This is a genomic window from Microvirga sp. 2TAF3 (assembly GCF_052114965.1).
Lineage (GTDB): Bacteria > Pseudomonadota > Alphaproteobacteria > Rhizobiales > Beijerinckiaceae > Microvirga.
Map to the genome: position 1 here is coordinate 57033 of NZ_JBFRFT010000018.1, position 57204 is coordinate 114236.

Sequence of the window (57204 nt, forward strand, 5' to 3'; positions counted from 1 at the left end):
ATGCTTGGCGGGACATCGCAAAGTCTATCGGTCTTCCCTTGTGAGGCATTATGGTTAAAGGAGGCGAAACGGAGGCGTGCTCGATTGACGTCCACAAGTACATATGTCAGCCTTGCTGACATAATTTACAGAAGAGCAAGACCGGAAAAGCGGCAGCGGGGCGAGGGCTCCAGGGAGGAAACGGGGAATGGCCGAAGGTCCTGTGGCGCTCCGTAACGTATCGCTCGACGACAAATATGACCTGACGAAAGACCGCCTCTTCATCACCGGCACGCAAGCGGTCATCCGCATGCTGATGATGCAGCGCGAGCGGGACAGGCTCGCCGGGCTGAACACCGCGGGCTTCGTTTCCGGCTATCGCGGCTCGCCTCTCGGCGGTCTGGACCAGAACCTTCTGCGCGCAAGGTCCTGGCTCGAGAAATCGGATATCCTCTTCCAGCCCGGTCTCAACGAGGAACTCGCCGCGACGGCGGTCTGGGGCTCGCAGCAGGCCGAGATCCGCGGCGACGGCAAATACGATGGCGTCTTCGGCATGTGGTATGGCAAGGGCCCGGGCGTCGACCGCTCGGGCGATGTCTTCCGCCACGCCAACATGGCCGGTTCCTCCCGATATGGCGGCGTGCTCGCGCTCATGGGCGATGATCACACGGCGGAATCCTCCACCGTCGCGCATCAATCCGAATTCCATTTCGTCGACGTGATGATGCCGATTCTCAACCCGGCCGGTGTTCAGGAAATTCTCGATTACGGCCTCTACGGCTATGCCATGAGCCGCTTCTGCGGCACTTGGGTCGCCTTCAAATGCGTGAAGGAGAACATCGAGTCGACGGCCTCCGTCGACGGTTCGCTCGACCGGGTGAAGATCATCATGCCCGATGATTTCACGATGCCGCCCGGTGGGCTCAATATCCGTCCGCGCGATGGCGTGCTCGATCAGGAGGCCCGGCTTCAGGACTACAAGCGCGACGCCATGATAGCGTTTGTCCGCGCCAACAACCTCAATCGCATCATCCTGTCGGGCGGTCGCCAGCCGAAGATCGGCGTGATTACCGTCGGCAAGTCCTATCTCGACGTGCGCCAGGCGATGGACGAGCTCGGCCTCGACGAGGTCAAGGCGAACGACATGGGGCTTCGCCTCTACAAGGTCGCCTGCCCCTGGCCGCTGTCTCAGCGCGAGCTTCTCGATTTCGCGAATGGCCTCGACATGATCATCGTGGTCGAGGAAAAGCGTTCGCTCATCGAAGTGCAGCTGCGCGAGGAATTATACGGCACCGCGAACCAGCCGCTCTGCATCGGTAAGAAGGACGAGAGCGGCAACTGGCTCTTCCCGGTGAAGGGCGCGCTCGATCCCAACGACATCGCAATCGTCCTCGGCGAGCGTCTGCTCAAATATCACAACAACGACGATCTGCGCGGTCGCGTCGCGCGCCTGCGCCATGCACAGGAAGTGCTGTCCGTCACCACGGACGTGGCGACCCGCGTGCCGCATTTCTGCTCCGGCTGTCCACACAACACATCGACGAAAGTGCCCGATGGCATGCGTGCCTATGCGGGCATCGGCTGTCACTACATGGTCCAGTGGATGGACCGCGAGACCGATGGTTTCACGCAGATGGGCGGCGAGGGCGCGAACTGGATCGGCGAGGCGCCGTTCTCGACTCGCGGCCACGTGTTCCAGAATCTCGGCGACGGCACCTACAACCATTCCGGCGTGCTGGCGCTACGCTGGGCCGTGGATACCAAGACCAACGTCACCTACAAGATCCTGTTCAATGACGCCGTCGCCATGACCGGCGGGCAGAGGCATGAGGGTGGGCTGACCGTCGACATGATCGCTCGGCAGGTGCGCGAGGAAGGCGTGGAACGCATCGCGCTCGTTACCGACGAGCCGCACAAATATCCCCGCTCCATCCGCTGGCCCGAGCGGATGACGATCCATCATCGCGATGAACTCGACGCCGTGCAGCGGGAGCTGGCCGCGATCCCCGGCGTGACGGTGATGATCTACGATCAGACCTGCGCCTCCGAGAAGCGCCGCCGCCGCAAGCGCGGCGAGTTTCCCGATCCCGACAAGCGCGTCATCATCAACGATCTGGTCTGTGAAGGCTGCGGCGATTGCTCGGTGCAATCGAACTGCGTCGCCGTGCAGCCGGTCGAGACCGAATTCGGCCGCAAGCGGCAGATCGACCAGTCGAATTGCAACAAGGATTTTTCCTGCGTAAAGGGCTTCTGCCCATCCTTCGTTACGGTGCACGGCGCGAAGATCAAGAAGGCGGTGCCGGACACAGTCTCAACGGGCGGCATGACCCTCAAGCCGCTGCCGGATCCGGTCATTCCTTCCATCGACCGCACTTTCAACATCATCGTAACCGGCGTCGGTGGTACGGGCGTCGTCACCATCGGTGCAATCCTCGGCATGGCGGCCCATCTCGAAGGCAAGGGCCTCGGCATGATCGACATGGCGGGCCTCGCGCAGAAGGGCGGCGCAGTCTACAGCCACGTGCGCCTCGCCAATTCGCAGGACGATATTTATGCCATCCGCGTCACGGCTGCGGCTGCGGATCTCGTTCTCGGTTGCGACCTTGTGGTGACGGGCACCAAGAAGGTACTTGCCTCCGTGAAGGAAGGACGGACGGCTCTGGTGGTGAATACGGCCGAGGTGATGCCCGGCGAGTTCACTCGCAACGCCGATTTCTCGCTGCCGATTGAGCGGCTGAAACGCGCCGTCATGACGGCGGCGGGCCGCGAGGGTGTCGATTTCGTCGATGCGACGGCGATTGCCACGGCGCTTCTCGGCAATGCCATTGCCGCCAACATGTTCATGCTCGGCTATGCCTGCCAGAAAGGTCAAGTGCCGCTCTCGGCCGATGCCATCGAGAAGGCGATCGCGCTCAATGGCGAAGCGGTGAAGATGAATCTCGCCGCCTTCGCCTGGGGCCGTCGCGCGGCGGCGGAGCCCGAGCTTGTGGCGAAAATGATGAGCGATCTCAAGGCGCCGACGGAATCGCGCAAGCTATCGGAAAATCTCGACGATATCGTCGAGCGCCGCGCCCGCTTCCTGGCCGAGTATCAGAGCGAGGCCTATGGCAGGCATTATCGTGACCTCGTCGAGCGCGTGCGCGTGGCAGAGAATAAGGTCGTCGTCGGATCGGACACGCTGGCCGGGAGTGTGGCGCGGAACCTGTTCAAGCTCATGGCCTACAAGGACGAGTATGAGGTGGCGCGCCTCTACACCGACGGCCATTTCGCGCGGCAGGTCGCTTCCGCCTTCGAGGGAGAAAACCTCCGTTACGAGTTCCATCTCGCGCCGCCGCTGCTCGCACGCAAGGATCCGGCAACCGGCCTGCCGCGCAAGATGAGCTTCGGGCCGTGGATAATGAAAGCCTTCGGCGTGCTGGCGCGCATGAAGGGCCTGCGCGGCACGCCGTTCGATATCTTCGGTTACACCCATGAGCGTCGGACGGAGCGCCAGCTCATTCGCGATTACGAGGTGCTGATCCAGGAGATCGTGACGAAGCTCGATCCGGCCAACCATGCGGCGGCTGTCGGCCTCGCCAACATCCCACAGAAGATCCGGGGCTTCGGCCATATCAAGGAACGGAACCTGAAGAACGCGAAGGTGGAGGAGGCTGAGCTGCTCGCCCGCTTCCGCGCGCCGGAACAATCGCTGCCGGTTGCGGCGGAGTAACCGCGAACGCCAGAATTATCGGGCACGCATCACAGGTCGAGAATCCAGTTTTCTCCGACCAGATCGTGCCCGAAACTATGATGCGGTTCAGACGTCACGAGCCTGAATCCAGCCCGGGTATAGATGCCGCGTGCGGCGTGCAGCACATCGTTGGTCCAGAGCGTCACCTGCCGATAACCCTGCTCGCGCGAGAAGCGAATGGCCTCATCCACCAAGCGCTTGCCGACGCCGAGGCCGCGCGCATGGAGCTCGACATAAAGCAGCCGCAGCTTCGCGATCTCGTCCGACTGCTTCACGATGAAGATCGAGCCGAGAATGTCGCCATTCCGTTCCGCGATCCAGCAGCGTTCCTTTTGCGGATTGAAATTCTTGATGAAGCCCGCGACGATCTCGGCGACGAGCGCCTCGAAGGTCTCGTCCCAGCCATATTCCTGCGCATAAAGCGCGCCGTGCCTGTGAACGATCCAGCCCATGTCGCCGGGCCTGTGCGCGCGCAATGTGAAGGAACCTTTGGCCATGGCACCGTCTCCGAGCCGCGTCTCGATCGTGCTCATCGCAGCGACGAGGCGGCGCTGATCGGCATCGGACAGATGTTCGAGAAGTGCTGCGATCTGCTCGCGCGACTGGCGATCGAGAGGGCTGAAGGCCTCACGCCCTTTTCCGGTCAGGGCCAAGTGGCTCTGGCGGGCGTCCTGGGAGGAGCGTGTCCGCTGCACCAGACCCTGCTCTTCGAACCGCTTCAGGATGCGGCTGAGATAACCAGGGTCGAGATCGAGCGCCTCGCACAACTCACCGGCCGTCGGATCAGGCCTGTGCGCCAGTTCATAGAGCACCCGGGCTTCCGTGAGAGAAAAGGGGCTGTCCAGCAACCCCTCCCGCAAAACGCCCAGACGCCGCGTATAGAAGCGGGTGAACCGCCGCATGGCCTCGATGCGGTCGTCGACAGGGAGTGAGTGCAACATCGCCGGATGCTCCTGATGCCAGGATCATGAGGCAGATGCTTGACTGAGTCAAATATATCTCAGGTTAAGAGGGCCTCAGTCGAGCCGCCAGTCAATAGGGGCCAATCCCTTGTCGGCGAGCCAGGCATTGGCACGGCTGAAGGGCCGCGTTCCCCTGAAGTCCCGCAGGCGGTTGAGGGGGGATGGGTGTCCGGCTTCGATCACGAGATGCTTGTTCCGATCGATGAGAGCGGCCCGCTTGCGGGCGGGCCCACCCCAGAGAAGGAATACGACCGTGGGCTGGCGTTCCGAGACGGCGGAAACCGCCTGGTCCACAAGCGCCGACCAGCCGAGTTTCAAATGCGCCCCGGCCTTGGCCGCCTCGACCGTCAAGGCGGTGTTGAGGAGTAGCACGCCCTGTTTCGCCCACTTCGTCAGGTCACCGCTGCGCGGCATCGGCACGCCGATGTCATCCGCCATTTCGGCCAGGATGGTGCGCAGGGAAGCCGGCAGGCGGCGCGAGCCGCGATAGGAGAAAGCGAGGCCATGGGCATCACCCGGCGTCGGATAGGGATCCTGCCCGAGGATGACGACCTTGACCGTATCGAGCGGCGTCAGGACGAGGCTGTTGAAAACAAGCTCAGGCGGCGGCAGCACATGGGCTCCCGCCGCTATCCTGTCGTCGATTTGCGCGGCGACCGCGTCGGCGCTGCCTCCCGTGAAGAAGGGCAGCGCCGTCCACTTCTGCCGTCCCTTCGCGCTCGCACGAAGGGTTGTCAGGGCCTGCGTAACGGGGCCGCTCATTTGATGGTGATGCGGCCTTCGACTTTCGCGTCAACCGTTCCAAGCTTGCGCACGTAGGACATGACCTCGTTCGCCATCAGCTTGCCGTCCGTGAGGCCGATCAACACCTTGCCTTTGGTGAAGGCGGTATAACCGTCGCCGCCCGTGAGCATGAAGTTGTTGGTGGCGACCTTATAGCGCTTCGCCGGGTCAAGCGGCTGCCCATTCGCCTGGATATTGCTGATGCGCGATCCGACGGGGGCCTTCGAGTCGACCTCGAATTTCAGGCCGGAAACCTGTGGGAAGCGGCCGCCGCGGATATCGAGCTGCGATACGCCGTTCTCCAGCGCGGCCTTTATGTCCGCACCCGTTACCTCGACGAGGGACGTGGAGTTGCCGAACGGCATTTCGGAGAGGATGTCGCGGCGGGTCAGCTTCACGCCGGCCGGATATTCCTTGTTGGCACGGATGCCGCCGCCATTGACGATGGCGACATCGCCCGCCGTCGAATCCTTGATCGCATCCGCAACCAGATTGCCGAAGGCCGTTTCCTGCGAGCGCACAATGCTGGAACGGGTATCGAGAGCGTTCGTCGACGTACCGATCTCGACATCCAGCTCCTTGGAGAGGGCGGCCTCGTAGCGTGCAACGACCGCGGCCACTTCCGGATCTGGATCGAAGGTCGCCGTATCGTGCACGCGGAAATTCGGGGTCCATGCGACCTTGCGGTTGCTGCCTTCGCCCGAAACCGTCGCGGTGAAATCGACAGCGGTGACGTATTCCGCGTCCTCGCCGGACTCCACCATCACCGTCTTGCCGTCATAAGTGATGGCGAGGTCGTGGTCATGGCCGGTCAGCAGGACATCCACGAGGCGGGAGCGCACGATGGCGTTGTCGATGTCGCGGTCGGTATGGGCGACCGCCACGATCATGTCCGCTCCCTGCTTGCGCAGATCGGCGGCTTGGCTCTTCAGCACCTCGAGTTCGGGCAGGAACTTGAGGTCGCCGGGCGAGGAGATGCGTGCCGTTTCCGCCAGCGCCAGGCCGACGACGCCGACCTTCACCGGACCAAGTTCGAAGATCGCCGAATCCTTCATCTTCGGAACGGTCGATCCATCCGCCTGACGGATATTGGCGCCGAAGAACGGGAAGTTCGCTTCGCCCATGCGCTTCAGGTAGATATCCTTGCCGAAATCGAACTCGTGATTACCGGGAACGAAGACGTCCGGCTTAACCATGTTGGTGAGCTCGATGATATGTGCGCCCTGGTCGAAGCCCGACATCAGCGACGGAGAGAAGGTGTCGCCCGCGTGGCAGAACAGCATCGGCACGCCACGTGCGCGCTCGGATTTCACGATCGCGGCCAGCTTGGCAAAGCCACCGCGCCCCTTGTTGTCGGACATCTTGTAGATGTCGTTCACGAGCAAAAGGCTGAAGGTGATCTTCGGCGGAGCTGCCTGCGCCTTGTTGCTGCTGCCCAGCATGGTGACCGAGAGACCGGCGCCGAGGCCGAGGCCCAGGGTTTGACGACGTGAGAATGTGGCCATCTTCATTCCGCTCTTTGGAAGGTTTTCCATTCGGAAGGTTCTTGTGCGCCGATAGGATGATCATTTCCGCTCTTTTCGGCAAGCTTAACTTTGCAGATCTGAGACGAAGCCCGCCGTCGCGCTGCCCTTGCGTCATGAGAGGTAGCGTTCCTCTTGTCCGTACTTGAGTGCCTCTGCAGGGCAACGGAACCTGTCCTGCGGAGTTCTGCATGGAGGCTGGCTTTATTGGGACGTGGTTATGACAGAAGGGCGAGGCGACTGCGGCGAGGGTCTTTCTTTACCTTGGGGCATCTCCCCATATAAAACTTCTTCCTGAGATGCTGGCAGTGCCATCATGGTCCTGACTTCTGAGTTGTTGTCTCTCATCGATTGAAGTGAATTTGCCGTCATCCATACCCATCGGCTCACGAGGGCCGGCCTCGAAAAGATATCAGGACAGGAGGCGCCGGTCTCTCGTGCGCGGGCGGGTCGCCCTGATCATGGGGCTGCTCGGAATTGTCTTCATTTGCCTCACCTTCGGCTTCATTGCCTGGGAGCAGCGCAGCCGCCTGATCCAGCGCAATGAGAGCGATCTCAAGAACAATGCCTTCTTCCTGGCGGATCACGCCGCACGCCTTCTGGAGGTCACGGATTTGACCCTGAGGCAGACGGCGGCCCTGATCGAGGACGAGAGCTGGTACACCATTGAACCGTCACGGCAGTTGTGGGACCAGCTTCGTGCCATCAAGCAGGCTCTGCCCTATGTCGAAGATATCTGGCTGAACGACGCAAGCGGAAAGCTGCGCCTGACCTCGTTTCGCTTTCCGACGCCGGAAGGCAATGTCAACGGCCGGGATGCCTTCGATGCTCAGGTCAAATCGGATCAAGGGCTTTTCGTCGGCACGCCGATCGTCGGACGTATCACCAATGCGCCGACTTTCCTCGTCAGCCGGCGTCTGCAATACCCGACTGGAGCCTTCCGCGGCATCGTTTCCGTCACCGTCTCCCCATCTTATTTCAACGATTACTGGGAAAGACTTCAGCTGCCCAAGCGAAGCCGCGTGAGTCTGTTGCGTGCCGCAGATGCGAAAGTCATCGTGCAGCAACCGGTGCCGCAGGACAGTATATCGTTTATTCCCGCAGACAAGAACGCCTTGGATCGGGCTCTGGCTTCAAACCGGGAATCTGGCCTCTACACAGATGTCCGTCAGGGCGAGCGGAGGATCGGCGCCTATCATCAGGTCGGTGATTTTCCGCTCTATATCCGCGTCAGCATGCCCGAAGATGCCTATTGGGATCCCTGGATCGCCCAGACCAAGATTTACGGCTCCTTTGCGCTGATCGCGCTGATCGCGCTTCTCGCACTCATGATGCTGGCGGCATATCAATTCCAGGAGCATGCCGCCAATGCGGCTCTGCTCGAGAAAAAGGTGGTCCTGCGCACAGGCGAGCTACGGAAGGAAACGGCCGCGCTCGAAGTGCTGAACCGGACAGGGAGCGCCCTTGCCGCCGAATTCGACATCAACCGGATTGTTCAGAGCGTGATCGATGCCGGCGTCGAACTGGCAGGCGCACAGGTCGGTGCGTTCCTCTACAAAGCTGCGCTCGGTACGGACGGGAGCGAGGAGGGCAAGAAGCAGTACTCGATGGTCTATGCTCTTTCCGGGGCATCCCGCGAGGCATTCGGCGATTTGACGGCCCTGCGGCATACGCCGCTCTTCTCTCCAACCTTCGTCTCAGGCCAGGCCGTCCGGTCGGACGACATCACGACCGATCCGCGATGCGGCCAGAACTCCCCCTTCAACGGCGCGCCCAAGGGACATCTGCCGGTGCGGAGTTATCTTGCGGTCCCGGTGGTGTCGAGAACGGGCAATATCCAGGGGGCGCTTCTGTTCGGCCATGAGCGGCCCGGCATCTTCACTGCCCGCACGGAGCGGCTCATGTCGGGTCTTGCGGGGCAGGCCGCCATCGCCCTCGAGAACGGCAATCTCTATCAGGCGGCTCAGTATGAGATCGAGGAGCGCAAGCAGGCTCAGGCGCAGCAATCCCTGCTGATCCGAGAGCTGCATCACCGGGTGAAGAACACGCTTGCCACCGTTCAGGCCGTGGTCGGCGCGACCGCCCGCTCCACCTCGAACATCGACGATTTCTACGGAGCCTTTGTCGGCCGCATCATCTCGCTTGCCAATACTCACTCCCTCCTGACCGAAGCAGTGTGGCAGACTGCATCCTTGCGCGAGATTCTGGAGAAGGAGCTCAGCCCCTACAATGACGATACCGGCGAGCGCATCACCATCGAAGGGCCGGCCGTCGAGCTGCCGTCGGAGGCCGCTGTCCCGATCGGCATGGCCATTCACGAACTGACGACGAATGCCGCCAAATATGGCGCGCTTTCCGTGGCGGCAGGCCGGGTCGCCGTCCGGTGGATGTCCGAGATCGGGCCTGAAGGTATGCGGCTGAAGCTCGCATGGACCGAGCAGGGCGGGCCGCCGGTGAAGCCTCCCAAGCGGCAGGGCTTCGGGTCGCGCCTGCTGCACCGTGTCCTCACGACCCAGCTGGACGCCAAGGTCGAGATGGATTTCGAACGGACGGGATTGATCGTCTCCATCGATGCGGTCCTCAAGTCGACCGGTTTCTTGGATCCGGCGGCCTGAGAGCCTGGAATTTTCCTTTCCGAATCATCCTGGGGAATACGCCTGTAGGCCCGCCCGGCGCGACACACCATGCGGTTGGCGGATACGCCGGAAAACCCTATTTAGAACAACATCAAAGAGCGCGGCCCTGACAGCGGGGCTCGCCAAGGGGCTTCTCGATGAACGAACGTGTCAGGCCGACCGATCTGCACCAGGGCGTCTGCCCGGTGGACCACCCGACGATCACGGCGGGACGGATTGGTGTGCTTCTTCTCAATCTCGGCACGCCCGAGGGAACCAGCTATTGGCCGATGCGCCGATACCTGAAGGAATTTCTCTCGGACCGGCGCGTCATCGAAACGCCGCGCCTGTTGTGGTGGCCGATCCTCAACCTCATCATCCTCAGCAAGCGTCCCGGCCCCAAGGGCCGCGACTATGCGAGCATCTGGAACAACGAGCGTGACGAGGGCCCGCTCAAGACCATCACTCGCGCGCAGGCGGAGGACCTCGCCCGTCATTTGAAAGGTATCGCAGGCGACAGAATCACGGTCGATTGGGCCATGCGCTACGGCAAGCCGGAAATCCGCGAGCGCATCCAGAAGCTGCTCGACCAGGGCTGCGACCGCATTCTCCTCGTGCCGCTCTATCCGCAATATTCCGCCGCGACTTCGGCAACCGCCTGCGACCATGCCTTTCGCGCGCTGATGGACATGCGCTGGCAGCCGACGATACGCGTCTCGCCCCCCTATCACGACGATCCGGTCTATATCGATGCGGTGGTGTCCTCGATGAAGCGGGATCTGGCGAAGCTTCCCTTCGAGCCGGAGGTCATCCTCGTTTCGTTTCACGGGGTCCCGAAGGAATATCTCCTGAAAGGCGATCCCTATCACTGCCATTGCGTGAAGACCTGGCGCCTGATGCGCGAGGCGTTCGGCTGGCCGGCGGACAAGTTCCGCATGAGCTTCCAGTCCCGCTTCGGCAAGGCGGAATGGCTTCAGCCCTATACGGACAAGACGGTGCAGGCGCTGGCGGAAAGCGGCGTCAAACGCTTGGCCATCGTCGCTCCCGGCTTCTCCGCCGATTGCCTGGAGACCCTGGAGGAGCTGGACGTCGAGAACCGCGAAATCTTCATGCATCACGGCGGTGAGCAATTCGCCTATCTGCCCTGCCTCAACGACAGCGAGGACGGGATGCGGGTGATCCGCCATATCGCCGAGCGAGAGCTCCAGGGCTGGATCTAGAGCATCGAATCCAAAGGTGGATCTCACTTTTGGGTTCGATGCTCTTCCTTCAAGAGGGCATCATCTCGCGCGCAAAAGCGGATCCTCTTTTCCGCACAATGCGCCAGGGGATTCGCTTCAGTTCGTCTGCCCGGCGAGACCCGATGCGTCGTCGCTTTTTGACTATCGCCTCGGGTCTCGCTGTCAGGGTTATCTTGGGTTTTATTGTTTTATGATGAAGATGACGTTGAGGAATTTCGAATAATATTGCACTTTCTCGGCAAGAAATTATTCATTCTTCATGGGCATCACTAAAAAGCCTGATTCTTTCGCGTCAGAGCGGCGCGAGCCTCCACGGCGATGTGGCAGGCCCTAAGTTGATATGTCCTTCCTTCGGTCTCTCTCCATTCGCGCCCGGCTCATCGGTGCGTTCTCCTTCCTGGTCCTGCTTCTCGTCGGTCTCGGTTTTCTCGGGCTTAGAGGCCTGCAACAGATCAATACGCAAACGACCGAGATCGCGGATAACTGGCTGGTCGCCGCCCAAAGAATTGGGGCGCTCAACGCCGATGTGTTGGAATTCCGGACCATTCTCCTGAGGCACATGCTCGCAGATGCGGATGAAGCGCAGCAGCTCGAAGAAGAATTCGCGCGGCGGATCGAGAAAATCGACGCATCGGCGAAAGCTTACGATGCAACGGTCATTGAGGAAGAGGATCGAAGGTTTTTCGATCAATTCCTGGGGCTCTGGAATATCTATCAGAAGCAAGCCCAAACCGTTCTCGATTACTCCCGTAATGGCGAAACCGTAAAGGCGCGCGAGTCCAACAACGCCAAAGCGCGCCCTGTCGCGCAGCAGATTAGCGATGTGCTGACCGGGTTGACGAAATGGAACCACGACAGCGCTGAGGCTGCTCGCATGACGGCGTCTGCCGTCTATGACTCGACCCAGAAGCTGACGATCGGCGTCCTTGCCATCGGTGCGATCCTGGCCGTTGTTCTGGCCTTCCTCCTCATCCGTTCGATTTCAAGGGGCATCGCATCGGTGACGAAGCCCATGGGTCTCTTGGCGCAAGGTGACTTGACCGCCGAGATCCCCTTCCGCGGTGAGAAGACCGAGCTTGGCACGATCGCCGACGGCGTGCAGATCTTCAAGGACGCGCTGATCGCCAAGAAAGAGGTGGACGAAGCCGCGGCTCTGGAAGCGGACGCGAAGATGAGTCGGGCCCAGAGGCTGGACGAGTTGACCAAGCACTTCGAAGCGAATGTTTCCGCCCTGACGCAAGGATTGTCGAGCGCGGCGACCGAAATGGAAGCGACCGCTCAGGGGATGACGACGATCGCCAACCAGACCAACCAGCAATCCGTGAGCGTCGCCTCGGCGGCCGAGCAGACCTCGTCGAACGTTCAGACGGTGGCGGCCGCGACCGAGGAGATGTCGATCTCGATCCAGGAGATCGCCTCTCAGGTCACCCTGTCCTCGCAGATCGCCACCCAGGCCGTCGACGGGGCCAAGCGGACCAATACCACCGTCCAGGCTCTCGCCGAGACTGCGGAGAAGATCGGCAATGTGATCGCGCTGATCAACAACATCGCCGGCCAGACCAATCTTCTGGCGCTTAACGCCACCATCGAGGCGGCGCGTGCGGGTGAAGCAGGGCGCGGCTTTGCCGTGGTGGCGAGCGAGGTGAAGGAATTGGCGAGCCAGACCGCCAAGGCCACGGATGAGATCGGAACCCAGATCGCCAGCGTGCAGCAGGCCACACAGGATGTGGTGGCCGCCATTCAGGAGATCGCGCAAACCATTGCCGAGATGTCTCAGATCTCGACCGGCATCGCAGCCGCCATCGAGGAACAGGGAGCTGCTACGCGGGAGATTTCGCGCAACGTGCAGGAGGCTGCGCGCGGCACGGAACAGGTCACGGGCAGCATCGCCGATGTGCGGACCGGGGCCGGCGAGACCGGAGCGGCTGCGGCGCAGGTTCTCGGCGCGGCACAGGAACTCGCCCGTCACTCCGAGGATCTCGGCCGCGAAGTCGCCGACTTCCTCTCGGGCGTGAAGGCCGCCTGACCGCCCTAGAGCCTCGGACCAAAAAGTGGCTTCCACTTTTAGGTCCGAGGCTTTCTCCCTAATGAGAGCATCGTGTGGCCGCAAAACCGGGGCCACTTTTGCGCACGATGCTCCAGGGAGCCGTTTCAAACGGCATGCGGGTCATCCGCCTCATGGCAAAGCGGAAACTCCGGGCTCGACATCTAGAGCGTGCGTTCCGACTCCGTCGGAAGGCAATGTCTTGCTGTCCGGAGGCCCCATGCCGTTTTCACTCGGTTTCGATACTTTCGTGATCGCGCTCGTTCTCGTCGTCATCGTTACGATCGCGATGGGGGTCAGGACGGTCCCGCAGGGCTATTCCTATACGGTCGAACGTTTCGGACGCTATTCGCGGACGCTCGGCCCGGGCCTTGGCCTGATCCTGCCGTATATCGAGCAGATCGGAAAGAAAGTGAACGTCATGGAGCAGGTGCTCGACGTTCCGAGCCAGGAGGCGTTCACGCGAGACAATGCCGGCGTCACCATCGATGCCGCCGCATTCTATCAAATCCTCGATGCTGCCCGTGCCTCCTATGAGGTTTCGAATCTCAATCAGGCCCTTCTCGTCCTGACCATGACCAACATCCGGACAGTCGTCGGTTCCATGGATCTCGATCAATTGCTGTCCCACCGCGACGAAATCAACGAGCGCCTTCTGCGGGTCGTCGATGCCGCCGCCTCGCCATGGGGCGCCAAAGTCACGCGCGTCGAGATCAAGGACATTCTCCCGCCCGCCGACCTTGCGGGGGCCATGGCCCGCCAGATGAAGGCCGAACGCGAAAAACGCGCCGCCGTGCTTGAGGCGGAAGGCTTGCGCCAGGCGGAGATTCTTCGGGCGGAAGGCGAGAAGCAATCTCAGATCCTGTCGGCTGAAGGACGAAAGGAAGCGGCCTTCCGCGATGCGGAGGCTCGGGAACGCCAGGCAGAGGCGGAGGCCAAGGCGACGTCCATGGTGAGCGACGCCATCACGCGCGGCGACTTGGCGGCCGCGAATTTCCTCGTTGCCGAAAAGTATATCGACGCTATTCGTGCCCTGGCCACGGCTCCCAACCAGAAAGTGGTCATCGTCCCGATCGAAGCCGCCGGGCTTGCCGGGACGCTGGGCGGCATTGCGGAACTGACCAAGTCCGTGTTCGGCGAGGGTGGGGCAGGCTTGCAAGGCCCGCGCAGCGTGCCGAGCGTGTCCGGCCGATCGGATCGGGCATGATTGCGACGGTATTCACAAGCCTGGGCGCCTGGGCGTGGATCGTTCTCGGCCTTGTTCTCATCGGCCTTGAAATGGTGGCTCCCGGCGTCTTTCTCCTTTGGCTCGGTCTCGCCGCCATCGTGACTGGCTTGTTGGACGCAGCGTTCGCTCTGAGCTGGCAGGCCGCCTTCCTCATCTTCGCCGTGAACTCCGCCATTGCCGTCGTCTTGGGACGGGTCGTGACCCGCTCAGGCGCACAGTCCGATGCGCAGGCTGGCTTCCTCAACCAGCGGGGACAATCTCTCGTCGGACGTGTTTTCACGCTCGAAGAGGGCATCAAGAGTGGGGAAGGGCGGATCAAGGTCGATGACAGCTCGTGGCGCGTCATCGGCGCCGATCGCTTCGCCGGCGCCAAGGTTCGCGTCGTACGGGTCGAAGGATCGACCCTGGTCGTAGACGATCCCTAGCGTCGTTTTCCACTTGCGTGGGATCGGCTCTTTTCTTTTGCTAGAATGCATTTTCGACGGCGAGCCGGGGCCACTTCGCCTGAAAATGGTCTAAGCGGCTCCGGCGCGTAGCAGGTCCAGATAATGTACGAGGCCGACGGGGCGCTGGTTCTCGACCACGATCAGCGCCGTGATCTTGGAGGTTTCCTGAATCTCCAGGGCAGAGGCCAGGAGGTCGTCCGGCGCGATGACGCGCGGCGTGCGGGTCATGACCGCCATCACGGGCAGAGTGCCGAGATCCGGCCTGAGGTTGCGCCGCAGGTCGCCATCCGTGACGATGCCGGCAAGCGTCCCATCCGGATTCACCACGATCACCGAACCGAATCCCTTTCGGCCGATTTCCTCGATCGCCTCGTCCATGCGCGCCTCGATGCCGACGATGGGCAGACGCTCGTTCTTGTGCATCACGTCGCGGACGAGCTTGAGGCGGGCACCGAGCTTGCCGCCCGGGTGGAAGACCCGGAAATGTTCGGCCGTGAAGCCACGCTTTTCGAGGAGCGCGACGGCAAGCGCGTCGCCCAGGGCGAGTTGCATGGTGGTGGAGGTCGTGGGCGCAAGCCCGTTCGGACAGGCCTCCTTGGCTTTCGGCAGGGCAAGGCAGAGATCGGCCGCATGGCCGAGAGTCGAATCCGCATTGGAAGTGAGCGCGATCAGCGGCACCCGGAAGCGCTTGGCATAGCCGATGAAATCGGCAAGCTCGGCGGTCTCCCCCGACCAGGACAGGGCGATGATCACGTCCTCCGGCTTCACCATGCCGAGATCGCCGTGGCTCGCTTCCGCCGGGTGGACATAGTGGGCTGGCGTACCCGTCGAGGCCAGGGTTGCGGCAATCTTGCGGGCCACATGGCCCGATTTTCCCATGCCCGTGACGATGATCCGGCCCTGGGCGGTGGCGATCCTGTCCACCGCTGCCGAGAAGACCGTGCCGAGGCCGTTGCCGATGGCCTCCATCAGGATGGTCAGTCCGTCCCGCTCCGTCGCGAGGGTCCGGAGCGCCGAGGAAACGGCTTGGTCGGGCGATGGGGTGAGCGTTTGTGCGAGTGCCATAGCCGCCCCTCTAGCATGGGGCGGCGACTTGGCAAAATCCCCTGAATCCGCTCACTTCTGGCGCAGCAGCGCCTCCAACTCCTTGCGGAAGTCGGATCCCAGCTCCTCGCGCTCCAGGGCATAGGCCACATTCGCCATGAGGAAGCCGATCTTCGAGCCGGTATCGTAGGTCTTGCCCAGATACTTCATGCCGAAGAATTTCTGGTCCTTCATCAGGCGGATCATGGAATCGGTCAGCTGGATCTCGTTGCCCGCCCCGCGCTCCTGGGTGGAGAGGAGATCGAAGATTTCGGGCTGCAGGATGTATCGGCCGGAAATGATATAGTTCGAGGGGGCGGTGCCCTTCGGCGGCTTTTCCACCATGCCGGTGATCTCGAAGGTCTGGCCGAATTCCTGGCCTACCGAGACGATGCCGTATTGGTGGGTCTGGTCGTGCGGCACTTCCTCGACGGCGATGATGTTGCCGCCATGCTTGTCGTAGGCCGAGATCATCTGCTCCATGGAGCCGCGGCTCAGCATGTCGGGGAGGATGACGGCGAAGGGCTCGTCGCCCACGAGTTCCCGGGCGCACCAGACCGCGTGACCGAGGCCCAGCGGCTCCTGCTGGCGGGTAAAGCTCGTCTGCCCGGCCTTGGGCTGGTCCTTCGCCAGGGCTTCCAGTTCCTTGGTCTTGCCGCGGCTTTCGAGGGTGCTGTTCAGCTCGTAGGCGATGTCGAAATGATCTTCGATCACCGCCTTGTTGCGGCCTGTGACGAAAATGAAATGCTCGATGCCGGCGGCGCGTGCCTCGTCCACCACATGCTGCACGACGGGGCGATCCACGACGCAGAGCATTTCCTTGGGCACGGCCTTGGTGGCCGGCAGGAAACGGGTGCCGAGACCGGCGACGGGCAGAACGGCTTTACGGATTCGCTTCATGGAAAGAGCCATAGTGGAGACAGATGACAGTTTAACGGAGAGGATGGGAGAGCGGAACTGTCAAGGTCCGACTCCATCCCTAACGCCGGAATGCGGGTCTTGTTGCATTCCGGCGGCCCTCCTTCTGGGAGGGTGGACCTGAATTGCAGGTGAAGCGTTTTGGTTAAGCTGTTACAAGAGGCGCCTTCATGGAGGATAGGTGATGGCGGTTTTGGTGACCGGCGGAGCCGGTTATATCGGCAGTCACATGGTTCTCGAACTCGCCGATGCGGGTGAGAAAGTCGTCATTCTGGATGATTTGTCGACAGGATATCGCTGGTCGGTCCCTCCGGAAGCGATCCTTGCCGTCGGCGATGTCGGCGATCAGGAACTGGTCTCACGCCTGATCGACGAGCACGAGATCGACAGCATCCTGCATTTCGCCGCCAAGATCATCGTGCCGGAATCGGTGGCCGATCCGCTCGCCTATTACCTCAACAACGTCGCCAAATCCCGGACCCTGATCGAAACCGCCGTCAGGAAGGGGGTAAAGAATTTCATCTTTTCCTCCACGGCCACGGTCTACGGCAATACAGATATCAGCCCGCTGGCGGAGGAACTGCCGGTCGCGCCGATTAATCCCTATGGCCGCACCAAGGTGACGACCGAGTGGATGCTGGAGGATGTGCACTGGGCCCACGGCCTGCGCTATGCGGTTCTGCGTTACTTCAACGTCGCGGGGGCTGATCCGAAAGGGCGCTCCGGTCAGTCCACTCCGCAAGCGACCCATCTCCTCAAGGTCGCCGCCCAGGCGGCCCTGGGCCAGCGCCCCTATCTCGAAGTCTTCGGCACCGATTACGATACGCCGGACGGTACCTGCGTGCGCGATTATGTGCAGGTCAACGATGTCGCCCGTGCCCATCTCGTTGCCCTGGAGCATCTGCGCAACGGGGGCGATTGCGCGGTCATGAATTGCGGCTACGGCCACGGAGCTTCCGTTCTCGAGGTGATCGAGGTGGTGAAAAAGGTCTCGGGCGTCGATTTCCAGGTCCGCCTCAGCCCTCGCCGGGGCGGCGATCCGGCGCGGCTCGTGGCCAAGGTCGACAGGATCCGCAACCTCGGCTGGCAGCCGCGATATGACAATCTGGAGGAAATCGTCGCTCAGGCTCTGCGCTGGGAGAAGATCCTGGCGGAGCGGAAAGCCGCATAGGCGGCCCCTATCAACCGGTTGTTAACTTTCCTAATGTCGCATGGCAGGATCGAGAGCCTGTCCTGACCGTGAGCGACCCTTTATGCAGCAGCCGATACGACTGGCGCGCCGTCTTCTCTGCGGCGCTCTCATCCTTGGTCTGAGTGTCTCCATCGGCCATGAGACCATCATTGGATCCATCATCCCGCCCGCTCAGGCGCAGTCGCAGGCCGGATTCCAGGGCTTCATCGAGAGCCTGTGGCCCCAGGCCAGGGCGCGGGGTGTCTCGCGGGCAACCTTCAACGAGGCTTTCCGTGGGGTCGAGCCCGATCCCAAGATCGTCGCCCTGACCAGGAAGCAGTCGGAATTCGTCCGCCCGATCTGGGATTACATCGAAGGATCCGTCTCGGCGCAGCGTCTCCAGCGCGGCCAGCAGGTGGCCGCCGAATGGTCCAAGACCCTCGACATGGTCGAGCGTACCTACGGGGTTCCGCGCTCCGTCGTGCTCGGCGTCTGGGGCATGGAGACGAATTTCGGCAGCTTCACCGGCTCGATTTACGTGGTCCGCGCGCTCGCGACACTGGCCTATACGCGCTACCGCGGCGATTTCTTCAAGGAGGAGCTGCTTACGGCCCTTCAGATCCTGGAAAACGATCATATCGACCGAACGAAAATGCTCGGCTCCTGGGCCGGCGCCATGGGGCAGACGCAGTTCATGCCCTCGAGCTTCATGAAATATGCCGTCGACGGCAACCGGGACGGCATTCGCGACATCTGGACTTCCGTGCCGGATGCGCTGGCCTCCACCGCCAATTACCTGCGCCGGCAGGGCTGGGAGCCGGGGCTTCCCTGGGGCTTCGAGGTAAAGCTGCCCAAGGGATTCGATTTCCGGAATCTGCGGCAGGGTTTCGCAAGCTGGACGGCGCTGGGCCTGCGCCGTGCGGACGGCAAGCCCATGCCGCGATCGGGCGAGGCTACCCTGTTCCTGCCGGGCGGCGCGAGCGGACCGAGCTTCCTGGTCACGGATAATTACGACGTCATCAAGTCCTATAATTCCTCGGATGCCTATGCGATGGGCGTCGCCTATCTCGGCGACCGGGTGATAGGCGGCATGCCGATTCAGGGCACATGGCCCAAGGATCGGCCTATGCTCGATAAGGATCAGCGCGAGGAATTGCAGAAGCATCTCGCAGGGCTGGGCTTCTACGAAGGCGAGACGGACGGTAAGCTCGGCTCCAAGACCCGGGAAGCGGTCAGGAACTTCCAGCTCAAACGCGGCTTGATTCCGGACGGCTATGCCGATGTGGCCGTCTTACGCGAATTGCGCGCAGCCCGCTGACGGAGACCCGGCATAGCACTATAAAGGTTGGGTCCGTAACGGAATGGAACCGCCGATGCGTCTGGTGCCTATGCTTCGTCTGCTGCTGATAACTCTGCCGCTCCTTGCGGCCGGTGGCTTTCACGCGTCGGCACAACCCGGATATCCGCAATATTCGCCTTACGGCTACCCGCAGGAGCCGCCGCCTGGGCGAAGGGATATGCGAGCTTATCCTCCGGGCTATTATCCTGGAAAGCTTGTCCAGCCCGCGCCTCAGCCGGGCTTCAGCCTCCGGCGACTCTTCGGCGTGCCGGACGAGCCGCCGCCCGTCTACAAACCAGTCGTCCGGCCGCGCCGGCCGGCCCCCGCGCCCGTTCCCGTCGTGCATCAGGAGCGGCCCAAGCCCAATGCCACGACGCAGGTCGTGGTGTTCGGCGATGCGCTCGCCGGTTACGCGGAAGAAGGGATCGCGGGCCTCTATTCTGATTCCGAGGATGTTGCCGTCGTCCGCAAGACCCGGGATGAGGGCGGGCTCATGCGGTCCGATCCGGACGAATGGCCGAAATTCATCAAGGAGGTTCTCGACGGCGGTCAGAAGATCACCCTTGCCGTGGTGATGATCGGCGCCAAGGACCGGGTGCCCCTCAAGGACCAGAGCGGCGAACATGACCCCCTCTCCAACGAGTGGCGTGAGGCCTATCGCCAGCGGATCGACGCTCTCTTGCGCATCTTCAAGGATCGTGGAATTCCCGTGGTCTGGATCGGCCTGCCGCCGATGAAGAACGATGCGGTGTCCGAAGACTTGCTCGCCATGAACGAGATCTATCGGGAGAGCGTCGAGCGGAACGGCGGAACCTATGTGGATATCTGGCCCGGCTTCGTGGACGAGGACAACCGCTATACGGCGACCGGTCCCGATGTGGATGGCCAGCCGGCCAAGCTCCGGGCCAATGACGGGGTGCTTTTCACCAAGGCGGGTGCCCGCAAGGTCGCCCATTTCGCCGATGCCGAGATCAAGCGGATCATCGCCAATGGACAGGGTGGGGTAGCAAACGCGGCTCCGCCCCATCCCATCGAGGGTTCCCCGAATGCTACGCCGGCCTCCTCATCCATCGAAGCCTTCCTGCCGGCGCCGCCGGAGGCGGCGGCCCCGGTTTCTCTTCCTTCGAAACCGCTGATCGGGCCGGTTCTGCCCTTGAGCCGGCCGGAGGTGACGCCGGGCGGGACACTCATCTCCACCAAGCCGAAGCTGACCGGCGACCAAGTCTATCCGGTGCAGCGCGCCCTGCGAAACGGTATCGCGCCGAACTCGCGGCCAGGGCGGGCGGACGATTTCCGCTGGCCACCTTCTTAGAGCCCGATCCGGGAGCGCCATCCGGCCATCAGCGCGGAAGGTCGCTCGATCCCGTAAGATACTCGTCGATGGCGCATGCCGCCTGCCGGCCCTCGCGGATCGCCCACACAACGAGGGACTGGCCGCGACGCATGTCGCCTGCCGCGAAGACCTTGTCGCTCGAGGTCCGGTAGTCCCGGTCGCTGGCAACCACGTTGCCGCGCCGGTCGAGTTCGACGCCGGATTGTTCGAGCAAGCCTTCCTTCACCGTGCCGGCAAAGCCGATGGCGAGGAAGACGAGATCGGCCTTGAGCATGAACTCCGAGCCCGGAATGGGCTGGCGCTTCTCGTCGACGCGGGCGCATTGCACGCCGACGACCTTGCCCTTCTTGCCTTCGATTCCCAGGGTCGCGGCCTGGAACTCACGCTCCGCGCCTTCCGCCTGGCTGGAGGAGGTGCGCATTTTCGTGGGCCAATAGGGCCATACGGTCAGCTTGTCCTCACGTTCGGGCGGCTTCGGCCGGATGTCGAGCTGCGTCACGGACAGGGCGCCCTGGCGGAAGGCGGTGCCGACGCAGTCGGACGCCGTGTCGCCGCCGCCGATCACCACCACATGCTTGCCGTTGGCGAGGATCGGCTCGTCGGTCACGTCCTCGCTGTTCACGCGCTTGTTCGACTGGGTCAGGTAGGGCATGGCGTAATGCACGCCCGCCAGATCCTGTCCCGGCAATTGCGGATTGCGGGGGTCTTCCGCGCCGCCTGCGAACAGCACGGCCTCGAATTCGTTGTGGAGCGACGCGAAGGTCTTGTTCACGCCGACATTGACGCCGCAATGGAAAACCACGCCTTCGGCCTCCATCTGCTTCACGCGGCGGTCGATGTGGTACTTCTCCATCTTGAAATCGGGAATGCCGTAGCGCAGCAAACCGCCGGGCTTCGCCTCGCGCTCGAACACATGCACCTCGTGGCCCGCGCGGGCGAGCTGCTGCGCGGCGGCAAGACCCGCCGGTCCCGATCCGATGATGGCGACGCGCTTGCCGGTGGAAACATCCGCCGGTTCCGGCTTGATCCAGCCCATCTCCCAGGCCTTGTCGGCGATGGCCTGCTCGATGGTCTTGATGGCGACCGGCTGGTTTTCGAGATTGAGCGTGCATGCCTCCTCGCACGGAGCGGGGCAGATGCGGCCCGTGAATTCGGGGAAGTTGTTGGTGGAATGCAGGTTGCGCGCCGCCTCTTCCCAATCGCCCTGCCAGACCAGATCGTTCCAGTCCGGAATCTGATTGTGCACCGGGCAGCCCGTCGGCCCGTGGCAGAACGGAATGCCGCAATCCATGCAGCGCGCGGCCTGCTTCTTCAGATCGCTGTCGTCGAGCGGCAGCGTGAACTCGCGGAAGTGACGGACGCGCTCGCCGGCGAGCTGATATTTCTGCTCCTGCCGGTCGTATTCGAGAAAGCCTGTGACCTTGCCCATTGGAATTGCCCCCTAGTCCTATTCCGCCGCCTGCAAGGTGCGCAGCCGATCCATTTCCTGAAGTGCCTTGCGATATTCGACCGGCATCACCTTCACGAACTTGGTGCGGTAGGTCGCCCAATCGTCGAGGATCTCCTTGGCGCGTGCCGAGCCCGTATAGGTATGGTGATTGGAGATGAGCTGCATCAGCCGCTCTTCGTCCGAGCCCGACATGTTGGCCAGGATGTCGATGCGCCCCTTGGTCTCCAGATCGCCGCCGTGATGCAGAACGCGCCGCATCAGGTCTTCTTCTTCCTCGACGGGCTCGAGATCGACCATGGAAAGGTTGCAGCGCTTGGCGAAGCTGCCGTCCTCGTCGAGCACATAGGCGATGCCGCCCGACATGCCCGCCGCAAAGTTGCGTCCGGTCTGGCCGAGCACCACGACGAGGCCGCCTGTCATGTATTCGCAGCCGTGATCGCCCGTGCCTTCCACCACCGCGATGGCGCCGGAATTGCGCACGGCGAAACGTTCGCCTGCGACGCCGCGGAAGTAAGCCTCGCCCGCGATCGCGCCGTACATCACCGTGTTGCCGACGATGATCGAGCGCTCAGGCCTTGCCTTCGATTCCGGCGACGGCTTGATGATGAGCTTGCCGCCGGACAGGCCCTTGCCGACATAGTCGTTGGCTTCGCCTTCGAGAATGAGGGTCACGCCCGCGGCCAGCCATGCGCCGAAACTCTGACCGGCGGTGCCCTTCAGCTTCACCGTGATGGTGTCGTCGGGCAGGCCTTCATGGCCGTAGCGCTTGGCAACCTCGCCGGAGAGCATCGCGCCGACCGTACGGTCGGCGCTGCGCACCTTCGCGTCGATGGTGATTGCTTCGCCCTGTTCCAGCGCGGCATCCGCCTTCGCGATGAAGTCGCGGTCGAGCACATTGGCAATCGGGTGAAGCTGCCGTTCCACGTGACGGATCGCGGCGTCCGGACCGGCATTCGGCTTGTGGAAGAGCTTCGTGAAGTCGAGGCCCTTCGCCTTCCAGTGTTCGATGGCGTCCTTCTTGTCGAGCAGATCGGAGAGGCCGATCATTTCATCGAGAGTACGGAAACCCATCTCGGCCATCAGCTCCCGCACTTCCTCGGCGACGAAGAAGAAGTAGTTGATGACGTGCTCCGGCAGGCCCTTGAAGCGCTTGCGCAGCACGGGATCCTGTGTCGCGACGCCCACGGGGCAGGTGTTGAGATGGCATTTGCGCATCATGATGCAGCCGGCAGCGATCAGCGGCGCGGTCGAGAAACCATATTCGTCGGCGCCGAGAAGCGCCGCGATCACCACGTCGCGCCCGGTGCGCAATCCGCCATCGGCCTGGATCGCGACGCGGCCGCGCAGGCGGTTCAGCACCAGGGTCTGCTGCGTCTCGGCGAGGCCCAGCTCCCACGGCGAGCCCGCATGCTTCAGGGAGGTCAGCGGAGATGCGCCCGTGCCACCCTCGAAGCCCGAAATCGTAATGTGATCGGCGCGCGCCTTGGCGACGCCCGCCGCGACCGTGCCGACGCCGACCTCCGAGACGAGCTTCACGGAGACGTCCGCCGCGGGATTCACGTTCTTCAGGTCGAAGATGAGCTGCGCCAGATCCTCGATGGAATAGATGTCGTGATGCGGCGGCGGAGAGATGAGGCCGACGCCGGGCGTCGAGTGCCGAACGCGGGCGATCTTGGCATCGACCTTGTGTCCGGGAAGCTGACCGCCTTCGCCGGGCTTCGCGCCCTGCGCGACCTTGATCTGCATCATATCCGCATTGACGAGATATTCCGTCGTCACGCCGAAGCGGCCGGAGGCCACCTGCTTGATCGCCGAACGCTTGGAGCGGCCGTCGGGGAGGGGCTTGAAACGATCCGGCTCCTCGCCGCCTTCGCCGGTATTCGACTTTCCGCCGATGGTGTTCATGGCGAGCGCCAGCGTCTCATGCGCCTCGCGCGAGATCGAGCCGAAGGACATGGCGCCGGTGGAGAAGCGCTTCACGATCTCCTGCGCAGGTTCGACCTCGTCAAGCGGTACAGGCGCACGTCCGGCCTCATTCGCGAGCTTGATGCGGAAGAGGCCGCGGATCGTCTTGAGGTGGTTGTCCTGCTCGTTCACCAGCCGCGCGAACTCGCGGTAGTGATCTTGCGCGTTGAGGCGAACGGCATGCTGGAGCGTCGCCACCGTGTCCGGATTCCAGGCATGTTCCTCGCCGCGCAGGCGATAGGCGTATTCGCCGCCCACATCGAGCATGTTGCGATAGATCGGCGCGTCGCCGAAGGCATCGCGGTGGCGCTGCACGGTTTCCACCGCGACCTCGTCCATGCCGATGCCTTCGATCATCGTCGCCGTGCCGAAGAAATCCCGGTTCACGAAATCCGATCTCAGGCCGACCGCGTCGAAGATCTGCGCGCCGCAATAGGATTGGTACGTGGAGATGCCCATCTTGGACATCACCTTGAGAAGGCCTTTGTCGATGGCCTTGATGTAGCGATAGACGATCTCGTCCGCGTCCACTTCCGGTGGCATCTCGTCCTTCATGGCGAGAAGCGTTTCGAAAGCGAGATAGGGGTTGATTGCCTCGGCACCATAGCCGGCAAGGCAGGCGAAATGGTGCACTTCGCGAGGCTCGCCAGATTCCACCACGAGTCCGACCGAGGTGCGAAGCCCCTTGCGGATGAGGTAGTTGTGCACCGCTGCGGTGGCGAGCAGGGCGGGGATCGGAATGCGGTCAGGTCCGACCATGCGGTCGGAAAGGATGATGATGTTGTAGCCGCCATGCACCGCTGCCTCCGCGCGGTCGCAGAGCCGGTCGAGCGCGCCGTCGAGGGCGGATGCGCCCAGTTCGGCGGGATAGGTGATGTCGAGCGTCTTCGTATCGAAGCGGTCCTCGAAATGACCGATGCAGCGGATCTTCTCCAAATCCTGGTTGGTGAGGATCGGCTGACGCACTTCCAGGCGCTTGCGGCGCGAGGTGCCCTCGAGATCGAGGATGTTCGGACGCGGGCCGATGAACGACACGAGGCTCATCACGAGCTCCTCGCGGATCGGGTCGATCGGCGGGTTCGTCACCTGGGCGAAGTTCTGCTTGAAGTACGTATAAAGCAGCTTCGGCTTGTCGGAGAGCGCGGAGATCGGCGTATCCGATCCCATCGAGCCCACGGCCTCCTGGCCGGTCACGGCCATGGGCTGCATGAGAAGCTTCAGGTCTTCCTGCGTGTAGCCGAAGGCCTGCTGGCGATCGAGCAGCGACACATCGGTGCGCGATTCGCGCGCCTGCACGGGCTTAAGATCTTCCAGCACGATCTGCGCGCGCTTCAGCCAGTCCTTGTAGGGGTGCGCCTGCGAGAGCTGGTGCTTGATCTCGTCGTCGGAGACGATGCGACCCTGTTCCAGGTCGATGAGCAGCATCTTGCCCGGCTGCAGGCGCCACTTCTCGACGATCTTTTCTTCCGGGATCGGCAGCACGCCCATCTCGGAGGCGAGCACCACGAGCCCGTCATCGGTGACGAGATAGCGCGCGGGGCGAAGCCCGTTGCGGTCGAGCGTCGCGCCGATCTGCTTGCCGTCGGTGAAGCACACGGCGGCGGGGCCGTCCCACGGCTCCATGAGGGCTGCGTGATATTCGTAGAAAGCGCGCCGGTCCTCGTCCATGAGCGGATTGCCCGCCCAGGCCTCGGGGATCAACATCATCATGGCATGCGCCAGCGAATAACCGCCGCGCACCAGGAATTCGAGGGCGTTGTCGAAACAGGCCGTGTCGGACTGGCCCTCGTAGGAGATCGGCCAGATCTTCGAGATATCGTTGGCGAAGAGATCGGAATCGACCGAGGCCTGTCGCGCCGCCATCCAGTTCACGTTGCCGCGCAGCGTGTTGATCTCGCCGTTATGGGCGACCATGCGATAGGGATGCGCGAGCTGCCAGGTCGGGAAGGTGTTGGTGGCGAAGCGCTGATGCACGAGCGCGATGGCGCTCTCGAAACGCGGATCCTGCAGGTCGAGGTAATATTTCCCGAGCTGCGTCACCAGCACCATGCCCTTGTAGACGATGGTGCGCGACGACAGCGAGACCGGATAATAGCCCGCGGTGCGCGGGTCCTTCATGTCGTAGACGGCGTTGGAGATGACCTTGCGGGCAAGGAACAGGCGGCGCTCGAACGTCTCCTGATCGTCCATCCCCTTGCCCTTGCCGATGAAGATCTGCCGGTGCAGGGGCTCGGAGGCCTTCACGCTGTCGCCGAGATCGCTCGCATCGACCGGCACGTCGCGCCAGCCGAGAACCTGCAAGCCCTCATCCGCGATCGCCTTGGCGACGATCTCCTCCACGAGCTTGAAACCCTCCGGGTCGCGCGGCATGAACAGATGGCCGACGCCATATTCGCCGGCATCCGGCAGCCAGATGCCGAGCTTGGCGCATTCCGCTGAAAAGAACCTGTGCGGGACCTGCACCAGAATGCCGCAGCCGTCGCCGCTCTTGGGGTCCGCGCCCACCGCACCGCGATGGTCCATGTTCTCGAGGATGGCGAGGCCCTGCTCGACGATCGAATGGAACTTGCGGTTCTTCATGTCGGCGATGAAGCCGACGCCGCAGGAATCCTTTTCGTTTGCAGGATCGTAGAGACCCTGCGGGGCGGGGAGGGCAGGATCGCGCGTCACCGGGGCCTTATCCGTCGTGGCGGCCGTGCGGCTAAAGGCTTCGGTCGTCAGGCTCTTCTTCGGCACGTCGCTCATTCCAGATCCTCGTATCCGCGCGAACACGTCATTGGAGCATGTCTTTGGCGAAGTCGGGGCCGGTTCGCCGGTAAGGCATGCAAAATCAACAATTTAGAGTTCGATCATGTTTCAACGGGACATGACCGGCTCTCAGGTTCTTCGGGGCGGTTTTCGGGTCCGCCGGATGTGCGAATGATCCGGTGCCCGCCGCTTCTTGCGTTTCTTGGAGGGTTGGGTCCTGGAAGTCGGGAGCCCGCTCCTCGCGGGCTGCCTTGGGCTTGCGTTCAGCCCAGAGTCGCCCGTTCCGCCCACGTTTTGCAGGCGGCTTTGTTGGTATCTCGTTTCGTTCGCGTCAGGCGAAGCATCAAGAAAATCCCAGGGACGAAAGAGCGCAGGCGCTCCAGATGGGACAGTATCGCTGTCCTATTGCGGGGCAAGGTGCCAGAGTTCAGCAGGACACACAAGAGGTTTTGGAAAACTTTTAGACAAAAATTTCAAGCCGGGCCTTCGGAATGTAACAAAGGCATGGTTTGTGCCGCGAGAATGAAAGTCTGCGCCGATGGGTCAATGTTCTTGACATGACTGGCCCAGTCGGGAGGCTGCACGGCGCAAGGAGATGATTCATGAACTTCGCGAGCGACAATATCGTGGGCGCTAGCGCCCCCGTGATGGAGGCTCTCATGCGGGCCAATGCTGGCACGATGCTGGCCTATGGCAACGACGAGATTACGAAACGGATCAAGGCCCGCTTCGCGGAGATCTTCGAGCATGAGGTCTCCGTCTTCCTGGTGACGACCGGGACGGCAGCCAATGCACTCGCCCTCTCCTCTGCCGTACCGCCCTGGGGATTATGCGTGTGCCATCGGGAGGCGCATGTCATCGACGATGAATGCGGCGCGCCGGAATTTTTCATGCATGGGGCGAAGCTGATAGGGTTGCCGGGGGTCGGCGCCAAGCTCACGGCCGAGACGGTCCGATCCTACCTCGAAGGGTTGCCGAAGGCGGTCAAGCAGATGCCGCCGAAGGCCCTGTCGATTTCGCAGGTCACGGAATGCGGCATGGTCTACGGCCTCGACGAGATCGCTACCTTGAGCGCGGTCTGCCGGGAGCATGGCCTGACCCTTCACATGGACGGCGCCCGCTTCGTGAATGCGCTCGTTTCCCTGGGCTGCACACCGGCCGAGATGACCTGGAAACAGGGGGTCGATATCCTCTCCTTCGGCGCGACCAAGAACGGCTGCCTGATGGCCGAGGCGATCGTGGTGTTCAGGCCGGATCTCGCGGAGGCGCTCGACTACCGGGCCAAGCGCGCCGGTCAGGTCATCTCCAAGGGGCGTCTCATCGCGGCGCAGCTGGAAGGCTATTTCGCCGACGACCACTGGTATGCCAATGCCCGCCACGCCAACCGGATGGCGACACTTCTTTCCGAAGGGCTGACGCAGCTTCCGGGCGTGCGCCTGGCCTGGCCGACTGAGGCCAACGAGGTCTTCCCCATTGTCCCCAAGACGCTCGACCGGGCTCTCAAGGCGGCCGGGGCGAGTTACCTGACCTGGACGGAAGCGAGCCTGCCGGAAAACGAAAAGATCGGTGCGGACGAGGTTATCATCCGACTCGTCCTGTCCTTCGCGACGCAGGAAGAAGAGGTCAGCAAACTCCTCGATGTGGCTCGCGCGGCTCTGTCCCGGCAGGCGGCGGAATAGGCTTGCCCTAACCCTGCCGCATTCTCTGACGATCACTCCCTTCGAGACCGTCGAATAAGGGGGGTCCTCCAACCCCAGCGGGCCTCAGAGACCAGGTCTAATAATAAGAAAATTGCGCCCCGGACAAACCGGGGCGCTTTTTTTGACATCGGGGAGGTGCGTTACGCAGCCTTCTTGGCCTCGATCGTCGGGGACGCGCCATTGGTCGCGATCGGGATAAGCTTCGACTTCTTGGCCTCCGGAATCTCGCGCACGAGGTCCACGTGGAGCAGGCCGTTCTCAAGGACCGCACCGGTCACCTGGACGCCGTCCGCCAGCTGGAAGCGCCGCTCGAAGGTGCGCGCCGCAATGCCCTGATAGAGGACATCGGTCTTGCGCTCTTCCGAGGCTTTCTTCTCACCGCGGACGGAGAGGGCGTTTTCCTTCACCTCGATCGCGAGATCCCGGTCGGTGAAGCCCGCCACCGCCACCGAGATGCGATAGGCGTTCTCGCCGGTGCGCTCGATGTTGTAGGGCGGGTAGGTGGGGGCCGCGTCAACGCCGACGAACTGGTCGAGCATCGAGAAAAGACGGTCGAAACCGACCGTGTTGCGGTAGAGGGGGGCAAGATCAAACTGTCGCATGGCATATTCTCCTCTTGAAGCAACATGCAAAATCGATCCACCTCGAGGGGCTGGATCTTCGGGATGTGACGCCATCATTGGCCGCCACAATTGTGATGTGGGAATAGGTATTTTTACTGTCAAGGGCCGCTGGCAGGCCGGTGCTTCAGACGAAAATGCTCTATAAAGGGGCAGATCCTCGATGTTTGAGAACCCACCCGTCGTGCAGCTCGTCGCCAGTCCCAACAATCCCATTCCCTCCGAGCCGACCCTCGTCGGCGTGAGGACCGAGGATGGCCTCATCCTCCGCGCCGCCACTTGGATGCCGGAAACCCCGGAGCCCAAAGGGACCGTCTGCATCCTGCAGGGCAGGGCGGAGTTCATCGAAAAATATTTCGAAGTGGTGGGCGAGCTGCTCGCGCGCGGCTTCGCCGTCGTAGCCTTCGACTGGCGCGGGCAGGGCCTCTCCGGCCGTCAGGTGAAGAATGCCCGCAAGGGTCATATCAGGCGCTTCGCCGATTTCCGGCATGACCTGGAGGCGGTCCGCGATCAGGTCCTCGTCCCTCATATGCCGCAGCCGCATTTCGCCCTGGCCCATTCCATGGGCGGAGCTATCGCCCTCAGCGCGGCCTATGAGAGCTGGCTGCCCTTCCGCCGGCTGGTGACGACGACGCCGATGATCGCGCTCAGCATGATCAAGCCGCTGCGGACGGTTGCGATCCTCGCCCGTGTCTTGAGATGGCTGGGCTTCGGCAAGGCCTTCGTGCCCGGCGGCGGGGAGACTTCGATCTCGACCAAGCCCTTCAAGGGCAATCGGCTGACGAGCGATCCCGTGCGCTACGCCCGCAATGCGGAGGCGGCCAGCGCCATCGGCGCCGGCGCGATCGGAGCGCCGACGGTGGCGTGGCTCGACGCCGCCTTCCGCTTCATGAAGCGCTTCACCGATCCCCGCTATGCCCTGAAGATCCGGCTGCCGACCCTGATCATCGCTGCGGGGGCGGATCCCGTCTGCGCCACGCCGGCGACCGAACGCTTCGCCGCCCGCCTCAAGGCTGGGCACGCTATCGTCATTCCCGGCGCCCGGCACGAGATCATGATGGAGCGGGACGATATCCGCGAGCAGTTCTGGGCGGCGTTCGACGCCTTCATTCCCGGAAGCCCGGATTACGCTGTCGGACAGGCCCCATCGGAGCCTCTGTCCGAGCTACCTGCTGAGGAGCTCGACGGCGGCCGCATGGACGCGACGGTCGCCGGCCGCGACGATGCGGCCGCCCTGAGCGGCTGAGCCGCCGTCCCAGGCGGTCACGATGCCGCCTGCTCCCTCGATGATCGGGATCAGGGCGGCGATATCGTAGGGCTTGAGGCCGGATTCGACGACAAGGTCGATATGGCCGGCTGCCAGCATGCAATAGGCGTAGCAGTCACACCCATAACGGGCGAGGCGGGCGACGCTTTCCACCCGGTCATAGGCCCGCAATTCCTCTCCGGCGAAGAGTTTCGGGCTGGTGGTGGACATAATCGCATCCTTGAGGGAGGCGCAGCGACGCGTCATGAGCTTGCGCTCGCCGCCCGGGCCGCGATAGCTCGAGCGGCCGCAATCGCCGAAGAAACGCTCGCCCGTGAAGGGCTGATGCATCATGCCGAAGGCGGGCTTTCCGTGACGGGTCAGGCCGATCAGCGTGCCCCAGGTGGGAAGGCCCGCAATGAAGGCCCGCGTGCCGTCGATGGGGTCCAGAACCCACACATATTCCGCATCCTCCCGCTCCGCGCCGAACTCCTCGCCGATGATGCCGTGGGTCGGAAAGGTGCGCTTGATGAGCTGGCGCATGGTAGCCTCGCTCGCCCGGTCCGCTTCCGTCACCGGATCGAAGGCGCCGCCGCGGGATTTGTCCTCTGCGGCGATGGAAGTACGGAAGAAGGGCAGGATCGCCTGGCCCGACACGGTGGCGAGCTCATTGACGAAATGCGTGAAATCGATGAGCCCCATAATGCTCGACATCCTCTGCCCGCAATTATCCGGCCTTGCCGCCGACGGGCTTGGCGGGCCGTTTCCTTTCCGCTTTTATCAACCGCTCATCCCGCGGCAAGAGACCGGCTACATCTCATCGGGCATAAAGATTGAATTCCGTAACCCACGGCGGTTGCGGCCTGCAGGGACAAGGATGATGACGCCTCCGGACAGAGGTGTCTGGCCTTCCTGTCATGCCGGACCGCCGATTTTTCATCCCGGCAGGCTTGCATCGAATGCATAGCTAAGCGCGATTTTGCTCTTGCGTATTGTGCAATGCACTTTATATTGTGCAGTGCGATATGGCGATGGCGTCGTCATATCGTAGCCCTTCTTGGGCGTTTCCTCCCTAAACTTCGGGCCGCTGGCAACAGCGGCCTTTTTTCTTGCCTGTTTCCTTGCTTGTTTCCTTGCTTGTTTCCTGGCGTTATTCCGCCGCGATCTGACGAGGCGCCTGCTCGCCGGCCAAATCCTCGATCACCTGAGCGAAAGCGTGAGCGATATCCGCGGCCAGGATGCCGAAGGACGGCTTCTTCTGCAGATTCCGCTCATCCATGTAGATCGCCCGGTTGATCTCTACCTGCAGCGCATGCCGATTGAGGGCAGGCTCGCCGTAATGCTCGGTGATGAAGCCGCCCGCATAGGGTTTGTTGCGAACCACCGTGTAGCCGCGCCCCCGCAGGGCGGCCTCGACCAGATCGATCAGGAGCGGGGCGCAGCTGGTGCCGTAGCGGTCCCCCAGCACGATATCCGCCTTGGCGCCATCCTCGCGGCTTACGCTGCTGGAGGGCATGGAGTGGCAGTCGATGAGAATCGATTGGCCGAAGGTCTGGGCCGTGCGGCGCACAAGCTGGCGCAGCATGCGGTGGTAGGGCTTATAGAGCCACTCGATGCGCTGCAGGGCCTCGTCGACCGGCAGGCGGCTTCCATAGATCTCCTGACCGTCGGCGACGATGCGCGGGATCGTGCCCAGGCCACCGGCCACCCGCATGGAGCGGGTATTGGCGAAGGGCGGCAGGCGGCCGTCGAACATGCGCGAATCGAGCTCGTAGGGCTCCCGGTTCAGGTCGAGAAAGGCTCGCGGGAAGCGGGCGGCCATGAGCGGCGCGCCGAGATCGACCGCCGAGGCGAACAATTCGTCGACGAAAGCATCCTCGGACCGGCGCAGCGCCAGGGCATCGAGCCGGGATTGTGCGAGGAAGGAAGCCGGATAGACGGCTCCGGCATGGGGAACGTTGAAAATGAAGGGCACCGCCTGCCCGGCGGGCTCGACGATGACAAAGGGGGGCTCGAACTCGTCGGTAATGATGGGCCGCATCCGGGTCGTTTTAGGCTGGAGATGAGAAAAGCGAAGTGTCGGGGAGTAGTGTAAGGCGGCGCTTCATTCTGTCCACGGCAATATCGGTTACGAACTGCGTCGTTCTTTCACGGCTTATTTACCGCGAGGGTTCATCAAGGCGAGAGACATTCGCGACGATACGGGGTTGCGGCGATGAAGATCATCCTTGCCGAAGACGACAATGACATGCGGCGCTTCCTGGTGAAGGCGCTAGAGAACGCCGGCTACGACGTGGCCTCGTTCGACAATGGCCTCTCGGCCTATAATCGGCTCCGCGAGGAGCCCTTCGAGCTTCTCCTGACCGATATCGTCATGCCGGAAATGGACGGAATCGAGCTGGCCCGCCGGGCGACCGAGCTCGATCCGGACATCAAGGTCATGTTCATCACCGGTTTTGCGGCCGTCGCGCTCAATCCGGATTCCCAGGCTCCGCGGGACGCGAAGGTGCTGTCGAAGCCGTTCCACCTGCGCGATCTCGTCAATGAAGTCGATAAAATGATGGCGGCCTGAAAAAGGTCGTCATCACCGCTTGCGTCCCCGCTCGCTTGCCGGTATATCGCCCTCCACACCTGAAGCGGGACCCAAAACTTCGCCGTTTCACGGGCGCGTAGCTCAGCGGGAGAGCACTACGTTGACATCGTAGGGGTCGCTGGTTCGATCCCAGCCGCGCCCACCATTTGCTTATTGTCGGCCTTCCCGAGAGGCTGCTGCAGGAGACCGGATATGAAGATCCGTAACTCGTTGAAGTCGCTCCGCGGCCGTCACCGCGACAACCAGCTGGTTCGTCGCAAGGGCCGCGTCTACATCATCAACAAGACGCAGAAGCGCTACAAGGCTCGCCAAGGCTAAGTTCGCGCTCGCGGCGACGCCGCACGTTTTTATGAATTGACGGCGCATGCCGGGATCCTAAAATCCCGGCATGCGCTTTTTTGCGTTCCTGCTGACCGCTTCGCTGAGCATTGCCGCGCATCCCTTGAATGCGCAGGAGGCCGTGCGGCCCGGCGCCCAGCCCCCGAAAACCCGCCCCGCGCCGCGCCCGCTCACCTTGGACAGCCTCTTCGAGCGCCTGGCCAAGGCCGGAAGCGAAAGGGAGGCGGATGGCATCGCTTCGCTGATCGAGCGGCGCCTGTCGCGTTCCGGCTCCGATACGGCGGATCTGCTCCTGACCCGCGTTTCCAAGGCACTGGACGAAAAGGACCTTCCTCTCTGCGTCGAGCTCCTCGACCGTATCCTGGTGCTCGAGCCCAATTGGGCGGAAGCGTGGTACCGGCGGGCCCTGGTATTCTACATGCTTGACGATCCGGTCCGCGCCCTGGTCGATCTGCATCAGGCGGTGAAGTTGGAGCCGCGCCATTTCGGGGCTTGGACCGCGCTCGGCCATCTCTTCATGGCCTCCGATGACAAGCCGCATGCGCTCGCGGCCTATCGCAAGGTGCTGCAGATCAACCCGCAAACCTCAAGTCTCCAGACGATCGTGTCGCATCTCGGCCTCGAAATCGACGGCCAGGATCTCTGACGCGCGGTCCGGGATGAAGATCCTTCTCATCTTCCCGGTCGCTCTCGTCGTCATCTTCGCGGCGGGGGGCATCTTCACCTTTGGTTATGCGTGGTGGGTAGAGAGACACTATCCGCCGACCGGCGCTTTCATGGAGGTCGACGGCCTGCGCCTGCATTATGTCGATAAAAGTCCGGCGGACGGGCGTTCTCTCGGCACCGTGGTGCTGCTCCACGGGGCATCCTCCAATCTCACGGAGGCGATGCTGGGAATCGGTACGGCTCTGACGGGACGCTACCGGGTCGTCGCCTTCGACCGTCCCGGCCTTGGCTGGACGGAACGGGGAAACAACGCCGACATGGCCACGCCCGCCCGGCAGGCGGACATTCTCGCGCAGGCCCTGCGGAAACTCGAAGTCAGCAACGCGGTCGTCGTCGGCCATTCCTGGTCCGGCTCTCTCGCGCCGCTTTTCGCCCTCGATCATACGGATGTGGCGGGCGCTATCCTCATTCTGTCCGGAGTGACCCATCCGTGGCCGGGCGGGGGCATCGCCTGGTACGACCATGTCTCCGCGTCCTGGGCCGGATGGTTCCTGACGCGTACCCTTGCGATTCCCGTGGGCCTCATGCTGTTTCGCTCAGCCACAGAGCATACCTTTGCGCCCCAGGCCGTGCCGCCCGGCTTCGTCGAAAGAGCGCAGATCCCGCTGCTGTTCAGGCCGGGCCCGTTCCAGTCCAACGGAGAGGATATCGCGGCCCTCTATGACGCGGTGAAGCGGCAGAGCATCCGCTATCCGGAAATCCGGATCCCGGTGACGGTCATCGGCGGGGATGCCGACGAGATCGTCTGGACCGATCTGCACAGCCGGTCCTTCGCCCGTGATGTTCCCGGGACGAAGCTGATCGTGCTGCCGGGCATAGGCCATATGCCGCAATATGCCCGGCCGGACCTCGTTCTGTCCGAGATCGAGGTCCTGGCCGAGCGGATCGCGACAACGTCGAAAGCGGTCCTGCCTTAAGCCTTCGCCGCGTGCTCCTGGCTGATGAAGGCGATGCGCACCATGTTGGTGGCGCCCGGCGTGCCGAAGGGGACACCCGCCACGATGATGATGCGGTCATTGACCTCGGAGTGACCCTCGCGCACGGCGAACTTGCAGGCGCGGAACGCCATGTCGTCGATGTCGCTGGCGTCCTTGGTGCGGATCGGATGCACGCCCCAGACCAGCGCCAGGCGCCGGGCCGTGTGAATGTTGGGCGTGAGCGCCAGCACGGTCGAGTTCGGCCGCTCGCGGGCGATGCGGAAAGCAGTGGCGCCGGACGAGGTCCAGGCTGCAATGGTTTTCAGATGCAGCGTATCGGCGATCTGGTGCGCGCCGGCGGCAATCGCGTCCGATCCCGTCGCCTCGGGCGCGGCGGATTGGGTCTTGACGATGGACCAATAGCTCTGGTCCTGTTCCACTTCCTCCGCGATCCGGCTCATGGTGGCGACTGCCTCGATCGGATACTGGCCCGAGGCGCTTTCCGCCGAGAGCATCACCGCATCGGCGCCGTCATAGACGGCGGTCGCCACGTCGGAGACTTCGGCGCGGGTCGGAACCGGCGCGGTGATCATCGATTCCAGCATCTGGGTCGCGACCACGACCGGCTTGCCGAGCTTGCGCGCCGCGCGGACGATGCGCTTCTGGATGCCGGGCACCTTCTCGAGGGGCATCTCGACGCCCAGATCGCCGCGCGCGACCATGACCGCGTCCGAAATCTCCATGATCTCGTCAAGACGGGTGATGGCCTGCGGCTTCTCGAGCTTCGACATGACGAGCGCGCGGCCGCGCGCCACCTTCTTCACTTCGGCCACGTCTTCCGGACGCTGCACGAAGGAAAGGGCGATCCAGTCCACGCCCGCATCGAGGGCGGCTTCGAGATCCGAGCGGTCCTTCTCCGTCATGGCGGCGACGGGGATCACCGTATCGGGAAGGCTGACACCCTTGCGGTTCGAGATCTTGCCCGCGACCTCGACCACGGTGGTGGCGGAGCCGGGTTTCACGCTCTTTACGCGCAGGCGAAGTTTGCCGTCGTCGATCAGGATCGTATGGCCGGGCTCGAGCGACGTGAGGATTTCCGGATGGGGCAGATGCACGCGATCCGCATTGCCTGGGGTCTTGTCGTCATCGAGCGTGAAGGTCTGCCCCTTCACCAGCATGGCGCTGTCGTTCTTGAAGGTGTCGACGCGCAGCTTCGGACCCTGGAGATCGGCGAGAATGGCGATGGGGCGCTTGAACCTCGTCTCCACGGAGCGGATCATCTCGACCCGCTCCTTCAGTTTCTCCCGCGGCAGGTGGCTCATGTTGAGGCGGAACACGTCCGCGCCTGCCTGAAACAGGCTCGCCACCATCTCCGGGTTCTCGGAAGCCGGACCCAAGGTTGCTAGAATCTTCGTGCGCCGCGCGCGTCTCATTTTATTGCCCCCCCGGGCGATTCGTTTCGGTCAGCTGGATGGTCCAGCTCTTCTGTTCACCTGTATCGACTTCGAAGAAGCCGCTGCGATCGAAGCCTCTGGCGAGGCAATCTTCCGTTCCGCGAATCGTGAATTCGCGCTCCCGCGTGCACATGAAGGAGCGCCCGCTCCATTCGCCGCCGCGGTCGTAATCGATGGCGTAGACGTAATAGAAGCGGCCCGCGAGCTGGCCCTGGAGCAGGGTCTCGCAGCCGCGGGAATTCAAATTCCACCAGCCTTCCGTCACCCAGCCCTGCCCGTCGCGATAGCCCAGCGCCACGCCCACCCGGCTCGACGTCATGTTGCACATGCGCAAGTCGGCCCGCGCTGGCGACGCGGCGAGAAAGCTTCCGCCGAGGAGGACGGCTGCAAGTCCAAGGCTTCGCCGCTGCCAGCTGTGATCCGATGAGAGGAATCCGGCAATCATGGATGTTGGTTCAAGTCGGTTAGGATAACGAAAGTGCACAATGCTTCGAGAAGTATGTCGAATCGTTGTCGGCCAGAAGCGCCGCCGCATCAAGTCCCGCGGGCACAAATCATGTCAATTCAGCCTGATAGGTGGCTATCGCCCCTCCGGATGGGCAGGGTCCTGATGGCGGAGGATTAGAGCCGTTTCCACCTGCGTGGAACCAGCTCTTTCCTTTTGTCCGGACGCTTTTTCGACGGCGAACCGGCCCCACTTCGCCTGAAAATGCTCTAGCCGGCCCGCGTCTGCGGCTTGGGCCGCGCGGCCCAGATGCCGATCAGGATCAGCGCGCCGCCCAGGGTCTGGATCAGCGTCAGCGCCTCGCCCAGAATCGCCCAGCCGAACAAGGCAGCCGCAACGGCTTCGAGAAAGATCACCAGGGACGAGAAGACTGGCGGCAGCTTGCCCAGGGCGACCGCGAGAAGCCCCTGGCCGCCGGCCTGGCTGATGAAGGCCATGGCGGTCAGGGCCGCGATTCCCTGCCAGGTCTGCGGCATGATCCGCGTATCGAGGAGAAGGGCGATGACGAGAAGGGCGGCCGACGTGACGACGCCGCCCTCGAACGTCACCCGGGCCGCCCCGGCCAAGGTCCGCGCCCGGCCTATCGCCAGGAAATAGAGGCCGAAGAAGAAGGCAGTGGCGACGCCGAAGAGATCGCCGCGGATCCGGGTCGGATCGACATGCAGGCTTTGCCCGATCAGGGCGGCCCCGCCGAGGAGGCAGAACAGAAGGCCTATGATGGTGCCGGTGGAAACCCGCTGCTTCAGCACCAGCCAAACGATCAGGATGACGAAGAGGGGTGCCGTCGTGGCGAAGAAGGTGGCGTTGGCGACCGTGGTGTTGAGAATCGACAGGTGCCAGAAAAACAGATCGCCCGTGAAGGCGAGTCCCGCCAGGATCGTGGGCTTCGTGAACGAGGCGCGAGGCGCGCTCGCGGGCGCCTTGGCTTCCTCGATCCGCATCCAGGCATAGAGGATCGGCAGGGAGAGGGCGACGCGCCAGAAGGCGCTGGCGAAGGGGCCCACATCGGCAGCGGCGAAACGCACGAAGATCGGGGAGATGCCCATCGCGACCGCGCCCAGGCAAAGGGCCGCGAAGGCGGAAGCGAAGCCCGTATCCAGGCGTGCCGGCGTCGGGGTCGAGGATGTCTGCGTGGAGGACATGAATTCGTTACAAAAAAGGACGGCGCGGCAAAATCGTCGCGCAGAAGGTCACGTTGTCAGCCTTCCTAGGGCAGGTTAAGGCTTTTCTTCAATCCTTCAATCGACCTGTTTCCATCATTCTCAATTCTTCCCATGACCGCTTCCGCCGCCGCGCTCAAGCTTGCCGATCCTGCTCTTGACCCCTGCCTTGAGCCCTGTCCCGTCGAGATCGTCGAAGGCGCCGTCGAATCAGGCATCCTGGTCCTCTGCGACCACGCCTCGAATGCGGTGCCGCCCGATCTCGGCGATCTCGGGCTGCCACATAGTGAATTCCAGCGCCACATCGCCTACGATATCGGCGCGGCGGGCGTGACCCGCTTGCTGGCCCGGCGTCTTAACGCGCCGGCGATTCTCACCCGATTCTCGCGCCTGATCATCGATCCCAACCGGGGCAGGGACGATCCGACCCTCGTCATGCGCCTTTCGGACGGCGCGGTGGTGCCGGGAAATGCCAAGGTGGACGAGGATGAGATCCAAGCCCGCATCCGGCGCTTCTACGACCCTTACGATGCTGCCATCACGGCCGCCATCGGGCGCGGCCTGGCGGCGGGGCACCCGCCCGTCATCGTCACGGTTCACAGCTTCACCCCGATCTGGCGCGGCTGGCCACGCCCCTGGCACGTGGGCATTCTGTGGGACGCGGACGAGCGCTTCGCCGTGCCGCTGATCGAGGCCTTGAAGGCGGAGGAAGGGCTCGTCGTCGGCGACAACGAGCCCTATGATGGCGCGCTTGCGGGCGATACAGTCGACCGGCACGCCACTCGGCGCGGGCTCGCCAGCGCCCTGATCGAGATCCGGCAGGACCTGATCGCGGCAGGCGAGGGCCAGGAAGAATGGGCGGAGCGTTTCGCCCGGCTCCTTAAGCCTCTGGTCGCGCAGGAAAACCTGCGGAAGCCCGCGATCCAGCCGACCCGCACCCGGGACCGTCTGCGCCGTCATTGAGGACAAGGCCATGAACGAGATCGACGCTCAGACCCGGATGGAACTGGAATCCGCCGCCTTCCGCAGGCTCCTGGAGTATTTGCGCGAGCGCACGGATGTCCAGAACATCGATCTCATGAATCTGGCGGGCTTCTGCCGCAACTGCCTGTCGAACTGGCTGAAGGAGGCCGCCGACGAGCGCGGCGTCGCGCTCTCCAAGGACGAGAGCAGGGCTTACGTCTACGGCATGCCTTACGAGGAATGGAAGGCGCGCCACCAGCGCGAAGCCACGGCCTCGCAGCTCCAGGGCTTTGAGGAATCGAAGCCGAGGCATTAAAGCAGCCTCAACCAAATGCCCTTACCCTCGCAATGAACTTACAAACGAAGCTTCTCTTGGCGCTTGCGCCACCAATCAAAGGCTAAATTTATGGATGACGCAGCTTTTCAAACCGAATCCGTCGCGGCCGACCAGCTCAAGGCCTTCATCGAGCGCATCGAGCGCCTCGAGGAGGAAAAGGCCGGCATCGCGGGCGACATCAAGGACGTCTATGCCGAGGCCAAGGGCAACGGATTCGACACCAAGGTGCTGCGCAAGATCATCTCCATCCGCAAGCGCGACTATGCCGAGCGCCAGGAGGAGGAGGCGATCCTAGAACTCTACATGCAGGCCCTCGGGATGGTGGGCTAAAGCCTCGAACCTAAAAGCGGCTTCCACTTTTTGGACCATCCGATGCTTTCTCCTTTGATGGGAGCATCGTGTGGCCGCAAAAACCGGGTCCACTTTTGCGCACGATGCTCTAAGGCAACTCCGTCGGACGGCATTTGAAAAGGCGGGTAAATCCCGCCTTTTCTTTATCTCGCCATCGCGGGAGAGCTCATGCTCGGGCTCAGCATTGGCTCGGCATGCCAGCAGGATTCGTGCTGCCGACGGGTTTGCCGCTCTGTCCCGGATAGCAGGTGTTCCTGCCGCTGGCTCCCGCGTTGATCGCGGCATTCGGGCCGGCCGGCATGGTGTCGGGTGGTTTGGCCGTCGAACCGCCGCCGGTGGATCCGGTGGTTTCGGGATTTGTACCTGCCGTACCGGTATTCACGCTGGGGGCGGGAGTGGGCAGGCCCGGAGCATGCCCCGGGACGACACCCGTAGTGTCGGTCTGAGAAAGGGCGCCGCTCGCCCCCGCAAGCAAGATCCCGGCAAGGGATAACATCTGTAATCGTTTGAGAATCATCTGCTTTCTCCAGCCTGTGCCAGATCGAAGGTGCGAGTGAGTTACGCGCCGCGGCAGATTATGTTTCAGCTTCGCCAATGGATCGGAGCGAATTTTCCGAGCCGGCGGCCTCCTCGAAGGCTCTGAGATCGCCCGGCATCTGCACCTCGCGGAACATCCGTTCGCCCCGTGGTTCACCGGGAGCGCGGACGAGGAGTTCATCCTGCCTCAATCGGTTGGCGACTTCTTCTGGAAACGGCAAGGCAGGCGCTCGGCACCATCATCCAACTCCGCAGGGCATCCGAGACGGGCAGGCCCTTGGAATGGTGGGCTGAAGCGGGCTTCATCGGCACGTTGGAAAGGCGGGGATCCCCCGCCTTTCTTTATGGGTGGATGAAACGATGGTCGTCCGGAGAACTTTCTTTATAAGCCTTGCTCGAGGCCGAGGCCTGACGTGAAATAGGATACTGCGAGCGCGGGTGCTTCCGTCGCGGTCGGTTCGTCCGGGTTTGCGCATCTGTTGCCGTGCTTGAACCAGGGAGGCCCACATTGGCCAGTCGCTCCGACCTCCCTTCAACCCCCGTCTTCCGCCCGGCAGAGCCGGCTTCCAACCGACCTGCCGCGATATCCGCCCGTCCCAGGGTCGTGATCGTGGGTGCAGGATTCGGCGGGCTCAAGGCGGCAAAGGCCTTGGCACGCGTGCCCGTCGATGTGACGGTCATCGACCGCAACAATTACCATTGTTTCCAGCCCCTGCTTTATCAGGTCGCGACGGCCGCCTTGTCGCCGGCTGATATCGCCTGGCCGATCCGCGGCATTCTCCGCCGTCAGCCGAATGCTATCGTCTTGATGGAGACGGTGACGGGCATCGATGTCGAAAAGCGGCTCGTCCATACGCATTCGGTGACGGTTCCTTACGATTATCTCGTCCTCGCCACGGGCGCGATGCATTCCTATTTCGGGCACGACGAATGGGCGGCAGCGGCCCCGGGCTTGAAGCGGATCGAGGACGCGACGCAGATCCGCCGCCGGATCCTGCAGGCCTTCGAGAAGGCAGAGCTGACGGACGGTCCGGTCGAGCGCCGACGCCTCCTGACCTTCGTCGTCGTGGGCGGCGGGCCGACGGGGGTGGAAATGGCTGGCGCCATCGCCGAGGTCGCGCGTCAGACCCTGCCGCCCGAGTTCCGCCACATCGATCCGCGTTCGTCCCGGATCATCTTGCTGGAAGCGGGACCGCGTCTTCTGTCGACATTTCCGGAGGATCTCTCGGCCTATGTCCGCCGCGTCCTCATCCGGATGGGCGTCGAAGTCCTGACATCGACGGCGGTCACCGGATGTGACGCACGCGGCGTCGATTCCAGCAATGGCCGCATCGATGCCGGCACGATCGTCTGGGCGGCCGGAGTCGTCGCTTCGCCGGCGGCCGAATGGATCCGCGCCTCCCGCGACCGGGCCGGACGGATCGAGGTCGGCCCCGATCTCTCCGTTCCCGGCCGACCAGAGATTTTCGCGATCGGCGATACGGCGGCCGTCATCGACGGAGAGGGGAAGCAGGTGCCCGGCATCGCCCCCGCGGCCAAGCAGATGGGCCGCTACGCCGCTCAGATCATCGCCGCGCAGGTCGCAGGGCGGAAGCTGCCGCCCTTCACGTATCGCCACCATGGCGATCTCGCCACGGTCGGGCGCAAGGCCGCAGTGGTCAGGCTTGCCCATCTACACCTGACGGGCTTCATCGGGTGGCTGTTCTGGGGCATCTCCCATATCTATTTCCTGATCGGTCTCAGGAACCGCTTCGTGGTCGCCTTCAGTTGGCTCTGGAACTATCTGACCTTCCAGCGCAGCGCCCGCCTCATCACCGGGTGGGAAGCCGATGCAATGGACGAGGCCCGACCACGCTAAGCTTTCCCTCGAACCCTCACGGATCCGCTCGCGCCGTTCCCGCGGAACATCCGTTCGCCCCGTGGTTCACCGGAGTGCGGACGAGGAGTTCATCCTGGCTCGATCGGTTGGCGACTTCTTCCGGCAGCATATCGAGGGCAATGTCGCCGAATGGTGGGTCGATCTGAAAGTACGCGCGATGTCCTCAGCGGATCCCATCAATCCCCAGCGCGTCACATGGGAGCTCTCGCCGCGCCTGCCGGAGCGCGCCATCGTCACGAGCGATTCCGGCACCTGTGCCAATTGGTATGCCTGCGACCTGAAATTCCGCCGCGGGATGATGGGCTCGCTCTCGGGCGGGCTCGCCTCCATGGGCGCTGCCGTCCCTTATGCCATCGCGGCGAAGTTCGCGCATCCCGACCGGCCCGTCATCGCGCTCGTGGGGGACGGGGCCATGCAGATGAACAACATGGCGGAGCCCATCACGGTTGCGAAATACTGGAAGCTCTGGACCAACTGCACCTGGGTCTGTTGCGTGTTCGATAACGAGGACCTGAATCAGGTCACCTGGGAGCAGCGTGTCATGCAGGGCGATCCGAAATTCGAAGCCTCGCAATCCCTTCCCAATGTCCCATATCACAAGTTCGCCGAACTGATCGGCCTGCGCGGTTTGTATGTCGACCGGCCGGACGAGGTAGGGGCCGCCTGGGATCAGGCGCTGGCTAGCGACAAACCGGTCCTCCTCGAGTTCAAGACCGATCCGAACGTGCCGCCCCTGCCGTCGCATATAACCTTGGAGCAGGCCCGGAACTTCACCTCGAGCCTCCTGAAGGGCGATCACGACCGACGCGGCGTCCTTCTGGAAACGGCGAGACAGGTGCTCGGCACGATCATCTCTGACCGGAAATGACCGCCGGATGGGTCCGAAGCGGCCCACGAATGCAGGAAAGGCGGGTCGCCCCGCCTTCTTTTATCTCACCACCGGCAGCGGTTTGACCGCCGGGCCCGTGAAGCGGTTCGTGGCCAGATCGCCCAGAGGCTTCGACGAGAAGCCCATATTCAGGCTCGGCCCGGCGGTCAGCAGGGCGTGGACGGTTGCGGCCGGCGCCTTGTCTTTCGCGGACTGAGGCGCTTTCGCGTCGGCGGCGAGCGCATGCGACTTCGGTTTTTCCACCTTGATCGCGCTTGGCGCAGCGGCCGGGATCTCGACCGGCGCGGCGGAGGCCACGACGATCGGGCTCTGGTTCGGGCGCGGCGGCGGCAGCGGCAGGCCTGACGGGGGGAGATTCGCGGCCAGATTGGTCGCGCCGCGCAGTTCCTGAATACTGGGAATCGGGTTCGTCTCGGCGAGAGCGCTCGGCCGGGCCGGGGGAATCGGGGCATAGGCGATAGCGCCGGTCGCGGCGATGTCATCCGGTCGCCGGGGCGGCATCGGTGCGAAGGCGATCTCGCGCGCAACGCCGGTCTCCGAACCCGCTTGGACCTGTCCCGACGGTCCCTGCTGCCACGCGAGCGTGGGGCCGGTCGGGGTCGCGACGGTGCTCGGCGGGCCGGCGATGCGGGTCGGCGGGAGCGGAGGCGGAGGCGAAATTTCCTCGCGCAAGGCCGGTGCCACGGCGGCGACGACCGCCGGCGAAGGCGCCGGCATGGGCTCAGGCTCGGGCCTCGGCTGCACGACGGGGGCCGGGCGTGCGGCAACCTGCGTCCGAGGTTGATCGACGGATCGCAGAGCCGCATAGACGGACGAATTCGAATCGCTCGCGTAATAATCCTGTGGCGTAGAGGGACGGGAGGCGATGAGGGCGCGACCCGGCCGGGAGGCGGCGCGAATCTCCTCCACGTCCTCATCCTCGTCGCTGCCCCCGAAAAGGGTCGCCCAAAGGCTCTTTCGGCGGGTCGGCACAGCCTCTCCCGCATCCGCCACGGCGCTGTAGCCGGCCACCGTGCCGCCATTCGCCAGAACCTCGGCACGGGCCAGCTCGTAGCCGGGAAGCGGCGTGCCATCGGCGGGGATATGCACCGTCTTGCCGTCGGGGAAAAGGCGCACGAGCTGATCGCGGGTCATGCGCGGCCAGGCGCGGACGCTGCCCACATCGAGATGGACGAAGGGCGTATAGGCATTCGGGTAATAGCCGACGCCGCCGCGCTGCAGGCGCATGCCGATGGCGCGCAGGCGCTCGGCCGGAGCGTCCGGCAGGTAGAAGTCCATCGCCTTGCCCTGCATGTGCTGGCTGTTCTTCGCCACCGCGCTGGAGCGCCGCCGGAGCATGGAATTTGTCTGCGGCGAACGATAGGCGGAGTTCACGTGAACCGGCGCGCTCGACCCGACCTCGCGATAGACCTCCCATACCGTGTCGAACAGGCGGGGATCCATCCGCGTCTTTTCCTCACGGCGCCAGTCGCGCAGGAACCAGTTGAGCTGCTCCAGCCCGCCGGGATCGTATTGCCCGTTGCGCCGGAAGGTCACGGTGAGGGTTTCTTTGGTGTTGTTGTGGTAGAAGGTGAGCGTGCGCGTATCGCCGTTGGCGATGGCATCCTGCGTGCCGCGCGTTCCCCCAAACAGAACAACGACCAGGGTTGCAAGGCCGATGCCCGTGCGGCGCACGATGTTCGACGCGACCGCACGGCGATCCGAACGCAATACTCTCACTGTGATACTCGTCTTTACACGCCGCAGGTTTTTGGCACGGCATCCCGTATAATGAAGGGATCTTTGTCGAAGACGGTTACTTCGAGGTTAAGTGCGCGGCAGAAAATGGTCGCTATTCCTGCTTTCCGGCGATGTCAGGACGAGAGTCCCAGGGCCTCGCGAACCTTGCGGTCGAAACCATAGAGATCGTCGAAGGTCTTCATTTCACCCTTCTCGTCGATGGCGAGCGTGAAATATGTCAGGTGTACGGGCAGGGGACGGCTGAGATGGAGATAGCGCTCGCCCTTGCCGATCAGGCTCTTGAGTTTCGCCTCGGACCATTTCTCCCCGAGAACTTCCTGCGCCAGCTGGAAAGGCTCGTCGACACGCACGCAGCCATGGCTGAACGCGCGCTTGCCCGCCGCGAACAGCTTCCGGCTCGGGGTGTCGTGCAGATAGACCGAGTGCTGGTTCGGGAACATGAACTTGATGAAGCCGAGCGCATTGCGCTCGCCGGGCGGCTGCTGCACCGTGATCCGGTTGCCCTTGCGGATGACCCTGTAGCCCTTGCGCTCCGCGTAAGACGGATCGTTGGCGAGCGCGGGCAGAATTTCCTTTTTCATGATCGAGGGCGGTATCGTCCAGGAGGGATTGACCACCAGATATTTCATGGTCTCGGAGAAGATCGGCGTTTGCGACTGCTCCTTGCCGACGATGACCCGCGTCTGGTGGACCACTGCGCCGTCATCGACGAGGCGCAGGCGGAATTCCGGCACGTTCACCATGATATGGCGCTCGCCGAGATCGGCAGGGAGCCAGCGCCAGCGTTCCATGTTGGCGATCAGCTCGCCTTCCATGCGTGCCAGGGACGGGCCGGAAAGCGCCGCAATCGTCTGGGCCGTGAGAACGCCGTTCGTCGGCAGGCCTTTTTCCTTCTGGAAGGCTGCGACGGCGGAAGCGATGCGCTCGTCGTAGACATCCTGGTCCCCGGAGGTCCTGCCGAGATTGAAGCGCGCCCGGATCAGCGGGACGCGCGGATCGTGCATGCCGACCCGCAGGGCCGGCCCCTTCGGCAGGCGAACGCTCGGCTGCGAGGGGTGGCTGTTGCGCAGTTTCGCGAGTTGCGCCTTCAAGGCCCGGTAGCCGGGATGGGGCGGGTTGTAGGCATCGAGAGCCGCGCCTGAATCCGTCGCCGAGGTCACGGCCGCGAGCACGTCGCCCGCCTCCGGCAGGTCGAGCTTCGGCGTGATGAGGGGCGAGAGATGGGACGGCTCGACGCGTCCGCCGCGGGCATCGCGGGCATAGCGGATCACCGAGGCGCTGAGCTTCAGGTCGGCCTCCGCCCATTGAGCGGGAGGCGCATCCTTGCGCAGGCGCGGATCGGGCAGGGGATAATCGGCGGCAACGAGCCCGTCCTCGTCGGCAGCCCTCAGCCGCTCGATCACCGCACGGGCGGACGGCGTCCACACGCCGTCCCGCACCCAGGCCAGAGGTTGCTCTGCCTTTGCATAGAATGCTGACAGGGATTCCCGGTCGCTGCCTTTCAGGCGCAGCTCGCGCATGGCCGTATCGGCAGATAAACGCTCTTCCAGCGCGACGCGCAACCAGTCGGATTGAGCAGAGGCCATCGCCGCCGCTGCATCGGGCAGCGGGATTTCGGGCAGAGGTTTCACGATATCGGTGCCGGTGATCGTCACGGGCGCCGTAGGTTCGGGCTCCGGAATGGCCGCTTCGAGATTCGCAGGCTCCTCCCGATTCACGACGACATCGGCGAAGGACGGTTCCGCCGTTTCGATGGTGATCGGAGGCAGGGAATGGAGCGAGGCACCTGCGCCATTATCCGCCGCCATGGCGGATAGGGACAAGAGAGAGACGGACCCGATCAGGCCAAGCCAGGGTGTCGTCTTGCGCAGGCTACACATCGTTTCGTTCCTCATCTTCCTCGATGCGGGGCAATGGAAAATCATCCCGCTTCATGACGGCGACAGGCGTGAAAAAGCACGCCCGCCAAGCTCTAACGCCCAAAGGGCTCAAGCGGCTGCATCGCTTAGCCCGAGTTCCTTCAATTTCCTGTAAAGAGTGGAGCGGCCGATGCCGAGCCGGCGGGAAATGGCCGACATCTGTCCCCGATAATGGGACAGCGCGAAACGAATGGCGTCCGCTTCCAATTCGGCGAGCGTGCGCATCTCGCCGCTTTCGCCCATGAGGGAAAGAATGTTGGGATCGGGCGTCGCCAAGGGCATGCGCATCTCGGTCGGAGCCGGAGCGATGGCCGTCGGCACGGGCGGGATCTCAACGCGAAAACCTTGCACATGCGCGGCGATCTGCGGAAACTCCGCCGGGGTGAGCACCGGGCCGTCGGCGAGGACGACTGCGCGGAAAACCGCATTCTCGAGCTGGCGCAGATTGCCCGGCCAGTCGTAACGGGAGAGAAGATTCGCCGCTTCCGGCATCAGGCCCTTGAGCTTCTTGCCTTCATCCATCGCGAAACGAATCAGGAAAGCACGGGCCAGGTCGGCGATGGCGCTCCGCTCAGCCCTGAGCGGGCGAAGGACGATAGGCATAACCTGGAGACGGTAATAGAGATCCTCGCGGAACCTGCCCTGGCGGACCTCTTCGCCGAGCGCGAAGCCGGTTGCTGCGATGATCCTGGCCTCGAGACGCAACGCGCGGCGTCCGTCGCGAGGGGCGACATCCTGCTGCGATAGCACATCGAGGAGATGGATTTGTGCTTCAGCCGTCAGATGCTGGATATCATGGATGAACAGGGTGCCGCCATTCGCGTCCTGGAGATGGCGCAGGAGGATGGCAGCCTGATCGGTCTCCCGATTCGCACTCTCCCCGACATGCAGGCGAATGAGGGGGCGGTTTCTGCGCTCACCGCAATCATGGATCGCATGGGCAAGCGCCTGCGCGCCGCTTCCCGGCTCTCCCTCGATCAGGATCGGCATGGCGGAGCGGGCCGCGCGATCGGCAAGGCGGATCGTCCGCATCCATTCGGTGCCCGAGACGAGACAGGCCGTTCCCTGGCGAAGAGCCCGGATTTCGTCCGCAAACATGTAAGGCAGGGGCATGAAAAGGAATCAAATATGGAGATCGAATTCCGCGATGCTGGAAGAGCAAGAGTAAACCGGCGCTTAACGGCAACAGACCCGGAAGGAGTTATCCTCAAGCAAGGTTGGGTTGATCCCGCCGGGCAGACAGCCAATATGATGTGCAACCGGCCCACGAACTCCGTCCCGAAATGGCAGATCCCTTGAAACCTCAGAACAGCTCTCCCTTGCACCACACCTCCTCCACCGGCTCCGTACCGGCCGAAATCGGCGTGCTGCCCGAATGGAATCTCGCGGATCTCTACCCCGCGATGGACAGCGAGGCCTTCAAGGCCGACCTCGCGAGGGCCGAGACGGAATGCAGAAGTTTTGCCGAGGCTTATCGCGGCAAGCTCGATGGTCTGGCGCATGCGGATAATTCGGTCATTGCCCTGGGCGAGGCCGTGAAGCGATACGAGGCCATCGAGGATCTTCTCGGCCGTCTTATGTCCTATGCCGGTCTCGTCTATTCCGGCGACACCACCGACCCGGTGCGGGCAAAGTTCTACGGCGACACGCAGGAGAAGCTGACAGCCGCCTCGAGCGATCTGCTCTTCTTCGGGCTGGAGCTGAACCGCATCGACGACGCAGTGGTGGACAAGGCCATGGGCGAGGAGCCGCTTGCCCATTACCGTCCCTGGATCGAGGATCTGCGCAAGGACAAGCCCTATCAGCTCGACGACAAGATCGAGCAGCTTTTCCATGAGAAGTCGGTGACCGGGCGCGCCGCGTGGAACCGTCTCTTCGACGAGACCATCGCCTCGTTGCGCTTCAATGTGCGGGGCGAAGAGCTACCCATCGAGCCGACCCTCAACAAGCTGCAGGATCCGGACGAGAGCATGCGCAAGGATGCCTCCGACGCGCTCGCGAGGACGCTCAAAGCGAACCTGCGCACCTTCACGCTCATCACCAACACGCTTGCCAAGGACAAGGAAATCTCCGACCGCTGGCGCGGCTTCGAGGATGTGGCCGATTCCCGTCACCTCGCCAACCGCGTCGAGCGCGAGGTGGTGGAGGCGCTGGTCGCAGCCGTTCACGAGGCTTATCCGCGCCTGTCGCACCGGTATTACGCCTTGAAGGCCAAGTGGTTCGGCAAGGACAAGCTCGATCATTGGGACCGCAATGCGCCCCTGCCGAAGGTGGAGCAGCGCACGATTGCCTGGGACGAGGCGAAGGAGACGGTGCTCTCCGCCTATTCCGCCTTTTCGCCGCGCATGGCCGATATCGCGAAACGCTTCTTCGATGAGAACTGGATCGATGCGCCGACTCGCTCTGGCAAGGCGCCGGGCGCTTTCGCCCATCCGACGGTGCCCTCGGCGCACCCTTACGTGCTGCTCAACTACCAGGGCAAGCCACGCGATGTGATGACGCTCGCCCATGAGCTCGGTCATGGGGTCCATCAGGTTCTTGCCGCACCCAACGGTGCCCTGATGGCGCCCACGCCTCTGACATTGGCCGAAACCGCCAGCGTCTTCGGCGAGATGCTCACCTTCCGCAAGCTCCTCGACCAGACCACCGATCCTGTGCAGCGTAAGGCGATGCTGGCGGCGAAGGTGGAGGATATGATCAACACGGTGGTGCGCCAGATCGCGTTCTACTCCTTCGAGCGCAAGGCGCATCTGGAACGCCGCAACGGCGAGCTGACGGCGGAAAAGCTGTGCGAATTGTGGATGTCGGTGCAGGACGAAGCCTTGGGCCCGGCAATCCGCCTCGGCCCGGGCTATGAATCCTTCTGGACCTATATTCCGCACTTCATCCATTCGCCGTTCTATGTCTATGCCTATGCCTTCGGCGACTGCCTGGTGAACTCGCTCTACGGCATCTACGAGCGTTCGAACGAGGGCTTCGTGGACCGTTATTTCGCCCTGCTGTCGGCGGGCGGCACGAAGCATTATTCGGAACTGCTCGCGCCGTTCGGCCTCAATGCGCGCGACCCGTCCTTCTGGCAGATCGGCCTGTCCATGATCGAGCGGCTGATCGGCGAGCTCGAGGCGATGGAGAAGGAAGCCTAAAAGCATCGTCATGTCCGAATCCGATCGCGAAGCGAACCGCTTCTCCGCCCGCGCCGCGCGCTATGCGCGCGTCGGCGCCAATATGGGCGGCGTCGCCGCGCGCATGGCCGGTGCCAAGCTCTTCGGGCTCGAGGGGCAGAACGCCTCGAACGCGGCGGCGCTCGCCCAGGCGCTCGGTGGCCTGAAAGGGCCGATCATGAAGGTGGCGCAGCTTCTCGCCACCATTCCCGACCTCATCCCGCCCGAATACGCGGCCGAATTGCAGAAACTGCAGAGCGAGGCGCCGCCCATGGGGGCAGCCTTCGTCCGGCGCCGGATGCAGGCGGAACTCGGGCCGGATTGGCAAAGCCGCTTCGGTTCCTTCGATCTGCACCCGGCCGCCGCCGCCTCTCTGGGGCAGGTTCACCGGGCGACGACCAAGGACGGATCGCCGCTCGCCTGCAAGCTGCAATATCCCGATATGCAATCCGCCGTGGAGGCCGACTTAAGCCAGCTCGAATTCGTCTTCTCCCTCCACCGCCGCATGGATCCCGCCATCGATACCCGCGAGATCTCCAAGGAGATAGGAGAGCGCGTCCGGGAGGAGCTGGATTACGAGCGCGAGGCCAAGCACGCGGCGCTCTATGCCCGCACCCTCGCCGACGTGGCCGAGGTGCGCGTCCCGAAGGTTCATCCCGAGCTGTCGACGCGGCGTCTCCTGTCGCTCGAATGGCTCGAAGGCGACCGGATCCTCAACTACGTCGAGGCCGATGTGGCCATCCGCAACCGTCTGGCGATGGCCATGTTCAAGGCATGGTGGCATCCGTTCAGCCATGCGGCGGTGATCCACGGCGATCCGCACCTCGGCAATTACACTGTCTTTTCGGAGAGCGGAGAGCCGGCCGGCATCAATCTCCTCGATTACGGCTGCATCCGGATCTTCCATCCGCGATTCGTCGGTGGGGTGGTCGATCTCTATCGCGGCCTCCAGAACGAAGACCGGGACAGGATCGTCCATGCCTACGAGACCTGGGGCTTCAAGAACCTCTCGGCCGAGCTGATCGACATCCTCAATATCTGGGCGCGCTTCATTTACGGGCCGTTGCTCGACGACCGCGTCCGCACGGTCGCGGACGGGGTGAAGCCTGGGGAATATGGGCGCCGCCAGGCTTTTCAGGTTCACAAGGCCCTGAAGGAGAAGGGGCCTGTCACGGTCCCGCGCGAATTCGTCTTCATGGACCGGGCGGCCGTCGGGCTCGGAGCAGTCTTCCTGCATCTCAAGGCCGAGCTGAACTATCACAGATTGTTCGAAACGGAGATCGAGCGTTTCTCTCTCGATAACCTCGCCCGGCGGCAACGGGAAATCCTGACCGCGTCAGGGCTTCCCCTGTCGATGTAATTGAGTTGCGCTGTTGCCGCTCTGGCCTTAGATGGGCTTACGGCACGTCAGGGGTCTCCGATGAAGTTCGTTTTCGTTCACCAGAATTTTCCGGGCCAGTTCGGGCGCATCGCGAAGGCTCTCCTCCAGGAGGGACATGAGGTCGCCGCCCTGGGCATGTTGAAGGCCTGCTCGGTGCCCGGCGTGGTCTATTACCCGTATGAGGCGGTCTCCGGGCCGGACGACGAGCCTTTCCATAACCGTTATTCCCCGGTCATCCCGCGCCTGCGGCGGGCCTATGGCGCGGCCCATCGGGCGCGCCAGCTGGCCGAGCAGGGCTTCCACCCCGACGTGGTCGTGGTGAATACGGGCTGGGGCGAGAACCTGTTCCTGAAAGACGTCTGGCCTGGCGCCAGGCATGTGGCCTATTTCGAATATTATTACGCGGCCAAGGGGCAGGACCTCGATTTCGACCCCGAATTTCCAGTGACGAACATAGAGACCATATGGCGGCTGCGGGCGAAGAACGCGATGCAGCTCGGGGCGCTCGACGCAGCCGACGCCGCGGTCGCGCCCACCCATTACCAGCGCAACACCTTCCCGCCTTATCTGCGTGATCGGCTGGCGGTGATCCACGACGGAATCGACGCACAGAACCTGAAACCCGATCCCAAAGTCGGTATCCGGCTCGGCCAGAACGGGCCCAAGCTCACCCGGGACGTGCCTGTCGTCACCTTCGTCAGCCGCAATATCGAGCCGATGCGCGGCGCGCATATCGTCTTCCGCAGCCTGCCCGAGATGCTGAAAATCGATCCGCGCCTGCAAGTCGTGATCATCGGCGGCAAGGGCACGAGCTATTCAGGCAATGCTCCGGGCGGCAAGACCTGGTTCGATGTCTTCCGTGAAAGGATCAATGGGGAGGTGGATTGGTCGCGCGTCCATTTCGTCGGCAATCTGCCCTATGACCAGTTCGTCAGGGTCCTGCAGGTCTCCTCGGCCCATATCTACATGACCTATCCCTTCGTCCTGTCGTGGTCCTCGATCGAGGCCATGGCGCTCGAATGCCGGATCGTCGCCTCCGATACGGAACCCGTCCGGGAAATTATTCAGGACGGGGTCAATGGCCGCCTGTTCAATTTCTTCGACGAGAAAGCCCTGGTGGAGCGGGTGCGGGAAACCTTGAAGGACAAGGAAAAATCCGCAGGGATGGCCCGCGAGGGCCGCCGGATCGCCCTGGAAAGGTATGACTTTCAGAGCGTCTGCCTGCCGCAATGGCGTGAATTCCTCGGCGCAAGATAAGGCGGTGCGCATAAAATTGCCTGCCGATTGATTCGGAACATTGCGGCGCCTCACTGCATGCGGTAAACGCAGCAGCAAGAACTGATGCGGAACAGGGCATAGATCATGGCCGATACAAAACATGCACCGTTCGGGGGCTACAGCCCGGATATGGATGGACAGGCGCACGAAGCGACCTATGGGGGCTTTGTTCGCTTCGTCGAAATTGCCAGCGTCGTCGTCATCTGCCACGTGCTGGCGCTTGCCGTCGGCGGCGTCCATCACGCCTGGTTGACAGCGATTTTCGGCGTCATCCTCTCGCTTGCCGCCGGCGGCGTCGGGGCCATGTCGCCGGCAATCGGCGTTCGCGCGCCGGCTGCTGTCGCGATCCTCTTGCTTCTGGCACTCATATTCTATTGAACTGAAGCACTCGGGATTTTTATCCCGTTTGCGAAGTCATCAAGGGCGTCCGACGGGCGCCCTGTGCGGGGGGTTGCATGCGGATCGCTGTTCTCTCGGAAACCGACCAGGTGGAGACGCGGGTCGCGGCCACCCCCGAGACCGTGAAGAAATACAAGTCTCTCGGCGCGGATGTGGTGGTGCAGGCCGGGGCCGGTCTCAAGACCGGCATTCCGGATGCGGAATTCGACGCTGCGGGCGCCGGCATCGCCGCGAATGCGGTGGAGGCCGCGAAGGACGCCGATATCGTCCTGAAGGTGCGCCGCCCGGCCGAGGGCGAACTGACCAATCTCAAGCCCGGCGCGCTCCTGATCGCCATCATGGACCCCTACGGCCAGGACGCCGCGCTGAAGGCGCTGGCCGAAGCCAAGGTCGCGGCCTTCGCCATGGAGCTGATGCCGCGCATCACCCGGGCGCAGGTGATGGACGTACTCTCCTCCCAGGCCAACCTGGCCGGCTATCGCGCGGTGCTCGACGCCACCGCCGAATATGGCCGCGCCATGCCGATGATGATGACGGCGGCCGGCACCGTTCCGGCGGCGCGTGTCTTCGTCATGGGCGCGGGCGTCGCAGGGCTCCAGGCCATCGCCACGGCGCGCCGCCTTGGTGCGGTGGTGACCGCGACCGACGTGCGCCCGGCCGCCAAGGAGCAAGTGGAAAGCCTTGGCGCCAAGTTCGTTGCGGTCGAGGACGAGGAATTCAAGCAGGCCGAGACGGCCGGCGGCTACGCCAAGGAAATGTCGGCGGAATACAAGGCCAAGCAGGCGGCGCTCGTCGCCTCGCATATCGCCAAGCAGGACATCGTCATCACCACGGCGCTGATTCCTGGCCGTCCGGCACCGAAGCTGGTGAGCCGCGCGATGGTCGAATCCATGAAGCCGGGCTCCGTCATCGTCGATCTGGCGGTCGAGCGCGGCGGCAATGTCGAACTGGCCGAACCGGGCAGGGTCGCCGACCATAACGGCGTGAAGATCGTCGGTCATCTCAACGTGCCGGGGCGCCTCGCGGCGACCGCTTCGAGCCTTTATGCGAAAAATCTCTACGCCTTCGTCGAGACGCTCGTCGACAAGGAGAGCAAGGCTCTTGCCGTGAAGTGGGACGACGAACTCGTCAAGGCGACCTGCCTGACCCGCGACGGCGCGATCGTTCACACTGCGTTCCAGCCGACTGCTTGACCTGGGGGATAGCATGGCACTTACACCCGAACAGGCCGTCGAACAAACCCGCGCAGCGGCTGACGCCGCCCAGCGGGCCGCGGACACGGCGCATGCCATCGCGGATCAGGTGGCGGTGGCCGCCACCGCCGTTACCCATGGAGCGGTCGACCCGACCGTGTTCCGCCTCGCCATCTTCGTGCTGGCGATCTTCGTCGGCTACTACGTGGTCTGGTCGGTGACCCCGGCGCTGCACACGCCGCTGATGTCGGTCACCAATGCCATCTCCTCCGTCATCGTGGTCGGCGCGCTGCTCGCGGTGGGCGTCAATGTCGCCCCGGCGCTGGGCGAGGGGCCGATCTGGGCGCGGGGGCTGGGCTTCATCGCGCTGATCCTCGCCTCGATCAACATCTTCGGCGGCTTCCTGGTGACCCAGCGCATGCTCGCCATGTACCGCAAGAAGGGCTGAGGCGATGTCGGCAAATCTGGCCTCGATCCTGTATCTGGTCTCCGGCGTCCTGTTTATCCTGGCCCTGCGCGGCCTCTCGCACCCGACCACATCCCGGCAGGGCAATCTGTACGGCATGGTCGGCATGGGGATCGCGATCGTCACGACCCTGTTCGTGGCGCCGCCGAACGGCCTTGGCGGCTGGCTCTTGGTGGTGCTCGGCCTCGGCATCGGCGGCGGTATCGGCGCTGTCGTGGCCAAGCGCGTGCCGATGACGGCGATGCCGCAGCTCGTGGCGGCGTTCCACTCCCTTGTCGGTCTGGCGGCGGTGCTGGTGGCGGCGAGCGCACTCTATGCGCCCCAGGCCTTTGGCATCGGAAGCGTCGGCACGATCCATGGCGGTTCGCTGTTCGAGATGGCGCTCGGCGCTGCCATCGGCGCGATCACCTTCACCGGCTCGGTGATCGCGTTCTTGAAGCTCGACGGGCGCATGTCGGGCAAGCCGATCATGCTGCCGCAACGCCATCTCCTCAATATCGGCCTGGGCGTTCTGCTTCTCGTCCTGCTCGTCACCTTCATCCGCACTGAGAGTCATGCACTGTTCTGGCTCGTCGTGCTGGCATCCTTCGTGCTCGGCGTGACCTTGATCATCCCGATCGGCGGCGCCGACATGCCGGTCGTGGTGTCGATGCTCAACTCCTATTCCGGCTGGGCGGCGGCGGGCATCGGCTTCACGCTCGGCAACCTCGCGCTGATCATCACCGGCGCGCTGGTCGGCTCCTCGGGCGCGATCCTGTCCTACATCATGTGCAAGGGCATGAACCGCTCCTTCATCTCGGTCATCCTCGGCGGGTTCGGCGGCGAGACGGCGGGAGCCGCAGCCGGCACGGCCGAAGCGAGGCCGGTGAAGCAGGGCTCGGCGGCCGATGCCGCCTTCATCATGCAGAACGCCGCCAAGGTCATCATCGTGCCGGGCTACGGCATGGCGGTGGCGCAGGCGCAGCATGCGCTGCGCGAGATGGCGGATGCGCTCAAGGCCGAGGGCGTCGAGGTGAAATACGCCATCCACCCGGTGGCGGGACGTATGCCCGGCCATATGAACGTGCTGCTCGCCGAGGCGAACGTGCCTTACGACGAGGTATTCGAGCTCGAGGACATCAACGGCGAATTCGCCCAGGCCGACGTGGCCTTCGTCATCGGCGCCAACGACGTCACCAACCCGGCCGCCAAGACCGATCCGGCCTCGCCGATCTTCGGCATGCCGATCCTCGACGTCGAGAGGGCCAAGACCGTGCTGTTCATCAAGCGCGGCATGGGCTCGGGCTATGCCGGCGTCGAGAACGAGCTGTTCTTCAAGGACAACACCATGATGCTGTTCGGTGATGCCAAGAAGATGGTCGACGAAATCCTCAAGAACCTCGACTGAGGCTTATCCTCGCGATGCATCCCTTTCGAGGCAGAAGGCCGGTATCGCACCGGCCTTTTCCTATATGGAGCATGATCCGGAACCGGAGGTCCGCGGCAGCGAAAAGTGGGATCCGGTTTTCCGAAAAGATCATGCAAATCAAGAGAATAGAATCTGGTCATGTTTCAAGGAGACATGACCAGATTCTATGGAGCCGATCATGAGCGTGATTCTGCGGACCGCGCGCCCAGCCGACCGGGATGCGGTCGTCGAGCTGATCCATCGGCTCAATGTGTTCGAGGCCGATCTCACGGGCGACCGGCGGCGGGATTACGACGGCGCCGGGGCCTATTACGACGAATTGCTCCACCGGCTCGCCAACCGGCAGGGCCGCATCGTGCTGGCGGAGGAGAATGGCGTCGTCATCGCGGCCATGGGCTATTCCATCGATCAGGACGCGGCCTATGTCACCGACGATGTCCGCCGGCATGGCACGGTGACCGATCTGATCGTCCATGAGGATTGGCGCGGCCGCGGCGTCGGGCAGTTGCTGCTGCAGGAGGCCGAGCGCCTGACCCGCGAGGTGGGCCTGAAGCGCCTCTTCATCGGTGCGCTCGTCGCCAATGAAAGGGCCGAGCGGACCTACCGCAAATTCGGCTTCGAGCCCTATGTCTCATACATGATCAAGGCGCTGTAACGGGCAGCCTTACGTCTCGCGTCAGTCCTCGGCGATCGTCAGGCGCGGCCAGCGGACGGGCCAATCCTTTCCCGCGGCACGTTGCCGGTAGATCCCTATCTTGCTCCTGAAGACCGGTGTCGGCCTGACAATGAGGTTCAGGAGATCCTCGACCCCATGCGGGGCGATAATCTCGACGCGGCCATTCACGCTGCGCGCCGCGATGGCCGTGGCGGTTTCGGGCCAATGGGCAATGGCGTCCCGGGTGTCGCGATAAGGCGCATCGCCGTTGCGCCGGTGCATTCTGGCCTGATTCTTGACCGACCAGGGCGGGCCGGGGTGAAGCTCCCGGAGCTGCCGTTCAAGGGCGATGTCCCGTTCCCTGCTCGAATCTGCGGAGTCGCAATAGACCACGTCCACATCGTTGAGGGAGCCGGTATCGAAGCTGCGCCCATGCAGCGCATCCCAGATGGCATTACGCACGAAACCGGCGCCGATCCAGCAATCCGGCAGGCCGAGGCTTTCCACGGAAGCAAGAAACCCACGCAAATCTGCCTGGGTTTCGAGAAAATGCGCGATATCCGAAAGATCGCGCATAAAGCCTCCCGGCCCCCCGTTACAGGCGCGAATTGCCCTGGCGTGCGACGGCGTTCGAATTGTCGATGGCGAGAGCGCGCTGGAAGCTCTCAGACGCCTGACTCTTGTTGCCCTGACGCTCGAGGGCCACGCCGCGCCAGGCCCAGGAATCCGCATCGCGGGCATTGACGTTGAGGGCGGCGTTGAAATCCTCGATGGCCTTGTCGTACTGGTTCGTCGCCAGGAGGCTCTGGCCGCGGGCGGCGTACGGGGCG

Annotated in this window: 47 protein-coding genes, 1 tRNA gene and 1 pseudogene (1 of these 49 cut by a window edge); 30 read left to right on the forward strand and 19 right to left on the reverse strand. The window is 63.3% G+C overall.

Annotated features, from left to right (window positions below):
* The first annotated feature begins 187 nt into the window (after nt 1-187).
* Nucleotides 188-3688: an indolepyruvate ferredoxin oxidoreductase family protein gene (locus tag AB4Y97_RS16590; protein WP_442000149.1), complete on the forward strand. Its 3501-nt coding sequence runs from the start codon at nt 188-190 to the stop codon at nt 3686-3688.
* Between the two features lie 29 nt (nt 3689-3717).
* Here the strand turns inward: AB4Y97_RS16590 and AB4Y97_RS16595 are convergent, their stop codons facing one another.
* The 3 genes from AB4Y97_RS16595 to AB4Y97_RS16605 form a co-directional block, all read right to left on the reverse strand.
* Nucleotides 3718-4650 carry a bifunctional helix-turn-helix transcriptional regulator/GNAT family N-acetyltransferase gene (locus tag AB4Y97_RS16595; protein ID WP_442000150.1) on the reverse strand — a complete coding sequence of 311 codons (933 nt, stop codon included), beginning with the start codon at nt 4648-4650 and terminating at the stop codon, nt 3718-3720.
* Nucleotides 4651-4725: 75 nt separating this feature from the next.
* Complete coding sequence (gene ung / locus AB4Y97_RS16600; protein WP_442000151.1) at nt 4726-5433, reverse strand: uracil-DNA glycosylase; 708 nt, start codon at nt 5431-5433, stop codon at nt 4726-4728.
* The gene (locus tag AB4Y97_RS16605; protein ID WP_442000152.1) at nt 5430-6959 is read right to left on the reverse strand and encodes a bifunctional metallophosphatase/5'-nucleotidase; all 1530 of its coding nucleotides are present in this window, start codon (nt 6957-6959) and stop codon (nt 5430-5432) included. Before AB4Y97_RS16605 ends, ung begins: the two co-directional genes overlap by 4 nt.
* Nucleotides 6960-7414: 455 nt before the next feature.
* Between AB4Y97_RS16605 and AB4Y97_RS16610 the strand changes: the two genes are divergently transcribed.
* The 5 genes from AB4Y97_RS16610 to AB4Y97_RS16630 all read left to right on the forward strand — a co-directional run bounded on the left by AB4Y97_RS16610 (nt 7415) and on the right by AB4Y97_RS16630 (nt 14530).
* A complete protein-coding gene (locus tag AB4Y97_RS16610) occupies nt 7415-9592 on the forward strand; it encodes an HWE histidine kinase domain-containing protein (protein ID WP_442000153.1) in 2178 nt (725 codons plus the stop codon).
* Nucleotides 9593-9750: 158 nt separating this feature from the next.
* Entirely contained in the window at nt 9751-10812 is a 1062-nt protein-coding gene (hemH, locus tag AB4Y97_RS16615; RefSeq protein ID WP_442000154.1) for a ferrochelatase, read from the forward strand.
* Between the two features lie 361 nt (nt 10813-11173).
* A complete protein-coding gene (locus tag AB4Y97_RS16620; RefSeq protein ID WP_442000155.1) occupies nt 11174-12859 on the forward strand; it encodes a methyl-accepting chemotaxis protein in 1686 nt (561 codons plus the stop codon).
* Nucleotides 12860-13097: 238 nt separating this feature from the next.
* Nucleotides 13098-14084, forward strand: coding sequence for an SPFH domain-containing protein (locus tag AB4Y97_RS16625; RefSeq protein ID WP_442000156.1), 987 nt, complete (start codon nt 13098-13100; stop codon nt 14082-14084).
* The gene (locus AB4Y97_RS16630) at nt 14081-14530 is read left to right on the forward strand and encodes an NfeD family protein (RefSeq protein ID WP_442000157.1); all 450 of its coding nucleotides are present in this window, start codon (nt 14081-14083) and stop codon (nt 14528-14530) included. The genes AB4Y97_RS16625 and AB4Y97_RS16630 overlap by 4 nt, the downstream gene beginning before the upstream one ends.
* A gap of 90 nt (nt 14531-14620) precedes the next feature.
* On the opposite strand, the gene AB4Y97_RS16635 is transcribed toward AB4Y97_RS16630, so the two are convergent.
* Nucleotides 14621-15616, reverse strand: a complete 996-nt coding sequence (locus AB4Y97_RS16635; protein ID WP_442000158.1) for a KpsF/GutQ family sugar-phosphate isomerase — start codon at nt 15614-15616, stop codon at nt 14621-14623.
* A gap of 51 nt (nt 15617-15667) precedes the next feature.
* Entirely contained in the window at nt 15668-16534 is an 867-nt protein-coding gene (gene galU, locus AB4Y97_RS16640; RefSeq protein ID WP_442000159.1) for a UTP--glucose-1-phosphate uridylyltransferase GalU, read from the reverse strand.
* Nucleotides 16535-16736: 202 nt separating this feature from the next.
* On the opposite strand from galU, the gene galE reads away from it, so the two are divergent.
* The 3 genes from galE (at nt 16737) to AB4Y97_RS16655 (ending at nt 20374) form a co-directional block, all read left to right on the forward strand.
* Entirely contained in the window at nt 16737-17723 is a 987-nt protein-coding gene (galE, locus tag AB4Y97_RS16645) for a UDP-glucose 4-epimerase GalE (RefSeq protein WP_442000160.1), read from the forward strand.
* A gap of 82 nt (nt 17724-17805) precedes the next feature.
* On the forward strand, nt 17806-19041 hold the full coding sequence (locus tag AB4Y97_RS16650) for a lytic murein transglycosylase (protein WP_442000161.1): 1236 nt from the start codon (nt 17806-17808) through the stop codon (nt 19039-19041).
* 199 nt (nt 19042-19240) lie between these two features.
* Entirely contained in the window at nt 19241-20374 is a 1134-nt protein-coding gene (locus tag AB4Y97_RS16655; protein WP_442000162.1) for an SGNH/GDSL hydrolase family protein, read from the forward strand.
* A 28-nt stretch (nt 20375-20402) separates the two neighbouring features.
* On the opposite strand, the gene AB4Y97_RS16660 is transcribed toward AB4Y97_RS16655, so the two are convergent.
* Nucleotides 20403-21824, reverse strand: coding sequence for a glutamate synthase subunit beta (locus AB4Y97_RS16660; RefSeq protein WP_442000163.1), 1422 nt, complete (start codon nt 21822-21824; stop codon nt 20403-20405).
* An 18-nt stretch (nt 21825-21842) separates the two neighbouring features.
* Nucleotides 21843-26555: a glutamate synthase large subunit gene (gene gltB / locus AB4Y97_RS16665; RefSeq protein ID WP_442000164.1), complete on the reverse strand. Its 4713-nt coding sequence runs from the start codon at nt 26553-26555 to the stop codon at nt 21843-21845.
* A gap of 605 nt (nt 26556-27160) precedes the next feature.
* Between gltB and AB4Y97_RS16670 the strand changes: the two genes are divergently transcribed.
* Nucleotides 27161-28237 carry a threonine aldolase family protein gene (locus AB4Y97_RS16670; protein WP_442000165.1) on the forward strand — a complete coding sequence of 359 codons (1077 nt, stop codon included), beginning with the start codon at nt 27161-27163 and terminating at the stop codon, nt 28235-28237.
* Nucleotides 28238-28398: 161 nt separating this feature from the next.
* Here the strand turns inward: AB4Y97_RS16670 and AB4Y97_RS16675 are convergent, their stop codons facing one another.
* The gene (locus AB4Y97_RS16675) at nt 28399-28860 is read right to left on the reverse strand and encodes an Hsp20 family protein (RefSeq protein WP_442000166.1); all 462 of its coding nucleotides are present in this window, start codon (nt 28858-28860) and stop codon (nt 28399-28401) included.
* Between the two features lie 181 nt (nt 28861-29041).
* Between AB4Y97_RS16675 and AB4Y97_RS16680 the strand changes: the two genes are divergently transcribed.
* Nucleotides 29042-30124: an alpha/beta fold hydrolase gene (locus AB4Y97_RS16680; RefSeq protein WP_442000167.1), complete on the forward strand. Its 1083-nt coding sequence runs from the start codon at nt 29042-29044 to the stop codon at nt 30122-30124.
* On the opposite strand, the gene hisN is transcribed toward AB4Y97_RS16680, so the two are convergent.
* Nucleotides 30044-30826 carry a histidinol-phosphatase gene (gene hisN / locus AB4Y97_RS16685; protein ID WP_442000168.1) on the reverse strand — a complete coding sequence of 261 codons (783 nt, stop codon included), beginning with the start codon at nt 30824-30826 and terminating at the stop codon, nt 30044-30046. The two genes, AB4Y97_RS16680 and hisN, sit on opposite strands and share 81 nt — an antisense overlap.
* Nucleotide 30827: 1 nt before the next feature.
* Between hisN and AB4Y97_RS16690 the strand changes: the two genes are divergently transcribed.
* The gene (locus AB4Y97_RS16690; RefSeq protein WP_442000169.1) at nt 30828-31091 is read left to right on the forward strand and encodes a hypothetical protein; all 264 of its coding nucleotides are present in this window, start codon (nt 30828-30830) and stop codon (nt 31089-31091) included.
* 183 nt (nt 31092-31274) lie between these two features.
* Here AB4Y97_RS16690 and AB4Y97_RS16695 read toward each other — a convergent pair whose 3' ends face one another.
* Nucleotides 31275-32165: an N-formylglutamate amidohydrolase gene (locus AB4Y97_RS16695; protein ID WP_442000170.1), complete on the reverse strand. Its 891-nt coding sequence runs from the start codon at nt 32163-32165 to the stop codon at nt 31275-31277.
* 174 nt (nt 32166-32339) lie between these two features.
* Here AB4Y97_RS16695 and cpdR point away from each other — a divergent pair, with 174 nt between their 5' ends.
* The 5 genes from cpdR to AB4Y97_RS16720 all read left to right on the forward strand — a co-directional run bounded on the left by cpdR (nt 32340) and on the right by AB4Y97_RS16720 (nt 34699).
* Nucleotides 32340-32696, forward strand: a complete 357-nt coding sequence (gene cpdR / locus AB4Y97_RS16700; RefSeq protein WP_442000171.1) for a cell cycle two-component system response regulator CpdR — start codon at nt 32340-32342, stop codon at nt 32694-32696.
* 91 nt (nt 32697-32787) lie between these two features.
* A tRNA-Val gene (locus AB4Y97_RS16705) sits at nt 32788-32862 on the forward strand.
* Between the two features lie 47 nt (nt 32863-32909).
* Entirely contained in the window at nt 32910-33035 is a 126-nt protein-coding gene (gene ykgO / locus AB4Y97_RS16710) for a type B 50S ribosomal protein L36 (protein ID WP_150941987.1), read from the forward strand.
* Nucleotides 33036-33105: 70 nt separating this feature from the next.
* A complete protein-coding gene (locus AB4Y97_RS16715; RefSeq protein ID WP_442000172.1) occupies nt 33106-33702 on the forward strand; it encodes a tetratricopeptide repeat protein in 597 nt (198 codons plus the stop codon).
* Between the two features lie 13 nt (nt 33703-33715).
* On the forward strand, nt 33716-34699 hold the full coding sequence (locus tag AB4Y97_RS16720) for an alpha/beta fold hydrolase (protein ID WP_442000173.1): 984 nt from the start codon (nt 33716-33718) through the stop codon (nt 34697-34699).
* On the opposite strand, the gene pyk is transcribed toward AB4Y97_RS16720, so the two are convergent.
* The 3 genes from pyk to AB4Y97_RS16735 form a co-directional block, all read right to left on the reverse strand.
* On the reverse strand, nt 34696-36132 hold the full coding sequence (gene pyk, locus AB4Y97_RS16725) for a pyruvate kinase (RefSeq protein WP_442000174.1): 1437 nt from the start codon (nt 36130-36132) through the stop codon (nt 34696-34698). The genes AB4Y97_RS16720 and pyk overlap by 4 nt on opposite strands.
* A gap of 1 nt (nt 36133) precedes the next feature.
* The gene (locus tag AB4Y97_RS16730; RefSeq protein ID WP_442000175.1) at nt 36134-36598 is read right to left on the reverse strand and encodes a DUF1036 domain-containing protein; all 465 of its coding nucleotides are present in this window, start codon (nt 36596-36598) and stop codon (nt 36134-36136) included.
* A 269-nt stretch (nt 36599-36867) separates the two neighbouring features.
* A complete protein-coding gene (locus AB4Y97_RS16735; protein WP_442000176.1) occupies nt 36868-37800 on the reverse strand; it encodes a DMT family transporter in 933 nt (310 codons plus the stop codon).
* A 132-nt stretch (nt 37801-37932) separates the two neighbouring features.
* Here AB4Y97_RS16735 and AB4Y97_RS16740 point away from each other — a divergent pair, with 132 nt between their 5' ends.
* From AB4Y97_RS16740 to AB4Y97_RS16750, 3 genes are all read left to right on the forward strand, one after another.
* The gene (locus AB4Y97_RS16740; RefSeq protein WP_442000177.1) at nt 37933-38781 is read left to right on the forward strand and encodes an N-formylglutamate amidohydrolase; all 849 of its coding nucleotides are present in this window, start codon (nt 37933-37935) and stop codon (nt 38779-38781) included.
* A 10-nt stretch (nt 38782-38791) separates the two neighbouring features.
* The gene (locus AB4Y97_RS16745) at nt 38792-39097 is read left to right on the forward strand and encodes a DUF1244 domain-containing protein (protein WP_442000178.1); all 306 of its coding nucleotides are present in this window, start codon (nt 38792-38794) and stop codon (nt 39095-39097) included.
* Nucleotides 39098-39187: 90 nt separating this feature from the next.
* On the forward strand, nt 39188-39448 hold the full coding sequence (locus tag AB4Y97_RS16750) for a DUF2312 domain-containing protein (protein WP_442000179.1): 261 nt from the start codon (nt 39188-39190) through the stop codon (nt 39446-39448).
* 199 nt (nt 39449-39647) lie between these two features.
* Here AB4Y97_RS16750 and AB4Y97_RS16755 read toward each other — a convergent pair whose 3' ends face one another.
* On the reverse strand, nt 39648-39965 hold the full coding sequence (locus tag AB4Y97_RS16755; RefSeq protein ID WP_442000180.1) for a hypothetical protein: 318 nt from the start codon (nt 39963-39965) through the stop codon (nt 39648-39650).
* Nucleotides 39966-40616: 651 nt separating this feature from the next.
* On the opposite strand from AB4Y97_RS16755, the gene AB4Y97_RS16760 reads away from it, so the two are divergent.
* Nucleotides 40617-41864, forward strand: a complete 1248-nt coding sequence (locus tag AB4Y97_RS16760) for an NAD(P)/FAD-dependent oxidoreductase (RefSeq protein ID WP_442000181.1) — start codon at nt 40617-40619, stop codon at nt 41862-41864.
* 118 nt (nt 41865-41982) lie between these two features.
* Nucleotides 41983-42753, forward strand: a pseudogene (locus AB4Y97_RS16765) (thiamine pyrophosphate-dependent enzyme); the annotation flags it as partial.
* A 60-nt stretch (nt 42754-42813) separates the two neighbouring features.
* Here the strand turns inward: AB4Y97_RS16765 and AB4Y97_RS16770 are convergent.
* The 3 genes from AB4Y97_RS16770 to AB4Y97_RS16780 all read right to left on the reverse strand — a co-directional run bounded on the left by AB4Y97_RS16770 (nt 42814) and on the right by AB4Y97_RS16780 (nt 47546).
* Nucleotides 42814-44493, reverse strand: coding sequence for a DUF882 domain-containing protein (locus AB4Y97_RS16770; RefSeq protein ID WP_442000182.1), 1680 nt, complete (start codon nt 44491-44493; stop codon nt 42814-42816).
* Between the two features lie 134 nt (nt 44494-44627).
* Nucleotides 44628-46394, reverse strand: a complete 1767-nt coding sequence (locus tag AB4Y97_RS16775; RefSeq protein WP_442000183.1) for a L,D-transpeptidase family protein — start codon at nt 46392-46394, stop codon at nt 44628-44630.
* Between the two features lie 108 nt (nt 46395-46502).
* Nucleotides 46503-47546: a sigma-54-dependent transcriptional regulator gene (locus AB4Y97_RS16780; protein ID WP_442000184.1), complete on the reverse strand. Its 1044-nt coding sequence runs from the start codon at nt 47544-47546 to the stop codon at nt 46503-46505.
* Between the two features lie 170 nt (nt 47547-47716).
* On the opposite strand from AB4Y97_RS16780, the gene AB4Y97_RS16785 reads away from it, so the two are divergent.
* The 8 genes from AB4Y97_RS16785 to AB4Y97_RS16820 all read left to right on the forward strand — a co-directional run bounded on the left by AB4Y97_RS16785 (nt 47717) and on the right by AB4Y97_RS16820 (nt 56374).
* Nucleotides 47717-49576, forward strand: a complete 1860-nt coding sequence (locus tag AB4Y97_RS16785) for a M3 family oligoendopeptidase (RefSeq protein ID WP_442000185.1) — start codon at nt 47717-47719, stop codon at nt 49574-49576.
* A 10-nt stretch (nt 49577-49586) separates the two neighbouring features.
* Nucleotides 49587-50954, forward strand: coding sequence for an ABC1 kinase family protein (locus AB4Y97_RS16790; RefSeq protein WP_442000186.1), 1368 nt, complete (start codon nt 49587-49589; stop codon nt 50952-50954).
* 60 nt (nt 50955-51014) lie between these two features.
* Nucleotides 51015-52232 carry a glycosyltransferase gene (locus AB4Y97_RS16795; RefSeq protein ID WP_442000187.1) on the forward strand — a complete coding sequence of 406 codons (1218 nt, stop codon included), beginning with the start codon at nt 51015-51017 and terminating at the stop codon, nt 52230-52232.
* A gap of 105 nt (nt 52233-52337) precedes the next feature.
* Complete coding sequence (locus tag AB4Y97_RS16800; protein ID WP_442000188.1) at nt 52338-52631, forward strand: aa3-type cytochrome c oxidase subunit IV; 294 nt, start codon at nt 52338-52340, stop codon at nt 52629-52631.
* Nucleotides 52632-52708: 77 nt separating this feature from the next.
* Nucleotides 52709-53845: a Re/Si-specific NAD(P)(+) transhydrogenase subunit alpha gene (locus tag AB4Y97_RS16805; RefSeq protein ID WP_442000189.1), complete on the forward strand. Its 1137-nt coding sequence runs from the start codon at nt 52709-52711 to the stop codon at nt 53843-53845.
* Nucleotides 53846-53858: 13 nt separating this feature from the next.
* A complete protein-coding gene (locus tag AB4Y97_RS16810) occupies nt 53859-54293 on the forward strand; it encodes a proton-translocating transhydrogenase family protein (protein WP_442000190.1) in 435 nt (144 codons plus the stop codon).
* Nucleotides 54294-54297: 4 nt separating this feature from the next.
* A complete protein-coding gene (locus tag AB4Y97_RS16815; RefSeq protein WP_442000191.1) occupies nt 54298-55698 on the forward strand; it encodes an NAD(P)(+) transhydrogenase (Re/Si-specific) subunit beta in 1401 nt (466 codons plus the stop codon).
* 199 nt (nt 55699-55897) lie between these two features.
* Nucleotides 55898-56374, forward strand: a complete 477-nt coding sequence (locus AB4Y97_RS16820) for a GNAT family N-acetyltransferase (RefSeq protein ID WP_442000192.1) — start codon at nt 55898-55900, stop codon at nt 56372-56374.
* Nucleotides 56375-56395: 21 nt separating this feature from the next.
* Here AB4Y97_RS16820 and AB4Y97_RS16825 read toward each other — a convergent pair whose 3' ends face one another.
* Together AB4Y97_RS16825 and AB4Y97_RS16830 are read right to left on the reverse strand one after the other, a co-directional pair.
* Nucleotides 56396-56950, reverse strand: a complete 555-nt coding sequence (locus AB4Y97_RS16825; RefSeq protein WP_442000193.1) for a nucleotidyltransferase family protein — start codon at nt 56948-56950, stop codon at nt 56396-56398.
* A 19-nt stretch (nt 56951-56969) separates the two neighbouring features.
* On the reverse strand, nt 56970-57204 hold the end of the coding sequence (locus tag AB4Y97_RS16830) for a tetratricopeptide repeat protein (RefSeq protein ID WP_442000194.1). The gene runs 602 nt beyond the window's last position; 235 of the gene's 837 nt are visible here — the last part of the coding sequence; its start codon lies off the right edge, out of view; it ends in the stop codon at nt 56970-56972.

Excerpts from the sequence above, each read along its gene's own strand:
- AB4Y97_RS16590 (WP_442000149.1), top strand. The coding sequence starts at position 188 with ATGGCCGAAGGTCCTGTGGCGCTCCGTAACGTATCGCTCGACGACAAA.
- AB4Y97_RS16595 (WP_442000150.1), bottom strand. The coding sequence starts at position 4,650 with ATGTTGCACTCACTCCCTGTCGACGACCGCATCGAGGCCATGCGGCGG.
- ung (WP_442000151.1), bottom strand. The coding sequence starts at position 5,433 with ATGAGCGGCCCCGTTACGCAGGCCCTGACAACCCTTCGTGCGAGCGCG.
- AB4Y97_RS16605 (WP_442000152.1), bottom strand. The coding sequence starts at position 6,959 with ATGGCCACATTCTCACGTCGTCAAACCCTGGGCCTCGGCCTCGGCGCC.
- hemH (WP_442000154.1), top strand. The coding sequence starts at position 9,751 with ATGAACGAACGTGTCAGGCCGACCGATCTGCACCAGGGCGTCTGCCCG.
- AB4Y97_RS16620 (WP_442000155.1), top strand. The coding sequence starts at position 11,174 with ATGTCCTTCCTTCGGTCTCTCTCCATTCGCGCCCGGCTCATCGGTGCG.
- AB4Y97_RS16625 (WP_442000156.1), top strand. The coding sequence starts at position 13,098 with ATGCCGTTTTCACTCGGTTTCGATACTTTCGTGATCGCGCTCGTTCTC.
- AB4Y97_RS16630 (WP_442000157.1), top strand. The coding sequence starts at position 14,081 with ATGATTGCGACGGTATTCACAAGCCTGGGCGCCTGGGCGTGGATCGTT.
- AB4Y97_RS16635 (WP_442000158.1), bottom strand. The coding sequence starts at position 15,616 with ATGGCACTCGCACAAACGCTCACCCCATCGCCCGACCAAGCCGTTTCC.
- galU (WP_442000159.1), bottom strand. The coding sequence starts at position 16,534 with ATGAAGCGAATCCGTAAAGCCGTTCTGCCCGTCGCCGGTCTCGGCACC.
- galE (WP_442000160.1), top strand. The coding sequence starts at position 16,737 with ATGGCGGTTTTGGTGACCGGCGGAGCCGGTTATATCGGCAGTCACATG.
- AB4Y97_RS16650 (WP_442000161.1), top strand. The coding sequence starts at position 17,806 with ATGCAGCAGCCGATACGACTGGCGCGCCGTCTTCTCTGCGGCGCTCTC.
- AB4Y97_RS16655 (WP_442000162.1), top strand. The coding sequence starts at position 19,241 with ATGCGAGCTTATCCTCCGGGCTATTATCCTGGAAAGCTTGTCCAGCCC.
- AB4Y97_RS16660 (WP_442000163.1), bottom strand. The coding sequence starts at position 21,824 with ATGGGCAAGGTCACAGGCTTTCTCGAATACGACCGGCAGGAGCAGAAA.
- gltB (WP_442000164.1), bottom strand. The coding sequence starts at position 26,555 with ATGAGCGACGTGCCGAAGAAGAGCCTGACGACCGAAGCCTTTAGCCGC.
- AB4Y97_RS16670 (WP_442000165.1), top strand. The coding sequence starts at position 27,161 with ATGAACTTCGCGAGCGACAATATCGTGGGCGCTAGCGCCCCCGTGATG.
- AB4Y97_RS16675 (WP_442000166.1), bottom strand. The coding sequence starts at position 28,860 with ATGCGACAGTTTGATCTTGCCCCCCTCTACCGCAACACGGTCGGTTTC.
- AB4Y97_RS16680 (WP_442000167.1), top strand. The coding sequence starts at position 29,042 with ATGTTTGAGAACCCACCCGTCGTGCAGCTCGTCGCCAGTCCCAACAAT.
- hisN (WP_442000168.1), bottom strand. The coding sequence starts at position 30,826 with ATGGGGCTCATCGATTTCACGCATTTCGTCAATGAGCTCGCCACCGTG.
- AB4Y97_RS16690 (WP_442000169.1), top strand. The coding sequence starts at position 30,828 with ATGCTCGACATCCTCTGCCCGCAATTATCCGGCCTTGCCGCCGACGGG.
- AB4Y97_RS16695 (WP_442000170.1), bottom strand. The coding sequence starts at position 32,165 with ATGCGGCCCATCATTACCGACGAGTTCGAGCCCCCCTTTGTCATCGTC.
- cpdR (WP_442000171.1), top strand. The coding sequence starts at position 32,340 with ATGAAGATCATCCTTGCCGAAGACGACAATGACATGCGGCGCTTCCTG.
- ykgO (WP_150941987.1), top strand. The coding sequence starts at position 32,910 with ATGAAGATCCGTAACTCGTTGAAGTCGCTCCGCGGCCGTCACCGCGAC.
- AB4Y97_RS16715 (WP_442000172.1), top strand. The coding sequence starts at position 33,106 with ATGCGCTTTTTTGCGTTCCTGCTGACCGCTTCGCTGAGCATTGCCGCG.
- AB4Y97_RS16720 (WP_442000173.1), top strand. The coding sequence starts at position 33,716 with ATGAAGATCCTTCTCATCTTCCCGGTCGCTCTCGTCGTCATCTTCGCG.
- pyk (WP_442000174.1), bottom strand. The coding sequence starts at position 36,132 with ATGAGACGCGCGCGGCGCACGAAGATTCTAGCAACCTTGGGTCCGGCT.
- AB4Y97_RS16730 (WP_442000175.1), bottom strand. The coding sequence starts at position 36,598 with ATGATTGCCGGATTCCTCTCATCGGATCACAGCTGGCAGCGGCGAAGC.
- AB4Y97_RS16735 (WP_442000176.1), bottom strand. The coding sequence starts at position 37,800 with ATGTCCTCCACGCAGACATCCTCGACCCCGACGCCGGCACGCCTGGAT.
- AB4Y97_RS16740 (WP_442000177.1), top strand. The coding sequence starts at position 37,933 with ATGACCGCTTCCGCCGCCGCGCTCAAGCTTGCCGATCCTGCTCTTGAC.
- AB4Y97_RS16745 (WP_442000178.1), top strand. The coding sequence starts at position 38,792 with ATGAACGAGATCGACGCTCAGACCCGGATGGAACTGGAATCCGCCGCC.
- AB4Y97_RS16750 (WP_442000179.1), top strand. The coding sequence starts at position 39,188 with ATGGATGACGCAGCTTTTCAAACCGAATCCGTCGCGGCCGACCAGCTC.
- AB4Y97_RS16755 (WP_442000180.1), bottom strand. The coding sequence starts at position 39,965 with ATGTTATCCCTTGCCGGGATCTTGCTTGCGGGGGCGAGCGGCGCCCTT.
- AB4Y97_RS16775 (WP_442000183.1), bottom strand. The coding sequence starts at position 46,394 with ATGTGTAGCCTGCGCAAGACGACACCCTGGCTTGGCCTGATCGGGTCC.
- AB4Y97_RS16780 (WP_442000184.1), bottom strand. The coding sequence starts at position 47,546 with ATGCCCCTGCCTTACATGTTTGCGGACGAAATCCGGGCTCTTCGCCAG.
- AB4Y97_RS16785 (WP_442000185.1), top strand. The coding sequence starts at position 47,717 with ATGGCAGATCCCTTGAAACCTCAGAACAGCTCTCCCTTGCACCACACC.
- AB4Y97_RS16790 (WP_442000186.1), top strand. The coding sequence starts at position 49,587 with ATGTCCGAATCCGATCGCGAAGCGAACCGCTTCTCCGCCCGCGCCGCG.
- AB4Y97_RS16795 (WP_442000187.1), top strand. The coding sequence starts at position 51,015 with ATGAAGTTCGTTTTCGTTCACCAGAATTTTCCGGGCCAGTTCGGGCGC.
- AB4Y97_RS16800 (WP_442000188.1), top strand. The coding sequence starts at position 52,338 with ATGGCCGATACAAAACATGCACCGTTCGGGGGCTACAGCCCGGATATG.
- AB4Y97_RS16805 (WP_442000189.1), top strand. The coding sequence starts at position 52,709 with ATGCGGATCGCTGTTCTCTCGGAAACCGACCAGGTGGAGACGCGGGTC.
- AB4Y97_RS16810 (WP_442000190.1), top strand. The coding sequence starts at position 53,859 with ATGGCACTTACACCCGAACAGGCCGTCGAACAAACCCGCGCAGCGGCT.
- AB4Y97_RS16815 (WP_442000191.1), top strand. The coding sequence starts at position 54,298 with ATGTCGGCAAATCTGGCCTCGATCCTGTATCTGGTCTCCGGCGTCCTG.
- AB4Y97_RS16820 (WP_442000192.1), top strand. The coding sequence starts at position 55,898 with ATGAGCGTGATTCTGCGGACCGCGCGCCCAGCCGACCGGGATGCGGTC.
- AB4Y97_RS16825 (WP_442000193.1), bottom strand. The coding sequence starts at position 56,950 with ATGCGCGATCTTTCGGATATCGCGCATTTTCTCGAAACCCAGGCAGAT.